General features: G+C 72.2%; 51 protein-coding genes (2 of these 51 only partly in view). 19 read left to right on the top strand and 32 right to left on the bottom strand.

Going from position 1 to position 56,920, the window contains the following annotated elements; translation table 11 throughout:
- The 6 genes from OHT52_RS21685 to OHT52_RS21660 all read right to left on the bottom strand — a co-directional run.
- Positions 1–104, bottom strand: the start of a protein-coding gene (locus OHT52_RS21685) for an ROK family protein (protein WP_328721841.1). 1,150 nt of this gene lie to the left of the window's left edge; only the first 104 of its 1,254 coding nucleotides appear in the window; it begins with the start codon at positions 102–104; the stop codon falls past the left edge of the window.
- Positions 105–348: 244 nt separating this feature from the next.
- On the bottom strand, positions 349–3,147 hold the full coding sequence (locus tag OHT52_RS21680; RefSeq protein ID WP_328723839.1) for a hypothetical protein: 2,799 nt from the start codon (positions 3,145–3,147) through the stop codon (positions 349–351).
- Between the two features lie 164 nt (positions 3,148–3,311).
- Positions 3,312–4,436, bottom strand: coding sequence for an ATP-binding protein (locus OHT52_RS21675; RefSeq protein ID WP_328721840.1), 1,125 nt, complete (start codon positions 4,434–4,436; stop codon positions 3,312–3,314).
- A 47-nt stretch (positions 4,437–4,483) separates the two neighbouring features.
- Positions 4,484–5,998, bottom strand: coding sequence for a VWA domain-containing protein (locus OHT52_RS21670; RefSeq protein WP_328721839.1), 1,515 nt, complete (start codon positions 5,996–5,998; stop codon positions 4,484–4,486).
- A 107-nt stretch (positions 5,999–6,105) separates the two neighbouring features.
- A complete protein-coding gene (locus OHT52_RS21665; protein ID WP_443046630.1) occupies positions 6,106–7,542 on the bottom strand; it encodes a hypothetical protein in 1,437 nt (478 codons plus the stop codon).
- The gene (locus tag OHT52_RS21660; RefSeq protein WP_328723837.1) at positions 7,497–8,006 is read right to left on the bottom strand and encodes a hypothetical protein; all 510 of its coding nucleotides are present in this window, start codon (positions 8,004–8,006) and stop codon (positions 7,497–7,499) included. The genes OHT52_RS21665 and OHT52_RS21660 overlap by 46 nt, the downstream gene beginning before the upstream one ends.
- Positions 8,007–8,357: 351 nt before the next feature.
- Between OHT52_RS21660 and OHT52_RS21655 the strand changes: the two genes are divergently transcribed.
- From OHT52_RS21655 to OHT52_RS21640, 4 genes are all read left to right on the top strand, one after another.
- Positions 8,358–8,735: an acyl carrier protein gene (locus tag OHT52_RS21655; RefSeq protein WP_328721838.1), complete on the top strand. Its 378-nt coding sequence runs from the start codon at positions 8,358–8,360 to the stop codon at positions 8,733–8,735.
- 14 nt (positions 8,736–8,749) lie between these two features.
- The gene (locus tag OHT52_RS21650) at positions 8,750–9,958 is read left to right on the top strand and encodes a beta-ketoacyl-[acyl-carrier-protein] synthase family protein (protein WP_328721837.1); all 1,209 of its coding nucleotides are present in this window, start codon (positions 8,750–8,752) and stop codon (positions 9,956–9,958) included.
- A gap of 154 nt (positions 9,959–10,112) precedes the next feature.
- A complete protein-coding gene (locus OHT52_RS21645; protein WP_328721836.1) occupies positions 10,113–11,417 on the top strand; it encodes a cytochrome P450 in 1,305 nt (434 codons plus the stop codon).
- 105 nt (positions 11,418–11,522) lie between these two features.
- Positions 11,523–12,737 (top strand): beta-ketoacyl-[acyl-carrier-protein] synthase family protein, encoded by a 1,215-nt coding sequence (locus OHT52_RS21640; protein ID WP_328721835.1) that lies wholly within the window; start codon positions 11,523–11,525, stop codon positions 12,735–12,737.
- A gap of 235 nt (positions 12,738–12,972) precedes the next feature.
- Here OHT52_RS21640 and ppdK read toward each other — a convergent pair whose 3' ends face one another.
- Positions 12,973–15,684, bottom strand: coding sequence for a pyruvate, phosphate dikinase (gene ppdK / locus OHT52_RS21635; RefSeq protein WP_328721834.1), 2,712 nt, complete (start codon positions 15,682–15,684; stop codon positions 12,973–12,975).
- A gap of 561 nt (positions 15,685–16,245) precedes the next feature.
- The gene (dusB, locus tag OHT52_RS21630) at positions 16,246–17,394 is read right to left on the bottom strand and encodes a tRNA dihydrouridine synthase DusB (RefSeq protein WP_328721833.1); all 1,149 of its coding nucleotides are present in this window, start codon (positions 17,392–17,394) and stop codon (positions 16,246–16,248) included.
- A gap of 191 nt (positions 17,395–17,585) precedes the next feature.
- Here dusB and bla point away from each other — a divergent pair, with 191 nt between their 5' ends.
- Complete coding sequence (bla, locus tag OHT52_RS21625; protein WP_328721832.1) at positions 17,586–18,512, top strand: class A beta-lactamase; 927 nt, start codon at positions 17,586–17,588, stop codon at positions 18,510–18,512.
- A 78-nt stretch (positions 18,513–18,590) separates the two neighbouring features.
- On the opposite strand, the gene OHT52_RS21620 is transcribed toward bla, so the two are convergent.
- The 3 genes from OHT52_RS21620 to OHT52_RS21610 form a co-directional block, all read right to left on the bottom strand.
- Positions 18,591–18,797, bottom strand: coding sequence for a DUF6243 family protein (locus OHT52_RS21620; RefSeq protein WP_328721831.1), 207 nt, complete (start codon positions 18,795–18,797; stop codon positions 18,591–18,593).
- 213 nt (positions 18,798–19,010) lie between these two features.
- Entirely contained in the window at positions 19,011–19,214 is a 204-nt protein-coding gene (locus OHT52_RS21615; protein WP_328721830.1) for a hypothetical protein, read from the bottom strand.
- A 156-nt stretch (positions 19,215–19,370) separates the two neighbouring features.
- Positions 19,371–20,753 carry a glycine--tRNA ligase gene (locus OHT52_RS21610; RefSeq protein WP_328721829.1) on the bottom strand — a complete coding sequence of 461 codons (1,383 nt, stop codon included), beginning with the start codon at positions 20,751–20,753 and terminating at the stop codon, positions 19,371–19,373.
- Positions 20,754–20,975: 222 nt separating this feature from the next.
- Between OHT52_RS21610 and OHT52_RS21605 the strand changes: the two genes are divergently transcribed.
- The 4 genes from OHT52_RS21605 to OHT52_RS21590 are packed head-to-tail and all read left to right on the top strand — an operon-like array spanning position 20,976 to position 24,203.
- Entirely contained in the window at positions 20,976–21,941 is a 966-nt protein-coding gene (locus OHT52_RS21605) for a metal ABC transporter substrate-binding protein (protein ID WP_328721828.1), read from the top strand.
- A gap of 38 nt (positions 21,942–21,979) precedes the next feature.
- The gene (locus OHT52_RS21600) at positions 21,980–22,804 is read left to right on the top strand and encodes a metal ABC transporter ATP-binding protein (RefSeq protein ID WP_328721827.1); all 825 of its coding nucleotides are present in this window, start codon (positions 21,980–21,982) and stop codon (positions 22,802–22,804) included.
- Positions 22,804–23,697: a metal ABC transporter permease gene (locus OHT52_RS21595; RefSeq protein ID WP_328721826.1), complete on the top strand. Its 894-nt coding sequence runs from the start codon at positions 22,804–22,806 to the stop codon at positions 23,695–23,697. The genes OHT52_RS21600 and OHT52_RS21595 overlap by 1 nt, the downstream gene beginning before the upstream one ends.
- A gap of 26 nt (positions 23,698–23,723) precedes the next feature.
- On the top strand, positions 23,724–24,203 hold the full coding sequence (locus OHT52_RS21590; RefSeq protein ID WP_387374942.1) for a Fur family transcriptional regulator: 480 nt from the start codon (positions 23,724–23,726) through the stop codon (positions 24,201–24,203).
- An 81-nt stretch (positions 24,204–24,284) separates the two neighbouring features.
- Here OHT52_RS21590 and OHT52_RS21585 read toward each other — a convergent pair whose 3' ends face one another.
- The 4 genes from OHT52_RS21585 to leuA form a co-directional block, all read right to left on the bottom strand.
- Positions 24,285–25,118: an isoprenyl transferase gene (locus tag OHT52_RS21585; RefSeq protein ID WP_328721824.1), complete on the bottom strand. Its 834-nt coding sequence runs from the start codon at positions 25,116–25,118 to the stop codon at positions 24,285–24,287.
- A 48-nt stretch (positions 25,119–25,166) separates the two neighbouring features.
- On the bottom strand, positions 25,167–25,913 hold the full coding sequence (gene recO / locus OHT52_RS21580; protein WP_328721823.1) for a DNA repair protein RecO: 747 nt from the start codon (positions 25,911–25,913) through the stop codon (positions 25,167–25,169).
- Positions 25,914–26,009: 96 nt separating this feature from the next.
- Positions 26,010–26,711, bottom strand: coding sequence for a TerB family tellurite resistance protein (locus tag OHT52_RS21575; protein WP_328721822.1), 702 nt, complete (start codon positions 26,709–26,711; stop codon positions 26,010–26,012).
- A gap of 293 nt (positions 26,712–27,004) precedes the next feature.
- Positions 27,005–28,795, bottom strand: a complete 1,791-nt coding sequence (gene leuA / locus OHT52_RS21570; RefSeq protein WP_328721821.1) for a 2-isopropylmalate synthase — start codon at positions 28,793–28,795, stop codon at positions 27,005–27,007.
- Between the two features lie 292 nt (positions 28,796–29,087).
- On the opposite strand from leuA, the gene OHT52_RS21565 reads away from it, so the two are divergent.
- Both OHT52_RS21565 and OHT52_RS21560 read left to right on the top strand, forming a co-directional pair.
- The gene (locus tag OHT52_RS21565; RefSeq protein WP_328721820.1) at positions 29,088–30,170 is read left to right on the top strand and encodes a M4 family metallopeptidase; all 1,083 of its coding nucleotides are present in this window, start codon (positions 29,088–29,090) and stop codon (positions 30,168–30,170) included.
- Positions 30,171–30,189: 19 nt separating this feature from the next.
- Entirely contained in the window at positions 30,190–30,456 is a 267-nt protein-coding gene (locus OHT52_RS21560) for a protealysin inhibitor emfourin (RefSeq protein WP_328721819.1), read from the top strand.
- A 102-nt stretch (positions 30,457–30,558) separates the two neighbouring features.
- Here OHT52_RS21560 and era read toward each other — a convergent pair whose 3' ends face one another.
- Complete coding sequence (era, locus tag OHT52_RS21555) at positions 30,559–31,533, bottom strand: GTPase Era (RefSeq protein WP_328721818.1); 975 nt, start codon at positions 31,531–31,533, stop codon at positions 30,559–30,561.
- 102 nt (positions 31,534–31,635) lie between these two features.
- On the opposite strand from era, the gene OHT52_RS21550 reads away from it, so the two are divergent.
- Positions 31,636–31,971 carry a YnfA family protein gene (locus OHT52_RS21550; RefSeq protein WP_328721817.1) on the top strand — a complete coding sequence of 112 codons (336 nt, stop codon included), beginning with the start codon at positions 31,636–31,638 and terminating at the stop codon, positions 31,969–31,971.
- A gap of 64 nt (positions 31,972–32,035) precedes the next feature.
- Here the strand turns inward: OHT52_RS21550 and OHT52_RS21545 are convergent, their stop codons facing one another.
- Both OHT52_RS21545 and OHT52_RS21540 read right to left on the bottom strand, forming a co-directional pair.
- Entirely contained in the window at positions 32,036–32,389 is a 354-nt protein-coding gene (locus OHT52_RS21545) for a cytidine deaminase (RefSeq protein ID WP_328721816.1), read from the bottom strand.
- A gap of 32 nt (positions 32,390–32,421) precedes the next feature.
- Positions 32,422–33,318, bottom strand: coding sequence for a helix-turn-helix transcriptional regulator (locus tag OHT52_RS21540; protein WP_328721815.1), 897 nt, complete (start codon positions 33,316–33,318; stop codon positions 32,422–32,424).
- A gap of 103 nt (positions 33,319–33,421) precedes the next feature.
- On the opposite strand from OHT52_RS21540, the gene OHT52_RS21535 reads away from it, so the two are divergent.
- Positions 33,422–34,852: an MFS transporter gene (locus OHT52_RS21535; protein ID WP_328721814.1), complete on the top strand. Its 1,431-nt coding sequence runs from the start codon at positions 33,422–33,424 to the stop codon at positions 34,850–34,852.
- A gap of 115 nt (positions 34,853–34,967) precedes the next feature.
- Entirely contained in the window at positions 34,968–35,444 is a 477-nt protein-coding gene (locus OHT52_RS21530; RefSeq protein WP_328721813.1) for a GNAT family N-acetyltransferase, read from the top strand.
- Between the two features lie 328 nt (positions 35,445–35,772).
- On the opposite strand, the gene OHT52_RS21525 is transcribed toward OHT52_RS21530, so the two are convergent.
- The 5 genes from OHT52_RS21525 to OHT52_RS21505 all read right to left on the bottom strand — a co-directional run bounded on the left by OHT52_RS21525 (position 35,773) and on the right by OHT52_RS21505 (position 40,260).
- A complete protein-coding gene (locus tag OHT52_RS21525; protein ID WP_328721812.1) occupies positions 35,773–36,126 on the bottom strand; it encodes an MmcQ/YjbR family DNA-binding protein in 354 nt (117 codons plus the stop codon).
- 43 nt (positions 36,127–36,169) lie between these two features.
- On the bottom strand, positions 36,170–37,477 hold the full coding sequence (locus tag OHT52_RS21520) for a hemolysin family protein (RefSeq protein ID WP_328721811.1): 1,308 nt from the start codon (positions 37,475–37,477) through the stop codon (positions 36,170–36,172).
- A complete protein-coding gene (ybeY, locus tag OHT52_RS21515; protein WP_327175758.1) occupies positions 37,474–37,971 on the bottom strand; it encodes an rRNA maturation RNase YbeY in 498 nt (165 codons plus the stop codon). Before ybeY ends, OHT52_RS21520 begins: the two co-directional genes overlap by 4 nt.
- Positions 37,972–37,983: 12 nt before the next feature.
- On the bottom strand, positions 37,984–39,000 hold the full coding sequence (locus OHT52_RS21510) for a PhoH family protein (RefSeq protein WP_328721810.1): 1,017 nt from the start codon (positions 38,998–39,000) through the stop codon (positions 37,984–37,986).
- Positions 39,001–39,147: 147 nt separating this feature from the next.
- Entirely contained in the window at positions 39,148–40,260 is a 1,113-nt protein-coding gene (locus tag OHT52_RS21505; RefSeq protein ID WP_328723836.1) for a carbohydrate kinase family protein, read from the bottom strand.
- A gap of 424 nt (positions 40,261–40,684) precedes the next feature.
- On the opposite strand from OHT52_RS21505, the gene OHT52_RS21500 reads away from it, so the two are divergent.
- On the top strand, positions 40,685–42,043 hold the full coding sequence (locus OHT52_RS21500) for an MFS transporter (RefSeq protein ID WP_328721809.1): 1,359 nt from the start codon (positions 40,685–40,687) through the stop codon (positions 42,041–42,043).
- On the opposite strand, the gene OHT52_RS21495 is transcribed toward OHT52_RS21500, so the two are convergent.
- From OHT52_RS21495 to hrcA, 7 genes are all read right to left on the bottom strand, one after another.
- The gene (locus OHT52_RS21495) at positions 42,007–42,999 is read right to left on the bottom strand and encodes an adenosine deaminase (RefSeq protein WP_328721808.1); all 993 of its coding nucleotides are present in this window, start codon (positions 42,997–42,999) and stop codon (positions 42,007–42,009) included. The two genes, OHT52_RS21500 and OHT52_RS21495, sit on opposite strands and share 37 nt — an antisense overlap.
- Positions 43,000–43,064: 65 nt before the next feature.
- Positions 43,065–43,973 (bottom strand): ribonuclease Z, encoded by a 909-nt coding sequence (locus tag OHT52_RS21490; RefSeq protein WP_328721807.1) that lies wholly within the window; start codon positions 43,971–43,973, stop codon positions 43,065–43,067.
- Positions 43,974–43,988: 15 nt separating this feature from the next.
- The gene (locus OHT52_RS21485) at positions 43,989–44,348 is read right to left on the bottom strand and encodes a histidine triad nucleotide-binding protein (protein WP_328721806.1); all 360 of its coding nucleotides are present in this window, start codon (positions 44,346–44,348) and stop codon (positions 43,989–43,991) included.
- Between the two features lie 179 nt (positions 44,349–44,527).
- On the bottom strand, positions 44,528–45,271 hold the full coding sequence (locus OHT52_RS21480; RefSeq protein WP_328721805.1) for a 16S rRNA (uracil(1498)-N(3))-methyltransferase: 744 nt from the start codon (positions 45,269–45,271) through the stop codon (positions 44,528–44,530).
- On the bottom strand, positions 45,268–46,356 hold the full coding sequence (locus OHT52_RS21475; RefSeq protein ID WP_328721804.1) for a nitronate monooxygenase: 1,089 nt from the start codon (positions 46,354–46,356) through the stop codon (positions 45,268–45,270). The genes OHT52_RS21480 and OHT52_RS21475 overlap by 4 nt, the downstream gene beginning before the upstream one ends.
- Positions 46,357–46,503: 147 nt before the next feature.
- Positions 46,504–47,643, bottom strand: coding sequence for a molecular chaperone DnaJ (gene dnaJ / locus OHT52_RS21470; RefSeq protein ID WP_328721803.1), 1,140 nt, complete (start codon positions 47,641–47,643; stop codon positions 46,504–46,506).
- Entirely contained in the window at positions 47,644–48,660 is a 1,017-nt protein-coding gene (hrcA, locus tag OHT52_RS21465; protein ID WP_328723835.1) for a heat-inducible transcriptional repressor HrcA, read from the bottom strand.
- A gap of 165 nt (positions 48,661–48,825) precedes the next feature.
- On the opposite strand from hrcA, the gene OHT52_RS21460 reads away from it, so the two are divergent.
- From OHT52_RS21460 to OHT52_RS21450, 3 genes are all read left to right on the top strand, one after another.
- Positions 48,826–49,557 carry an MBL fold metallo-hydrolase gene (locus tag OHT52_RS21460; protein WP_328721802.1) on the top strand — a complete coding sequence of 244 codons (732 nt, stop codon included), beginning with the start codon at positions 48,826–48,828 and terminating at the stop codon, positions 49,555–49,557.
- 99 nt (positions 49,558–49,656) lie between these two features.
- Complete coding sequence (locus OHT52_RS21455) at positions 49,657–50,475, top strand: DUF3097 domain-containing protein (protein WP_328721801.1); 819 nt, start codon at positions 49,657–49,659, stop codon at positions 50,473–50,475.
- 135 nt (positions 50,476–50,610) lie between these two features.
- The gene (locus OHT52_RS21450) at positions 50,611–53,496 is read left to right on the top strand and encodes a hypothetical protein (protein ID WP_328721800.1); all 2,886 of its coding nucleotides are present in this window, start codon (positions 50,611–50,613) and stop codon (positions 53,494–53,496) included.
- A gap of 60 nt (positions 53,497–53,556) precedes the next feature.
- Here the strand turns inward: OHT52_RS21450 and hemW are convergent, their stop codons facing one another.
- Together hemW and OHT52_RS21440 are read right to left on the bottom strand one after the other, a co-directional pair.
- Positions 53,557–54,789, bottom strand: a complete 1,233-nt coding sequence (gene hemW, locus OHT52_RS21445; RefSeq protein WP_328721799.1) for a radical SAM family heme chaperone HemW — start codon at positions 54,787–54,789, stop codon at positions 53,557–53,559.
- A gap of 83 nt (positions 54,790–54,872) precedes the next feature.
- Positions 54,873–55,520, bottom strand: a complete 648-nt coding sequence (locus tag OHT52_RS21440) for a TetR/AcrR family transcriptional regulator (protein WP_328723834.1) — start codon at positions 55,518–55,520, stop codon at positions 54,873–54,875.
- A 174-nt stretch (positions 55,521–55,694) separates the two neighbouring features.
- Here OHT52_RS21440 and OHT52_RS21435 point away from each other — a divergent pair, with 174 nt between their 5' ends.
- A protein-coding gene (locus OHT52_RS21435; protein ID WP_328721798.1) for an MFS transporter crosses the window boundary here: on the top strand, positions 55,695–56,920 show its 5' portion. It continues 244 nt past the right edge of the window; the window shows 1,226 of its 1,470 coding nt (coding positions 1–1,226); it begins with the start codon at positions 55,695–55,697; its stop codon lies beyond the right edge, outside the window.

Raw genomic sequence — 56,920 nt, 5'->3', positions numbered from 1 at the left:
CGGCTCAACTGGCCGTGCCGGCGCAGCAGGCCGAGCACGCGCTCTTCATGGCCCCGCCTCAGCTGTGCGAGGGGGCCTCTGTGGGAGTGCATGGGCCCCAGCATGAGGAGGCCCGAATTTTTTCGTCAACCTCCCGGAAAAATATTCATGTTGCCGCAATGAGCTGCGCGGGGCCGCGCGCCTCCTCCCGTCGTGGCACGGTGGAGCCGCGCCACGGCGGCAAAGGCTGCGCGGGGCCGCCCGCCGCCTCCTACTCTCTGGCCGGGGAGCCGCCGGTCCCCGACGGCTCCCCGGAACGGCCCGCGCCCCGGAGGATCGAGTTCCAGGGATCGCGGGCCGCTTCCGGTGTCACGCTCCGGCCAGCAGCGCCTCCAGCGCACCGGCCGGCTCCGGATGCCGGGCGAGGAGCGCGGCGCCCGCCGGGGCGGGGGCGGCCGTCTCCCATCCGCCGTCGCAGCCCAGCAGTGCGGCCACCGCGTCGCAGGTCGCGGGGTACGCGGCGAGCAGGGCGACGCCCGTACGCGCTCCGGTACCGGTCGCGGGGCCCCGGGGCGCCGCCGCGTCCGGGGCGGGCTCGCGCCAGGGGGGTACGAAGGTGTCCAGCGCGTCCAGTCGGCCGGGGAAGATCCGTCCGGCCTCCCGGATCAGCAGCGGGGCGAGGTCGGCGCCCTCGGCCCGCAGGGTGGTGATGAGCGTCGGCAGCCAGGGCAGCAGCACCCGGTCGGGAAGGCGTGCGAAGGCGTTCGAGACGGCCTCCACGACGAAGTCGGCGAGCTGCGGCACCGGCTCCAGGGCGTGCAGGAACCCGCTGAGGTAGCGCGGATAGGCGGGCACCACCAGGGGGTTGGCCAGCAGTCCGTCGCACCGCGCGCGCAGTTCCTCCCGGGAGAGCTGCCCGAGGTGTGTGCGGGCCGCCCACAGCAGGGCCACCCGGGCGGGCTCCTCGGGGTGCGACTGGGCGAGGGCCAGCTCCAGCTGGGTACGGTCGCAGCCGAGCGAGAGCGCCAGCCCTTCCATGGAGAAGAGGAAGCCCAGGGTGGCCGCGACCTGGCGGCCGGTCGCCCCCTCGTCGGTGAACGCGGTCGGCAGCAGGGTGCAGTAGTGCGCGTAACCCGCCTTGACGAAGGACTCGATCCACGGCGGGAGCACCGGCTCGCTGGTGCGGTAGTACGCCAGCAGCCGGCGTATCCGGCTCAGCACCTCGGGGGCGCCGTCCACGCCGCGCTCGGTGGTGAGCACCTCCAGGGCACGGGCGCCGAGTTCGGCGGCGAGGCGTCCGCCGCGCAGATGGAGCGTGGCGTCCTCCACCGCCCCGAGCACGGCCGCGGTGGTCGCCCGCGGGGCGTACGCGGCCTTCCGGAGCCGTTGTTCCAGGACCTGTTCGATGCTGACGCCCTCGTACCCCATCTCGATCAGGGCGCGTTGGTCGGTGCCGAGGGCGAGGTCCCAGGACTCCTGGAGGGAGCGCTCGCCGAGCCCTCGTTCCCCCATGATCGGCCGTGCGGTGTCCTGAGGCATCAGCCGGCGCAGCATCCAGAGCACGTCGGAGCAGCGCTCCAGCTCGGGCCGGGCGACCATGTCGAGCAGTGCCCGGCGCACCCCGCGCTGCTGGAGGTCGAGCCCCAGCGGGGCGAGCCGGTCGTGCACGTCGCGGGCGAGCGGCGGCAGCGAGTCGTAGCCGACCCGGCCGATCCGGTCGCCGCCCATCATGATCTCCACGAGCCGGCGCACGTCCCGGCGCCCGGGGACGGAGTCCTTCTCGATGCAGGTGACGGCCGCGTCCTGGAAGTCGTACGGGGTGGGACGGGCCCGGTCGCGCATCCCGGCCAGCAGGATCGAGGTCTCGAAGACGGCGATGGCGTCGGCGGTGGAGGCGAGGTAGCCGTTGCGGCGGGCGGCGCGCACGATCTCCACGGACCAGCCGAGGAGTTCGGCCTCGTCCAGACCGTCCATTACGGGCGGGAGGCGCAGGAATCCGGAGAGCCGGTCGGGGACGTCCTCCGCCGCCGCCGCGGGTGCCGGGGTCCGGTCCTGGGGCTGGGCCTTCGGGACCGTCCGGGCGGCCTTCTTCGTGCCCGCCTGACCGGCCAGGCGGTAGGGCTTCACCCGGGTGCGCTTGAGGTTCTTCGTCCACTGGGTCGCGGCGATCGACACCGACCCCGGGGCGAGGCCGAACTGCGCCTCGATGGCCGTGTGGCTGGAGGGGATCAGGCCGTAGCTCCAGACGCTGGCGCTCGGCGGGCTGATCTCGAAGCCGTCGGCGCCCGCGACGCCGAACTCGGCGACGCGGCTGGCCGCGTGGAACGCGCCGCAGACGTAGAGGCAGTCGGCGGGGTCGGTGCCGGTCGCGGCCAGGTGCTCCCGCATCCGGGTCCACATGTACCGTTCGCGGTCCTCGTCCACGCGGGTGCGCCGCGCGTCCTCGGGCGCGAGGCGCCGGAACAGGCTGCCGATCAGCAGCATGATCTGCCGGTACGTGTCGTGGTCGGCGTCGCCGAGCGGGAGTTCGACGTACTGGTGCCACCACTCCGACCAGTGCCGGACCCGCCCGTGGTGCAGCAGGTGCTCCTCCAGTTCGGCGAAGCGCGGACGCAGGTCGCCGATCTCCACGCCGACCGCGTCACCGTGCAGCGCGGCGTCCTCCTCGGTGGGGACGGGGGCGGCGGGGGCCAGGGACGTCTCCTCGTCCCCTTCGGCGCGTGCCTGCCACTGGAAGACGTGGTCCGACGACCTGTCCACGAGGACCAGTTCGACGCCCGGCGTGTCCAGTGCGTAGGCGATGGCCTGGTACTCGGCGGACGCCTCGGTGATCGGCGCGACCACCGAGAGCGGGGCCCACGCGGCGGGGAAGCCCTCGACCTCGCTCGCGAAGGCCTGCACCGCCACCGGGAGCCGGCAGTTGCGCAGTTCGGTGAGGAGGGGCGCCATGTCCTCGCACAGCTCCAGGTAGACGACCTTCGGCTGCTTCTCCCGCAGCCGCCGGGCCATCGCGGTCGCCGAGGCGGGCGAGTGGTGGCAGACCGGGAAGATCTCCAGCGGTTCGCGCACGGCGCGGTCCACGTCGTCCACGAGGCCGAGGAGGATGCCTTCCAGGGCGTGCGGCCCGTCCGCGAAGGCCGTCGCCGCCGCCTTCAACTGCCCGCGCAGCGCGTCGAACCCGGCGGTTTCCCGCTGTCCCGCGACCGACTGTCCCGCCCCCGGCTGCCCCGCCCCCGGCTGCCCCGCGACCGGCTGCCCCGCGACCGTCACCTCCGCGTCCGTCTCCGTCACGGTGTCCTCCTCTCTCGCTCCGTCGATGAATCCCACGTCCGTCACGCCAGGGTGGCGATCGCGTCCCGGCCGCCCTCCAGGAACTCGGGCCATGCGCCGCCCTCCTCCTTGCCGCGCGGCTCCACGACCCCGTGCAGGTACTTGTTGAGGATGGCCAGGTCCTCGGGCTCGCGCCGGACCAGCGATCCGACGAGCGAGGAGGCGAGGGTACGGGCGGTGAGTTCCCGCTCCCCGAAGAAGTTGCTGTGCAGGATGGCGTCCTCCAGTACGCCGATCTGCTCGGCGCTGGAGAGGGCGGACTCCAGCTTCTCGTCGTCGCTGCCCGCCGCGGCGGCGGAGGCGCGCAGATCGGCGAAGCTCCGCAGGAGTACGTCGAGCAGCGTCGGCGGCACGTCCAGATCGATCCGATGGCGGCGCAGCAGTTCCTCGGTGCGGAAGCGGACGATCTCCGCCTCGCTCCTCTTGTTCGTCACCACGGGGATGCGGACGAAGTTGAAGCGGCGCTTGAGCGCGGAGGAGAGGTCGTTGACACCCCGGTCCCGGCTGTTGGCGGTGGCGATGACCGAGAATCCGGGCTTGGCGAAGACGATGTTGTCGTCGCCCTCACCGCTGCCCAGCTCGGGGACGGAGACGTACTTCTCCGAGAGGATGGAGATCAGCGCGTCCTGGACGTCGCTGGTGGAGCGGGTGAGCTCCTCGAAGCGGCCGATGGTGCCCGTCTCCATGGCGGTCATGATCGGCGAGGGGATCATCGACTCCCGGGACTGGCCCTTGGCTATCACCATCGAGACGTTCCAGGAGTACTTGATGTGGTCCTCGGTGGTGCCGGCCGTGCCCTGCACCACCAGCGTGGAGTTGCGGCTGATGGCGGCGGACAGCAGCTCGGCGAGCCAGCTCTTGCCGGTACCCGGGTCGCCGATCAGCAGCAGCCCGCGGTCGGAGGCGAGGGTGACGATGGAACGCTCCACGAAACTGCGGTCGCCGAACCACTTCTGGGCGATCTCTCGGTCGAGACCGTCGGCGCGCTCGGAGCCCAGGATGAACAGGCGGACCATCTTCGGCGACAGCCGCCAGGAGAACGGCTTGGGGCCGTCGTCCACCGATTCCAGCCAGTCCAGCTCCTCGGCGTACTTGATCTCGGCGGGAGCGCGCAGCAGGTCGGACATGTCGGGCCTTTCGGGGATCGGGAGGGAGCCGGGCGGGAAGCGCGTACTCAGGTGAGGAAGTTCTTCAGCTCGTGGACGAGCTTGCGTATGTGACCGGAGAGGACCGGCGTACCGAGGTCCTTGAAACGTTCGCGGAACCACGGGTTGACGCTGCCGCGTCCGGCGCTGGTCACCGAGCCCACCGGGATGAACTTGACGCCCGAGCGATGGAGGGCGGCCATGCTCTCGAAGAGCGGCTCGCACTGCCATTCGTAGAAGTCGGAGATCCACACCACGACGGTGTTGCGGGGCTCCGCGATCTTCGGCTGGGCCAGTGCCATGGCGACCGTGCCGTCGGTGCCGCCGCCGAGCTGGGTGCGGAGCAGCGTCTCGAAGGGGTCGTGCACCCAGGGGGTGAGGTCGAGGGCCTTGGTGTCGTACGCGACGAGGTGGACGTCGACCTTGGGCAGCCCGGCGAAGATGGAGGCCAGGATGGTGCAGTTGACCATCGAGTCGACCATGGAACCCGACTGGTCGACCACCACGACCAGCCGTTGCGGGGTCGTCTTCCGCGTGGTGTGGCGGTAGTAGAGGCGGTCGACGTAGAGCCGCTCCTCCTCGGGGCTCCAGTTGGTCAGGTTCTTCCAGATCGTGCGGTCGACGTCGAGGTTGCGGAAGACCCGCTTCGGCGGGACCGAGCGGTCCAGCGGCCCGACGGTCGCCTTCTCCACCTGGGTACGCAGCACCTCGGCGACCTCGTCCACGAATCGCCGGATCAGCGCCTTGGCGTTGGCCAGGGCGACACCGTCCAGGTTGTTCTTGTCGCGCAGCAACTGTTCGATCAGCGACATGCTCGGGGTGAGCCGCGCGGCGAGCTTCGGGTCGGCGAGCACCTCGCGCAGCCGCATCCGCCGGACGAGATCCGCTTCGAGGGCGCCGAGTTCGGGGCCGATCGCCGGGATCAGCCGGCTCAGGTCGGGGGACGTACCGCCGCCCGATCCGGTGCGGCTCACGCCGGCGCCCGAGGCGCGGTGGCCGCCGGGGCGTCCGCCACGCAGGGTGCCGGGCTCGCAGCCGAGCGCCCGCTCCAGCCAGCCCGCGTCGGCCTGCCAGCGCGACAACTGCCCGGCGGTGACCGCGCCCCTGCCCGTCGCGAAGACGTTCAGCAGCACCTTCGAGACCAGTGCGGCACGCCGTACCTCGGCCGCCCTGTCCCGGTCGGAGGCGTCGGCGTCGTCGTCCGTCCCCGCTCTCGCCTCCGCTTCCGCCTCCGTCCCTGCTCTCGCCTCCGCGTCCGCGCTCGCTCTCTCGTCCGCGTCCGCGTCGGCGTCCGCCGTCAGCAGCCCGTCGAACTCGGCGGCCAGCCCCGGGTGGCGTTGCACCACCGAGTCGACCGAGGCCTGCGGGTCGAGCAGCGCGGGCGGCAGGCCGATGTCCTCGACCACGGCGAGGCTCGCCGATTCCAGCGCCGCCTGCTCCTCGGGGTCGAAGAGCCGGGCGAGGAGCCGCCAGTAGAGGACCTGACGGCGGTTGTCCTGCGATTCCGCTCCGGGCCCGTCCTCCGGGGCGGCCGTGTCTCCCATGGCTCCCCGGGCTGCCGGGGCTCCTGGGGCTCCCTGGGGTGCCGGGGCTCCTGGGGCTCCCTGGGGCGCCGGGGCTTCGAGTTGTCCGATGTCGTCCGTCCGTCCGGTCATTTCCGCAGCAGCCTTCCGGCGCGTTCGCGCAGTACGGCCGCCGCGTCCGTGGCGGCCTTCTCGGCCCTGGTCCCGGCCTTGTCGGTGGTGCCTCCGGCCCAGGCCCCGGCGTGCACCGCCACCGCCTTCTTCCGCACGGTGGTCTCCACGGCCAGCGGCTGGAGGCGGAACTCCCCCGCGTCCCAGCGGAGCAGTCCGATGCACGCTCCCGAGGCGAGGACGGCCTCGGGGGTGAGCGGTCCGGCGGCCGGAATCCGGTCCGCGTCGACGCCGAGGGTCTGTCCGGCGAGGGTGAACGACACCGAACCGTCCTCCCCGGCCGCCGTGGCGTAGCCGTCGAGGAAGACGGGTACGGCGACGGCCGTGGGGTGCCGGTCCAGCGGGGCGGTCGCCCGGCCGGTCGCGGTGGGCAGGGCGACCCGGGCGGTGGCGAAGGAGTCGGCGGGCTCGCCCGTGCGGGCGTGTCCGGCGCTCCAGACCAGGTCGCCCGCCGCGGTGAGGGGCATGCCGGTCAGCTCCATGGCACGGCCCTCGCCCACCGCCGCGAGCAGCGAGAAGTGGGGGCGGAGCAGTTGCCAGAGCCCGGCGCCGACGACCGAGTCGGGCTTGGGCGCCGACACCGACGCCCGTACCAGGAACGGCGTGGAGCCGTCCGCGGGTTCGAACACGGCGTGCACCTGCGCCTGTACGGCGGTGGCGTGCTCCTGCAGGTCCACCCCGAGCGGCAGCAGCCGACCGGTGGCCGGGACGGTCTCCGGGGCGACGATCGCGCCGGGCACGGTGAGCAGCATCGCCCGCGCCCAGAGGTCGGCCCAGCGCCGGACCGGTACCCGCTCCAGGGTGGCTCCCGGGCAGGACGCGGCGAGTTCGGCGGCGAAGCCGTCCAGAAGGGCGGCCAAGCGGCGCAGTTCCGGGTCGTCGAGCATCGCGGAGACGACCCGGGCCGCCCCCTGGACCACCTCGTGGTCGATGCCTCGCCAGCCGCAGCGGGCCAGGTCACTGAGCCAGGAGCGGGCGGCGACCAGCAGGTTCGCCGGGGTCCCGGCGACGGCGGCGGGGGCTGCCGGTGCGGCCGCCGTACGACCCGCCGCTTCCTGGGCCCGGGAGGTCAGGGCGTCGTGGGCGGCGCCGAGCAGCGCGGCGCGGCCCGCCGCGAGGGCGGTGAAGTGCTCCTCGCCCGCGGCCCCGGACGCCGCCTTCCCGGCCGCCTCGGCGACCCGGGCGGCGAGCGGGCTGCCGGTGAGAGCCTCCGCGAACTCCGCCAGCGCGGCGGCCTGGGCGGGGCCCGGCCGGAGCAGGCCGGTCACCAGGACCCGGTCGAAGGAGTCGGCGGCGGCCAACGCCTCTTCGAGTCCGTCGATCTCCCGGGTGAGCAGGTCGGCGCGCATCAGGCCGCCACCGCCCCGTACGGCGACCGGGTCGGCGGGAACCACTGCATCTCGGGCAGCGGCAGCGTGGTCGGGGCGAGTTCGAGGTAGGCGAGGTGGTGCAGGAACCGGCTGAAGACGGGTGCGGCGGCCTTGCTGTCCGCCGGGCCGGGGCGGGTGGCCGTCATGGTGGCGGTGATGCCCGCCGCGCTCGGCTCGCCGTCGGCGGACTCGGCCTTGAGGTAGCGGGCCACGCGCTCGGCGCCGTACTGGAGGACGGACTCGTTGACCAGGGCACGTATGTGGTTGCAGAAGCCCCCGCGCGCTCCGCCGCAGGGACGGTTGTTGTTGGTGCTGCAGGCGTAGGCGAAGGTCCGTGTCTCGACGGACGAGACGTAGACGCGCTCGATGTCCGACCCGCTGGAGACCACGCCCTGCAACCTGCCGTCGGCGAGTTCCACGAACGGGACCTTGGCGAGCTTGCGCGGCCGGGCGGGCGGGATCACCCGCGCCGTGCTCGACCTCTCCATTTCTGACGACACGTCATCTCCTGTGTGTTCGAAGGGCCTTTACGACCCGAAGGGGTTTCCGCGCAGAGGGGGGCACCGCGCCGCGACGGCGGAGGCGGAACACGAATGAACATACGTGCGCCCACTGACAACGCGGTCGGCTCGCCCCGCACCGGACCGGGCACCGCCCCCGGCAGGCCGCCGGACCGCCGCCTGCCAGGTCGTCGCGCCACCCCACCCCCGTTCGCGCCACCCCCCGCCACACGGCCGTATGCGGGGTCTCTCGCGTGTCAACCCTGGCGAATCGGTGTTTCGGGGTGACCAGGAGGGCTTGGCGTCGTTGGCGACTGTGTTTGCGCAAGAAACAACTTCATGGAGGACGGCGCGATGTACGAGATGCTGACCAGACTGCTGGTCGAGGAGTTCGGGCTTGACGAGGACCAGGTGCGGCCCGACGCGACGGCCCGTCAACTGGAACTGGACTCGCTCTCCCTGGCGGAGTTGGCGGTGATCATCACCGAGTCCACCGGGGTACGCCTGGAGGACGTGGAGATGAGTCCCGACAGCACCCTGGGGCAGATGGCGGCGGAGTTCGACCGGGCGCGCCCCCCGGCCACGGCCGCCGCGCCGTCGCCCGGCCCGGCCCGCCCGGAGGCCGCGACCGCGGCCCCCTCACCCGATCAGGCCCGGTCCGAGGCCCCCGCACCGTCGTTCGACCAGGCTCTGTTCGTCGCGCCTGCCCAGTCGTGAAGGCCGGTGTCGTCGTGACGGGCCTGGGTCTGGTCACGCCCGGCGGGACCGGTGTGGAGGCCGGCTGGCGAGCCGCCCTCGCCGGGGTGTCGACGGCCACCCGCGACCCGCTGCTGGCCGGACTGCGGGTGGACATCTCCTGCCGGGTACCGGACTTCGACCCCGACGCGCTCCTCGGACGGCGTCTGGCGCGCCGGATGGACCGGAACACACAACTCAGCATGGTCGCCGCCCGCGAGGCCGTGGCCATGGCGGGGCTCGCCGACCGGGACTGGGACCCGGTCCGCGTCGGAGTGGTGATCGGTACGGGCGGCTCCAGCGTCGACGGCCTCGTCGACGTCTGCGGCAAGCTCGCCGCCGGACGCCCCGAGACCGTCCCACCGATGGCACTGCCCCGCAGCCTGCCCAGCGCGAGCGCGGCCGAGGTCGCCCTCGATCTCGGCGCGGCCGGACCGAACTTCGCGACCTCGGCGGGCTGCGCCTCCGGGCTGACCGCGATCGGCGTCGCCCGCGATCTGCTGCGCTCCGGCGCCCTCGACATCGCGGTGGCCGGCGGTTCCGAGTGCCTCTGCCACCCCCTCGCCGTGACGGCCTTCGCCCAGTTGGGAGTTCTCTCCTCCCGCCCCTGCGACCCGCGCGACGCGGCCCGCCCCTTCGGCAGGGGCCGGGACGGTTTCGTGGCCGCCGAGGGCGCCGGAATCCTGGTGCTGGAGCGCGCCGCGCACGCCCGGGCCCGCCGCGCACCGGTGCTGGCCTGGACGGCCGGTTACGGGGCCGCGGGCGACGCCCACCACATCGCCGCCGTCCACCCCGAGGGCCGGGGCGCCGAGCGGGCGGTACGCGCCGCGCTCGCCGACGCCCGCTGGCAGCCGCAGGACGTGGAGCACGTCAACGCCCACGGTGCGGCGACACCGGCCAACGACGCGGCGGAGGCGTCCTGGCTGGCCCGGGTGCTGCCGCACCGCCCGCCGGTCACCGCCACCAAGGCCGCCCTCGGTCACGCCGGCGCGGGGTCGGGGGGCATCGAGGCCGTCCTCAGCGTGCTCACCCTCGCCCGGCGGACCATCCCGCCGACGGCGAACCTCACCGAACCGGACCCCGCCTTCGCCGAGGGCGTCGACCTCGTCACCAAGGTCCCCCGCCCGAGTGCGGCGCGCACCGCGCTGTGCGTCTCCACCGCCCTGGGCGGCCAGAACAGCGCCCTGGCCCTGATGGCCTCCTGACCCCCGCGCGGCCGGACATCCGCCCCGCGCCCACGCCCCGTACCGCCCGACGCCCGTACCCCGCCGCCGAAGAGCCGCGCGACCGCCCGCACCCCGCACCGAACGGCGCGGCGCCCCCGCCGCTCCCCGTGAACCACTGGAAGCACCGAACCCCATGAGCGCCGTCCTCCCCACCACCCCGTCGCCCTACCCGGCCACCCCGTCCGTCACCGAGACCGAGGCCCCCGGTCTCCAGGGTCAGGTGATGCGCCTGCTCCGCCGGCTGCGCACCGAAGCCGACCCGTACCCGGTGTTCGACCGGCTGCGGGAGCTGGGCCCGGTGATCCCCGTACCCGCGCTCAACGCGGCCGTCGTCACCGGCTTCCAGGAGTGCCGCCACGTCCTGCGCGATCCGGCGTTCGTCCTCCCGGACACCGCCTGGCGCGACGCGCACGCCGGCGGCTGGCGCCACCACCGCAGCGTGGTCAGCTACGCGTCCTCCCTGCCCAACGCCAACCCTCCCCGCCACACGGCGCTCCGGGCCCATCTGGCCCAGGGTTTCCACCGCACCGCGCTCGCCGAGCTGCGGCCCGTGGTGACCGGCCTCGTCCACAGCGGCCTGAACGACCTGGGCGCCGCACTGGCCGCCCACGGCACCGCCGACCTGACCGAACACGTCAGCCGCCCGCTGCCCTCCCGGGTCATGTGCAAGATCCTCACGCTGCCCGACGAGGACGCACCCATGCTCGCGAGCCTGAGCGCCCGTTGGACGGCAGCCGCCGAGCTCTTCCCTTCCGAGGCCGATCTGGACGACGCGGACGCGGCGGACGCCGCCTTGTTCGCGTACTTCCTGCGGGTCGTCCAGGAGCGGGAGCGGTGCCCCGGCACCGATTTCCTCTCCGCCTGGGTGACCGCCGCCCGGGCGGAGGGGGTGGGGACCGACGACGTCGTGGTGCACACCGCCCAGTTGTTCGTGACCGGCTTCATGACCGTCCAGTCCTCATTGACCAGCGCGGCGTACGCCGTGCTGAGCAGCCCCGAGCTGACGGCCGCGCTGCGCCGGCGGCCCGAGGACATGGGGACGGCCGTGGAGGGCGTGCTGCGCACCCGGCCCGCCGCCGCGGTCGTCGGCCGCGTCGCGACCCGAGGCTGTGTACTGGCCGGGGTGCCCGTCGCCGCCCAGCAGCGGCTGATCGTGGTGGTACCGGCGGCCAACCGCGATCCCCGGGCCGCCGCCACCTCCACCGCGCACCTGACCTTCGGCGTGGGTATCCACTACTGCGTCGGCGCGGCCCTCGCCCGCCTGCAGCTGGGCGAGTTCCTCCCCGCCCTGCTCAGCCGGTTCCCCTCCCTGCGCCTCGCCGCCGACCCGGCGCCGGGCCTCCCGGCCTTCGGCCCCGAAGGCGCCGCGCCGATGGCCGGAACCGCCCTCCCCCACCACGTCCGCCTGCTCACCACCCTCGCGAGAGCCCCCCGATGACCCTCACCCCCGCATCGCCCGTCCCCATGCCCGCCGCTCCCACGTCCCCGGACGGCCCCGGTCCCTCGGCGAGCCGCTCACCCGCCACCACCCGAAGGACGCACCATGCCGGCTGAAGCCGCCGTCACCGGCATCGGCATGATCACCCCGGCCGGCGGGAACGCCGCCTCGACCTGGGACGGCGTGTGCGCGGGCAGGAGTCTCGCCCGGCGTGATCCCGTGCTGGCGGGCCTTCCCGTCGATCTCTCCTGCCCCGTCGATCTCGACCCGGAGGCCATGCTCGGGCGCCGCCTGGCCCGTCGGCTGGACCGTTTCTGCCAGCTCGCCCTGGTGGCCGCCCGTCAGGCCGTGGCGGACGCCGGACTCTCCCCGGCCACCTGGGACGCCGACCGGATCGGTGTCGTCCTCGGCGTCAGCTGCAACAGCATGGAGACGTACGTACGCGAGTTCACCCTGCTCGGCGAGGAACGGCCGCACCTGGTCTCGCCCCTGGCGCTGCCCCGGAGCGTGGCCAGCATGGCCGCCGCCGAGGTCGCGCTCGACCTCGGCGTACGCGGCCCCAACTTCACCGTCACCAGCGCCTGCGCCTCCGGGGCCACCGCACTGGGTGTCGCCCGCGGCCTGATCGCCTCCGGCACCTGCGACATCGTGCTGGCCGGGGGCAGCGAGTCCGGGCGCTCCCGGATGGCCGCCACCTGCTTCACCCAGATGCGGGCCCTCTCCCGGGGCGGGCCCGATGGGGCGTCCCGCCCGTTCGACGCGGACCGGGACGGGTTCGTCCTCTCCGAGGGGGCCGCCGTCCTCGTCCTGGAACGCCCCGACCGCGCGCCGGCCCGGGGGGCGCGCACCCGGGCGCTGCTGCGCGGCTTCGGCGCGACCAGCGACGCCCACCACCCTGTCGCCCCGCACCCGGAGGGCCGCGGCGCCGAAAGCGCCCTGCGGGCCGCCCTCGCCGACGCGGGCTGCGCCCCCTCGGACGTCGGCCACGTCAACGCCCACGGCACGTCCACCCAGGCCGGGGACACCGCCGAGGCGCGGGCCCTGCTCCGGGTCTTCGACGGTACGCCCCCGCCGGTCACCGCCCCCAAGGGCGTCCTCGGTCACTCGCTGGGCGCCGCCGGCGCCATCGAGGCGGCCCTGACGGTCCTCACCCTGGAGCAGCAGCTCGTCCCGCCGACCGCCAACCTCTCCCGCCAGGACGAGGGCCTGGCCCTGGACGTGGTCACCGGCGCCCCGCGCCCGGTCGCGCTCTCCGTCGCCGCCTCCAACTCCTTCGGCTTCGGCGGCCAGAACGCGGCGCTGATCTTCACCACTCCCTGAGCACGCGGTGCCACCGGACGCGCGGCGCCGCTCTCTTCACCACTCGGTGGACGCGCCCCGTGCGCACGGCACCCGCCCGCGGCACAGGGCCCCGGACGTGGAGAAGCGGCGGCACCCCCGCACAGGGTGCCGCCGCTCGGGTTCCGGAGGCGCCGCCCGGGCCGGGGCGAGGGGTCGGGGTGGCCCGGTGGTGGCGGCTCCGGAAGTCGGTGGCCGGGAAGCCGGAAGGGGCTCGTCAGCGGCTGTCGCTCTCCTTCGGCGCGGCGGCGGCCCTGCCCGCCTCCAGCCGGGCGACCGGGATGCGGAACGGCGAGCAGGAGACGTAGTCGAGGCCCACCTCGTGGAAGAAGTGCACCGACTCCGGGTCGCCGCCGTGCTCGCCGCAGACGCCGAGCTTGAGGTCGGGGCGGGTGGCGCGGCCGGCCTCGACGGCGCTGCGCACCAGGGCGCCGACGCCGTCCTGGTCGATGGTCTCGAACGGGGAGACCCCGAAGATGCCCTTCTCCAGGTAGGCGGTGAAGAAGGACGCCTCCACGTCGTCGCGGGAGAAGCCCCACACGGTCTGGGTGAGGTCGTTGGTGCCGAAGGAGAAGAACTGCGCGGCCTCGGCGATCTGACCGGCGGTCAGTGCGGCGCGGGGCAGCTCGATCATGGTGCCGATGGTGAGCTTGAGGTCGGTCCCGGTGGCCGCCTGGACCTCGGCGATGACCTGGTCCGCCTCCTCGCGGACGATCTCCAGCTCCTGGACCGTGCCGACGAGCGGGATCATCACCTCGGGGCGGGGGTCGCCCTTGGCGTTCTTCCGGTGCGCGGCGGCCTCGGCGATGGCACGGACCTGCATGGCGAAGAGGCCGGGGATGACCAGCCCGAGGCGTACCCCGCGCAGGCCCAGCATCGGGTTCTGCTCGTGCAGCTTGTGCACGGCCTGGAGGAGCCGGAGGTCGTTCTCGTTGGCGTCCTTGCGGGACTCGGCGAGCGCGACGCGCACCGAGAGTTCGGTGATGTCGGGCAGGAACTCGTGGAGCGGCGGGTCGAGCAGCCGTACGGTGACGGGCAGTCCGTCCATCGACTCGAAGAGCTCGATGAAGTCGGCCTTCTGGAGCGGCAGCAACTCCGCGAGGGCCGCCTCGCGTTCGGCGTCCGTGTCGGCGAGGACCAGCTTCTCCACGAGGACGCGCCGCTCACCGAGGAACATGTGCTCGGTGCGGCAGAGGCCGATTCCCTGGGCGCCGAACCGGCGCGCGCGCAGGGCGTCTTCGGCGTTGTCGGCGTTGGCCCGTACCCGCAGCCGGCGCATCCGGTCCGCGTACGCCATGATCCGGTGGACGGCGGCGACGAGTTCGTCGGCGTCGTCGGCGCCCGCGTGCATCCGGCCCTCGAAGTACTCGACGACCGGGGACGGTACGACGGGTACCTCGCCGAGGTAGACCTTGCCGGTGGAGCCGTCGACGGAGACGAGGTCGCCCTCCTCGACCACGGTGTCGCCCACGGTGAGCCGGCGGCGCTTGGTGTCGACCTCGATCTCCTCGGCGCCGCAGACACAGGTCTTGCCCATGCCCCGGGCGACGACGGCGGCGTGCGAGGTCTTGCCGCCGCGCGAGGTCAGGATGCCTTCGGCGGCGATCATGCCGTCGAGGTCGTCGGGGTTGGTCTCGCGGCGGATCAGGATGACCTTCTCGCCGGAGCGGGACCACTTGATCGCGGTGTACGAGTCGAAGACGGCCTTGCCGACGGCGGCGCCCGGTGAGGCGGCGATGCCCCGGCCGAGCAGCCTGGTCTTCGCGGTGTCGTCGAAGCGGGGGAACATCAGCTGGGCGAGCTGGGCGCCGGTGACGCGCTGGAGCGCCTCGGCCTCGTCGATGAGCCCCTGGTCGACGAGTTGGGTGGCGATCCGGAAGGCCGCGCCGGCGGTGCGCTTGCCGACGCGGGTCTGGAGCATCCACAACTGGCCGCGCTCGATGGTGAACTCGATGTCGCAGAGGTCCCGGTAGTGGGTCTCCAGGGTCTCCATGATCTGCATCAACTGGTCGTAGGACGCCCGGTCGATGGACGAGAGTTCGGCGAGCGGGACGGTGTTGCGGATGCCCGCGACGACGTCCTCGCCCTGGGCGTTCTGCAAGTAGTCGCCGTAGACGCCCTGGTGGCCGCTGGCCGGGTCGCGGGTGAAGGCGACGCCGGTGCCCGAGTCGGGTCCGAGGTTGCCGAAGACCATCGAGCAGATGTTGACGGCGGTGCCGAGGTCGCCGGGGATGCGCTCCTGGCGGCGGTAGAGCTTGGCCCGGTCGGTGTTCCACGACTGGAAGACGGCGTGTATGGCCAGGTCCATCTGCTCCCGCGCGTCCTGAGGGAAGTCGCGGCCCGCTTCGGTCTTCACGATCCGTTTGAAGTTCTTGACGAGCTTCTTGAGGTCCTCGGCGCCGAGGTCCGTGTCGACCTCGACCTTCTTGGCCCGCTTGGCGTCCTCCAGCGCGTCCTCGAAGAGGTCGCCGCCGACACCGAGCACGGTCTTGCCGAACATCTGGATGAGGCGGCGGTACGAGTCCCAGGCGAAGCGCTCGTCGCCCGCCTGCGCGGCGAGCCCGACGACGGAGGCGTCGGAGAGGCCGATGTTGAGGACGGTGTCCATCATTCCGGGCATCGAGAACTTGGCGCCGGAGCGTACGGAGACCAGGAGCGGGTCGTCGGCCTGGCCGAGGGTCTTGCCCATCCGCGTTTCGAGGGCGGCGAGATGGGCGCTCACCTCGTCGCGGAGTTCGGCGGGTTCGACTCCGCTGTCGAGGTAGACCTTGCACGCCTCGGTGGTGATGGTGAAGCCGGGAGGGACCGGCAGACCGAGGTTGGTCATCTCGGCGAGGTTCGCACCTTTCCCACCGAGCAGGTCCTTCAGATCCTTGTTGCCCTCGGTGAAGTCGTAGACGAACTTCTGAGGACCGTTGTTTCCCGACACGGGTCTCGACTCCTTGAGGACGCGGTGAGTGCCCTGACGGCCAGGAACATACCCAGATCAAAGGTGTCCGGTGGCGTCCACTTCTCCATCGTGCGGCCGTAACCACCCGTCTGCCAGCAGATCGAAAGTGAGAGGGGTCGACCACCCTGGCGAGCGATGCGTTCACCTCTCGAACGCAAGGTGACCTTCCGCGACGCATCACCGGCCGTCCGTCACTCTCGGCGAAGCGCCGCGTCGATCGATCGAAGTCTGCACATCTGGCACGCGGTGCCATCATTTGAGAAGTTGAGTCGCGCCTCCGACCCTTTCGATGCGCTCGTATGAGCGAAACCACCCTCAGAAGTGGCGAGTATCACGTCGGTGAGGGCGCCCGGATGTCACCATACGGATGCCTGGGTGTCACCCTTCGTGCACCCCTGCACGCGGATGGTGAGTCCGGGGGCAGCGAAAGACCCCGGCCCGCACATGTCTGCGAACCGGGGTCGACGATGCCCGCCCGTCCGGCGCTCATACGAGCGGCGCCTCCGAGGAGGCACTCCGTACCCTCGTGGGCCGCCGCGATCAGCCGCCGGAGGTGTCCAGCTCGGCGTCCGCGCTCACGCCGGAGCAGTCGTACGGGTCCTTCAACCAGCCGTCCGGGAGCACCACCCGGTTGTTGCCCGAGGTGCGTCCGCGCGGGCCGTCCGCGCCGTCCGGCCACGGCTGGTCGAGGTCCAGCTCGTTCAGCTGACCGGCCAGCTCCTCCAGGGAGGAGGTGATCGCGAGCTTCTTGCGCATCTCCGAGCCCACGGCGAAGCCCTTGAGGTACCAGGCCACGTGCTTGCGGAAGTCGATGACGCCGCGCGCCTCGTCGCCGATCCACTCGCCCAGCAGGGTCGCGTGGCGCACCATCACCTCGGCGACCTCGCGCAGGGCCGGCTCACGCTTGGTGTTCGTGCCGTCGAAGGCGCCGACCAGGTCGCCGAAGAGCCAGGGGCGGCCGAGGCAGCCGCGACCGACGACCACGCCGTCGCAGCCGGTCTCGGCCATCATCCGGCGGGCGTCCTCGGCGGACCAGATGTCGCCGTTGCCGAGGACGGGGATCTCCGGGACGTGCTCCTTGAGGCGGGCGATGGCCTCCCAGTCGGCGGTGCCGCCGTAGTGCTGGGCCGTGGTCCTGCCGTGCAGCGCGACGGCGGCCACGCCCTCCTCGACGGCGATCCGGCCGGCGTCGAGGTAGGTGAGGTGGTCGTCGTCGATGCCCTTGCGCATCTTGATCGTGACCGGCAGCTCACCCGCGTTCCCCACGGCCTCGCGCAGGATCGCGCGGAGCAGCGGTCGCTTGTACGGGAGCGCCGAGCCGCCGCCCTTGCGGGTCACCTTGGGGACCGGGCAGCCGAAGTTCAGGTCGATGTGGTCGGCGAGGTCCTCGTCGACGATCATGCGGACGGCCTTGCCGACCGTGACCGGGTCCACACCGTAGAGCTGGATCGACCGGGGGGTCTCGCTCGCGTCGAAGTGGACGAGCTGCATGGTCTTCTCGTTGCGCTCGACCAGCGCCCGCGTCGTGATCATCTCGCTGACGAACAGCCCCCGGCCGCCGGAGAACTCACGGCACAGGGTGCGGAACGGCGCGTTGGTGATACCGGCCATGGGGGCGAGGACCACCGGCGGCTGCACGGTGTGCGGGCCGATGCGGAGCTGCTGGGGCGCGGGGGCGAGCGTGGTCATCCCCCCATTGTCCCGTACGCGCGGAACTCCTCCGCCGGGCCGGTACGCCTCCGCCACCTCTCCCCGTACGACCCACGCGTCCCGCCCGTCACGCCCGCCACGCCCGGCACGGCGGAACACGGGGTTCCGGCGGCGGGTCGTTAGCGTCGGGCGGCATGACCTTACGTACGGAACGACGAGAGGTTCCTCTCATGCCCCACCGCTCCCCCGCCCCGCACCCGTCCCGCCGGAGCCTGCTGACGCTGGCCGGGGCGGTCGGCGCCGGCACGCTGCTGACCGCGGGCACCGCGCACGCCACCGGGTCGCCCCGAGAGCTCGCGGCAGGCGCCCAGGACGCACTGGCCGCGCTGCGGGCCCTGGAGCAGGAGCACGGCGCCCGCCTCGGCGCGTACGCCCACAACCTCGCCACCGGCACCACGGTGGCGCACCGGGCCGGGGAACGCTTCCCGCTCTGCTCGACCTTCAAGACGCTCGCGGCGGCGGCCGTCCTGCGTGACCTGGACCGCGACGGCGAGGTGCTGGGCAAGCGGGTCCGCTACACGGAGGCGGACCTGGTCGACGCCTCCGACGTCACCCGGGCCCATCTGGCCACCGGGATGACCGTGGCGGAGCTCTGCGACGCGGCGATCTGCGACAGCGACAACACCGCGGGCAACCTGCTGCTGCGGGAGCTGGGCGGCCCCTCGGCGGTCACCCGCTTCTGCCGGTCGCTCGGGGACGACACGACCCGGCTGGACCGGTGGGAGACGGAGCTGAACTCGGCCGAACCCTGGCAGTGGCGGGACACCACCAGCCCCTACGCCCTCTCCCGTACGTACGCCCGACTCGTCCTCGGTGACGCGCTCACGCCGAGCGACCGCGAGCGGCTCACCGGCTGGCTGCTGAACTGCCGGACCAGCGCGACCCGCTTCCGGACGGGGCTGCCGAAGGACTGGACGATCGCCGACAAGACCGGCGGCGGCTCCTACGGCACCTGCAACGACGCGGGGGTCGCCTGGACGGCCGAGGGCGAGCCGGTGGTGGTGACCGTGCTGACGACCAAGCCGCAGGCCACGGCGGTCGGCGACCACCCGCTGGTGGCGAAGGCGGCGGCGGTGCTGGCGGCGGCGGTCGGCTGAGCCGGCCCGCACCACGGCCGTGGGGCCCGGATCGCACGACGGCGGTCCGGGCCCCACGGCCGTGTTCGGGTCAACGCGTCAGCTCTGGCCCTCGGCGGTGTCCGTCTCCGGGGCGGCGGTGGTCCCGGTGGCGCGCTCGCGCATCTTGCGCACCAGCTCCTGCTTCTTGTCCTCCGCCACCTTGCGGTCGGCGTCACGGACGGTGCCCGCGCCCTGCTGCTCGGCACGGGACAGCTTCTTGCGCTGTCCGCCGACGCCGAGGAGGTTGTTGCGGCTCTTGGCCATGGTGGTGTTCTCCCGTGTGGGGGTGAGAAGGGGGGTCCGCGGTGCTCACGGATCGATCCGTGGGGCGGCGGGCTCGAGGGTGGTACCGCTCAGCCCTGCCGCGCGCTCACTCGTAGATCTGGAAGAACGACATGCCGGAAACCGTACCCCGCGCCGGGAGCGTCCGGCACCGGATTTTCCGCCGCCTCCGGTCCCGTACCCCTCGGCGGACGCTCAGGCTCCCGGGTCGATCGTCGCCTGGTGGGCCTCGGCGAGGTGCTCCTGCGCCTTCAGCCAGGGCAGGAACTGCGCCCCCTTGCGCCAGCCGCAGGTCTCGCAGGTCAGCAGCCGCTGGACCCCCGACTTCCGTACCCGGACGACGTGTTCACGCCCGTGCCGGTCCCAGCGGCTGACCTTGCTCTGGGTCGTGGACACCATGGCGACCTCCGGGGTAGGGGTGCGCCCAGTGTGCGACGAAGCCCCTGGACCCCGCGCGGGGTCCGGGGGCTTCGGAGCGAAACCGTGATGCGTGGTGCGTCGGCTCCCCGCACCACGGCTCCGTGACGCGTCGGCGCCCGTGATGCCGGTGAGGCGTCAGCAGCCCAGCAGACGGGCGCCCAGGTACGCCTGGATCTGGTCCAGGGAGACACGCTCCTGCTTCATGCTGTCGCGCTCGCGGACGGTCACCGCGTTGTCGTCCAGGGTGTCGAAGTCGACGGTGACGCAGAACGGCGTACCGATCTCGTCCTGGCGGCGGTAGCGGCGGCCGATGGCACCGGCGTCGTCGAACTCGATGTTCCAGTTCTTGCGCAGGTCGGTGGCGAGGCCCTTGGCCTTCGGCGACAGCTGCGCGTTGCGGGAGAGCGGCAGCACGGCGACCTTGACCGGCGCGAGGCGCGGGTCGAGGCGCAGCACGGTGCGCTTCTCCATGACGCCCTTGGCGTTGGGCGCCTCGTCCTCGACGTAGGCGTCCAGGAGGAAGGCCAGCATCGCCCGGCCGACACCGGCCGCCGGCTCGATGACGTACGGCGTCCACTTCTCGTTGGCCTCCTGGTCGAAGTAGACCAGGTCGGTGCCGGAGGCCTTGGAGTGCGCCTTCAGGTCGTAGTCGGTGCGGTTGGCGACACCCTCCAGCTCGCCCCACTCGTTGCCGCCGAAGCGGAAGCGGTACTCGATGTCGGCGGTGCGCTTGGAGTAGTGGGAGAGCTTCTCCTGCGGGTGCTCGAACCAGCGCATGTTCTCCTCGCGCATGCCGAGGTCCGTGTACCAGTTCCAGCGCTGGTCCATCCAGTACTGCTGCCACTCCTCGTCCTCGCCCGGCTTGACGAAGAACTCCATCTCCATCTGCTCGAACTCGCGGGTGCGGAAGATGAAGTTGCCCGGAGTGATCTCGTTCCGGAAGGACTTGCCCATCTGCGCGATGCCGAACGGCGGCTTCTTGCGGGAAGTCTGGGCCACCTGGCCGAAGTTGGTGAAGATGCCCTGGGCGGTCTCGGGGCGCAGGTAGGCGACCGATCCGGAGTCCTGGGTCGGGCCGAGGTGGGTGGAGAGCAGACCCGAGAACTGCTTGGGCTCGGTGAAGGTGCCCTTGTTGCCGCAGTTGGGGCAGTTGAGGTCGGCGAGGCCGCCCACCGGGGGCTTGCCGTGCTTCGCCTCGTACGCCTCCTCCAGGTGGTCGGCGCGGTAGCGCTTGTGGCAGGAGGTGCACTCGGTCAGCGGGTCGCTGAAGGTGGCGACGTGACCGGAGGCGACCCAGACCTCGGGGGCCAGAATCACCGACGAGTCGAGGCCGACCACGTCTTCGCGCGAGGTGACCATGTAGCGCCACCACTGGCGCTTGAGGTTCTCCTTCATCTCCACGCCCAGCGGGCCGTAGTCCCAGGCGGCCTTCTGGCCACCGTAGATCTCACTGCAGGGATAGACGAAGCCACGGCGCTTGCTCAGGCTGACGATGGAGTCGATCTTGTCGGCGGCCACGGTGCTCTCTTCATTACGACGGCGAAACGGGACAGAAGCGGCGCTGAGCGCCTCGCTGGGGGGTGGTGCTCAGGAGACGGGCGAGCGAATGCCCAAGATTACCGGCGGGCGCACCCCCCGGATCAAATCGGGGGCCGGAGTGCGCTCCCGACCCTCTCGCGCTTCCGGTCGGTTCATCATCCTTGTTGACAATCGTTTCCAGTTTTGTTGAAAATGGGATTCATGAACGTACGCCGCCTCATACCCGCCACCGCCGTCGCCGGCGCGGTCGCCCTCGGCATCACCGCCCTCTCCGCCTGCTCCGGTTCCGACACCGCCGGCGGGTCCGACGGCAAGCTGGACGTGGTCGCGTCCTTCTATCCCATGCAGTACCTCGCCGAGGAGATCGGCGGCAGCCACGTCTCGGTCACCACGCTGACCAAGCCCGGCGTCGAACCGCACGACCTGGAGCTCAGCCCCCGCCAGATCGGCTCGCTGACCGACGCCGACTACATCCTGTACCTCAAGGGCATCCAGCCCGCCGTGGACGACGCCATCGCCCAGTCCGGTGCGAAGAACACCGTGGACGCCGCGAAGCTCACCACCATGGAGACGCACGGCTCCGAGGTCGACGGCCACGACCACGCGTCGTCCGACGACCACGCCGGCGACGACGAGGAAACGGCCGGCCGCGACCCGCACGTCTGGCTGGACCCGGTGAAGTACGCCGAGGTCGCCGAGGGCGTGGGCAAGTCCCTGGAGAAGGCCGACCCCGCCCACGCGGCCGACTACCGCGCGAACACCGACGCGCTGGTCAAGAAACTGGACGCGCTGAACACGGAGTACGCGGCCGGGCTGAAGTCCACGACCACCAAGACCTTCCTCACCACGCACTCCGCCTTCGGCTACCTCGCCGAGCGCTACGGCCTCACCCAGGAGGGCATCGCCGGAGTCGACCCCGAGGCGGAGCCGAGCCTGGCGCGCGTCAAGGACCTCCAGCACATCGCCGAGGAGGACGGCGCCACCACCGTGTTCTTCGAGACGCTCGCCAGCGACAAGACGGCGAAGACCCTCGCGAAGGACACCGGGCTGCGCACCGACGTCCTGGACCCGCTGGAGGGAATCACCGACAAGTCGAAGGGCGACGACTACATCCAGGTCATGGAGTCGAACCTCGCCGCCCTCCAGAAGGCCCTGGGCGCCAAGTGACCGACGCCGTGACCCCCGAACCCGGACCGGAGACACCCATGGACGAGCCCGTCATTCCCGCCCCGGCCACCGCCGGGAGCAGGACCGGCGCCGGGAAGCCGGAGACCGAAGCCGTGATCCGGCTCACCGGCGCCACCGCCACCCTTGGCTCCCGACCCGTGCTGCGCGGGGTAGACCTGACCGTCCACGCGGGAGAGGTCGTCGCCCTGCTCGGCGCCAACGGCTCCGGCAAGTCCACCGCCGTACGCTCCGCCATCGGCCAGGTCCCCCTCACCAGCGGCACCGTCGAGCTCTTCGGCACCCCGCTCCGGCGCTTCCGCCACTGGGCCCGCGTCGGCTACGTACCGCAGCGCACCACCGCCTCGGCGGGCGTCCCGGCGACCGTCCGGGAGGTCGTCTCCTCCGGCCGGCTGTCGCGCACCGGGCTGCGCGTCCCGGGCCGGGCCGACCGCGCCGCCGTCGACCGGGCCATCGCCCTCGTCGGGCTGAGCGACCGCGCGAACGACTCGGTGAGCGCGCTCTCCGGCGGGCAGCACCAGCGGGTCCTGATCGCCCGCGCGCTGGCCTCCGAGCCCGAACTGCTGATCATGGACGAGCCGATGGCCGGGGTCGACCTCGCCAGCCAGGAGATCCTCGCCACCACGCTGCGCGAGCAGGTCGCCGCCGGCACCACCGTGCTGCTGGTCCTGCACGAGCTGGGCCCGCTGGAGCCCCTGATCGACCGCGCGGTCGTGCTGCGCGACGGCTGTGTGACGCACGACGGTCCGCCGCCGCGCTCCGTCGGGCAGCACGCGCTCCCCGGCCACGACCACGTCCACCCCCACGCGGCTTCCGAGCCCGTCCGAACGGGACTGCTGACCTGATGGAATTCCTCACGCCCCCCTTCATGCAGCGCGCGCTGATCGCCGCCGTCCTGGTCGGCATCACCGCCCCCGCCATCGGCATCTACCTCGTCCAGCGCCGCCAGGCCCTCATGGGCGACGGCATCGGGCACATCGCGATGACCGGTGTCGGCCTCGGCTTCCTGCTCTCCACCAGCCCCGTCTGGATGGCCACCGCCGTCGCGGTCGCCGGCGCGGTCGTCATGGAGCTGATCCGCTGGTTCGGACGCACCCGCGGCGACATCGCCCTGGCCATGCTCTTCTACGGCGGCATGGCGGGCGGCGTGATGCTGATCAACATCTCCGACACCGGCTCGAACGCCAACCTCACCTCGTACCTCTTCGGTTCGCTCTCCATGGTCTCGTCCCAGGACGTCTGGGCGATCGTCCTGCTCGCCGCGTTCGTGGTGCTGGTGACCGTGGGTCTGCGCCGCCAGCTCTTCGCGGTCAGCCAGGACGAGGAGTTCGCGCGGGTCACCGGACTGCCGGTGCGGCTGCTGAACCTCATGATCGCGGTGACGGCAGCCGTGACGGTCACCGTCGCCATGCGGGTCGTCGGTCTGCTGCTGGTCAGCGCGCTGATGGTGGTACCGGTCGCGGCCGCCCAGCAGGTGTCGAAGTCCTTCCGGCTGACCTTCGTGCTCTCCGTGGTGATCGGTACCGCCGTCACCCTGGCCGGCACCGTCACCTCCTACTACCAGGACGTGCCCCCCGGCGCGACGATCGTGCTGCTGGCCATCGCCGCCTTCGTCGCGCTGACCGCGCTGGCCGCCCCGCTGGCCCGCCGCCGGGCCAGGGGCCGCACCGAGGAACCGGGGAAGTGCACCCTGGAGGTACCGGGCAGTCGCACCGCCGCGGACGACGTGCGCGTATGAGGAATTCGCCCGGTGCGGCTGGCACAATGGCCCGACACCTGTACGGGCGACATGAGGAGGCAGCTGTGGCGGCGCCGATCAGTGGCACGAACGCGGCTCCGGTACGGGGGCGGTCCACCCGCCAGCGGGCGGCGGTCGCGGCGGCGCTCGACGAGGTGGACGAGTTCCGCAGCGCCCAGGAGCTGCACGACGTCCTCAAGCACCGGGGCGACTCGGTCGGTCTGACCACCGTCTACCGCACCCTGCAGTCCCTCGCCGACGCGGGCGAGGTGGACGTGCTGCGCACCACCGAGGGCGAGTCCGTCTACCGCCGCTGCTCGACCGGCGACCACCACCACCATCTGGTCTGCCGGGTCTGCGGCAAGGCCGTCGAGGTGGAGGGCCCGGCCGTGGAGCAGTGGGCAGAGACGATCGCCTCCCAGCACGGCTACGTCAACGTGGCGCACACCGTGGAGATCTTCGGTACCTGCGCCGAGTGCGCCGAGTGCGCGGCCGGGAAGCACTGACCCCGGCGACGACGTACGGCGGAGGGGGAGAACCGGTGACCGGTTCTCCCCCTCCGCCGTTCCCTGTCCGGCTGCTGCGGCTCACGCCCCGGGCGCGGGCTCCCCGGCCGGGGCGGCCTCCTGCGCGCCGCCGAAGCGGCGGTCGCGCCGGGCGTACTCCAGGCAGGCGCGCCACAGGTCGCGGCGGTCGAAATCGGGCCACAGCACGTCCTGGAACACCATCTCGGCGTAGGCGCTCTGCCAGATCAGGTAGTTGGAGGTGCGCTGCTCGCCGCTGGGGCGCACGAAGAGGTCCACGTCCGGCATGTCCGGGTAGTAGATGTACTTCGCGAACGTCTTCTCGTTGACCTTCGACGGGTCGAGCCTGCCCGCCGCCACGTCCTCGGCGATGCGCTGCGCGGCGTCGGCGATCTCGGCCCGGCCGCCGTAGTTGACGCAGAAGTACAGCGTCATCTTGTCGTTGTCCTTGGTCTGCTCCTGGGCGACCTGGAGCTCCTGGACGACGGACTTCCACAGCTTGGGCATCCGGCCGACCCAGCGGATGCGGATGCCGAGCTCGTCCATCTCGTCCCGTCGGCGGCGGATGACGTCCCGGTTGAAGTTCATGAGGAACTTCACCTCGTCCGGGGACCGCTTCCAGTTCTCCGTGGAGAACGCGTAGAGCGAGAGGTTCTTGACGCCCATCTCGATGCAGCCCTTGAGGACGTCCATGACGACGCCTTCGCCGACCCGGTGGCCCTCGGTGCGCGGGAGACCGCGCTCCTTGGCCCAGCGGCCGTTCCCGTCCATCACGACGGCCACGTGCTGGGGCACCAGCTCGGCGGGGATCTTCGGGGGTGTCGCACCGGACGGGTGCGGCTCGGGGGTCTTGTACGTGCGCCGGTTACGGCCGCCGAGGATCCCGCGTACTGCCATGAGCTTCTCTCGTCTCCCTGTGTCGCTTCTGCACGAACCGCAGCGAGGTCACTGTTCCACGTACCGCAGCGAGCGCAGACCGCGCTCCAGATGCCAGTGCAGATAGGCGGACACCAGCCCGCTCCCCTCCCTGGCATGACGCGCCTCGCACGCGTCCGCCGTCGCCCAGTCGCCGCTGAGCAGCGCGCTCAGCAGGGTCAGGGCCTCCGCCGAGGGTACGACGCTCCCGGGCACCCGGCAGTCGGCGCATACGGCTCCGCCCGCCGCGATGGAGAAGAAACGGTTCGGTCCGGGCATTCCGCACCGCGCGCAGTCCTCGAAGCTGGGGGCGTAGCCGTTGACGGCGAGGGAGCGCAGCAGGAACGCGTCGAGGATGAGGTGGGGGGCGTGTTCGCCCCCGGCGAGGGTGCGCAGCCCGCCGACGAGCAGCAGGTACTGCTGGACGGCCGGTTCACCCTCGTGGTCGGTGAAGCGCTCGGCGGTCTCCAGCATGGCGGTGCCGGCGGTGTAGCGGGCGTAGTCGGTGACGATCCGGCCGCCGTACGGGGCGATGGTCTCGCTCTGCGTGCAGAGCGGCAGCCCCCGGCCGATCAGCTCGCTGCCGCGCGCGAAGAACTGCACGTCCACGTGGGAGAAGGGTTCGAGGCGGGCGCCGAACTTGGACTTGGTGCGGCGGACCCCCCGGGCGACCGCGCGCACCCGGCCGTGGCCGCGGGTCAGCAGGGTGATGATCCGGTCGGCCTCGCCCAGTTTCTGCGTACGCAGTACGACGCCGTCGTCCCGGAACAAGCTCATGGACCCATTGTCGCCCACCGGCCCGCGATCGGGTCGGCGGGCCCGGCGGCACGACGGGCCCGCCCCGTGCGGCGCCCGCAGGGCGCCCAGGGGCGCTCAGGACGGCATGCGGGCGGCCGCGGTGAGCAACCGGGCGGTGTCCTCGGGGCGGAGCCGCAGCGCGCGGCCCACGGTGGTCAGCACCTCGCGCTCCGCCGCGCCGTACGGGCCGTCGGCCAGTGCGATGCGGGCGCCCTGGAGCAGGACCGACTCCCGGCCGGCCGGGACCAGGTGGCGGGCGAGCGGGGTGAGCACCTCGTGCAGCTCGATGGCGAGGGCCGCACCGCAGGCCCCGGCGGTGGCGCCGACGCCGTCGTCGTGGCCGATGTCGGCGGTGAGCACCTCCACGACGGTGAGGAGCTGGTCCTCCGAGCAGTCCGCGAGGCCGGCCTCGCGGACGGTGCAGGCAGCGGTCTCCAGGGCGGTGCGGGGGGTGCCGCCCGAGGCCAGGACGGCCAGCGCGACCGTGTGCACGGCCTCCCGGAGCATCGAGGAGAACCGGGTGGTGGTGGGGTGCTCCAGGGCCTCGGTGCCGGAGTGGGCGCCGCAGTCGGCGCATTCGACGACGGTTCCCGCGCCGCCGCGCCGCAGCAGCGGCACCCCGAGCACGGTGAGCCTGCGACGGCCGGTGAGGCGGCGGTAGTTGCGGTCGCCGCCGCAGTCCTGGCAGAAGAACTCGCCGTCACCGACGGCGTCCCATGCGGTGCGGATGCCGTACAGGCCCCTTCTCAGGGCGCGTTGTCCTTTGGCTGACCGCACGTCGCACACCTCCGTAACGCTCCGGCAACATTGCCGTGTGTTGCACGTGATGTTAGCCACATGCGCGAGGCCGCGTCATCACCTCCTCTGTCACAACACCCGGAAATGGCCGAACCCCGCCCACCCGGAGCGGGCGGACGGGGTTCGGCGAAGGGTGCGTCGTCGGACCGACCGGACATGCGTACGGGGTGCACTCCCCGTCGGCCGCCGGTCCGCGGACGGACGCGTCAACCCGAGTCCGCCGGACTCGGGTCCCGCGTTCGGATGAGCTTTGCGGCCGGTTCGGCCCTGGTTCAGCGGCCCGCGCGGTTGACGGCCGAGACGACCGCCTTGAGCGAGGCCCGGGTGGTGTTGGCGTCGATGCCGATGCCCCACAGGACCTTGCCGTCGATCGCGCACTCGATGTACGAGGCGGCCTGCGAGCTGGCGCCCTCGCTCATGGTGTGCTCGGTGTAGTCCAGCAGCCGTGCGTCGATGCCGATGCCGGCCAGCGCCTCGAAGAAGGCGGAGATCGGGCCGTTGCCGGTGCCGGTCAGCACGGTGTCGGCGCCGTCCACGGTGGCCTCGATGGTCAGCGTGTCCCGGCCGTCCTGCCCGGTGGTGGTCTGGCCGGAACGGATCTGGACCCGTCCCCATCGGGCGGCGTCGCCGTCGGCGCTGGGCAGGTACTCGTCCTCGAAGGCGGACCAGATCTGCGCCGGAGTGATCTCGCCGCCCTCGGCGTCGGTCTTGGCCTGGATGATCCGGGAGAACTCGATCTGCATCCGGCGCGGCAGGTCCAGCTTGTGGTCGTTCTTCAGGACGTATGCGATACCGCCCTTGCCGGACTGGGAGTTGACGCGGATCACGGCCTCGTAGGACCGGCCGACGTCCTTCGGGTCGATCGGCAGGTACGGAACCGTCCACTCGATGTCGTCAACGGTGACGCCGGCGCCCCGGGCGGCCGCGTCGGCCTCCATGGCGTCGAAGCCCTTCTTGATGGCGTCCTGGTGGGAGCCGGAGAAGGAGGTGTAGACGAGGTCGCCCGCGTAGGGGTGGCGCGGGTGGACCTCCATCTGGTTGCAGTACTCGCTGGTGCGGCGGATCTCGTCGATCTGGGAGAAGTCGATCTGCGGGTCGACGCCCTGGGAGAACAGGTTCATCCCCAGGGTGACCAGGTCGACGTTGCCGGTGCGCTCGCCCTGGCCGAACAGGCAGCCCTCGACGCGGTCGGCGCCGGCCATCAGCGCCAGTTCGGCGGCGGCGACGGCCGTGCCGCGGTCGTTGTGCGGGTGGACCGACAGACAGACGAACTCACGACGGGACAGGTTGCGCGACATCCACTCGAACCGGTCCGCGTGCGTGGACGGCGTCGAACGCTCCACGGTGGCGGGCAGGTTGAGGATGATCTCGCGGCCCGCCTCCGGCTGCCACACGTCGCAGACCGCCTCGCAGACCTCCAGGGCGAAGTCCAGCTCGGTGTCGGTGAAGATCTCGGGGCTGTACTGGTAGCCGAAGATCGTGTCGCCGCCCAGGATCTTCTCGGCGTACTCCATGACCAGCCGGGTGCCGTCCACCGCGATCTGCTTGACCTGCTCCTTCGAGCCGCGGAAGACCACGCGGCGGAAGGTGGGGGCGGTGGCGTTGTACAGGTGGACGGTGGCCCGGTGCGCGCCGCGCAGCGACTCGACGGTCCGCTCGATCAGTTCCTCGCGGGACTGGGTCAGGACGGAGATCGTCACGTCCTCGGGGATCGCGCCCTCTTCGATGATGGAGCGTACGAACGCGAAGTCGGTCTCGCCGGAGGCCGGGAAGCCGACCTCGATCTCCTTGTAGCCCATCTTCACGAGCAGATCGAACATCTCGCGCTTGCGGGCCGGGGACATCGGGTCGATCAGGGCCTGGTTGCCGTCGCGCAGGTCGGTGGAGAGCCAGCGGGGCGCCACCGTGATCCGCTTGTCCGGCCAGGTGCGGTCGGGGATCTCCACCGCCTCGTACCGGCCGTACTTGTGGATCGGCATTCCGGAAGTCTTCTGGAGCTGCGTCGCGTTGGTGATCGGCGTGGGACGGCCGACGGAATTACCGGAAGTGTTCACGGTGGTCATGGCGTAGGGCTCCTCGGGTCCAGCGGTGGGACGGCCGACTGTGTCGCTGCAGCACCAGACTCCGCGGGGAGGGGGTCGGCCTACGACTACAGGCCCTCGCCGCGGCAGCTAAGGAGAAGCAGCCCGAAACGCATGATGCGACGAGAGTAACCGAGAGGTGCGCGGGACGCCGGTCCGTATCAGTATGCGGGACCGCGCACACATGACGAGTAAACAGTGATGCATCACTCTATTTCGTCAATTGCCGTCGCAACCAGTGACAGCGCAGTGACGGAGTGCCACAGTCATTTACATGATCTCTCGATCCCACGACGGTTCCGGTCTCCACCCCGTCTTCTGCACCATCGTTCCGCCGCATCTCCTCGACCAGTTGGCACAGTCCGACGACCCCGCGGTCGCCGAGCCCGCCCGTCGCACGCTCGACGCGGACGGCGAGCGCCGCGTCCTGCGCAGAGCGGCGTCGCTGGCAGCCATCGCCCCCGCGCCGGCCACCGCGGGCGCCGTCCCCAGCAAGCCCCGCCGCACGATCTACGACTGCCGCCACCACACCACGCTGCCCGGCCGCAAGGTCCGGGGCGAGGGTGACGAGCCCACCACGGACGCCAGCGTCAACCGCGCGTACGCCGGTTTCGGCGCCACCTTCGACCTGCTGCTCTCCGCGTACGGCCGCAGCTCGCTCGACGGCAAAGGCATGCGCCTCATCGGCTCGGTCCATTACGACCGGGACTACAACAACGCCTTCTTCGACGGCCAGCAGATGGTCTTCGGCGACGGCGACGGCGAGATCTTCCTCGACTTCACCCTCTCCATCGACGTGATCGCCCACGAGCTGGCGCACGGGCTCACCCAGCACACCGCCAACCTCGTCTACGAGGGACAGTCCGGCGCGCTCAACGAATCCGTCTCGGACGTGTTCGGCTCGCTGGTCAAGCAGTACTCCCTGGGGCAGAGCGCCGAGCAGGCCGACTGGCTGATCGGCGCGGGGCTGCTCGCCCCCCGGGTCACCGGGGAGGGGCTGCGCTCGATGAAGGCGCCGGGCACCGCGTACGACGACGACGTGCTCGGCAAGGACCCCCAGCCCGCCTCGATGGAGGACTACATCGAGACCGACGACGACAACGGCGGGGTCCACCTCAACTCCGGCATCCCCAACCGCGCCTTCTACCTCGCCGCCTCCGCCCTCGGCGGGAACGCCTGGGAGCGGGCCGGGCAGATCTGGTACGACGTACTGACCGGAGGAGAGCTGACCGCCAACGCCGACTTCGCCGACTTCGCCAGGCTCACGGTGGCCGCCGCCCGCGACCGCTTCGGCGAGGGGGACGAGCGCGAGGCCGTCATCAAGGGCTGGTCGGAAGTGGGGGTGCCGACCGAGTGAGCGGGCCAATATGGGTCACATGCGCATTCATGTGAGCCGGACCGGCGGGTTCGCCGGCCTCCCCCGCAAGGCCGGGATCGACACGGCAACGCAGGAGGACGCCGCCGCCTGGGAGTCCCTGGCCCGTTCCGCGCTCGCGGAGGGAGCCGGGACTCCGCCGGCAGGCGTACCGGACGGCTTCCGGTACGCGATCACCATCGACGGGCGGACCGTGCACTGCGCGGACCCGCACCTGACCGACGACCAGCGCACGCTGATCTCACGCGTCCTCCGCGAAGGGGCGTGAGACCGGCGGCGCCGGTGCGCCCGGTACGACACGGCTCGGCTGTCGGGCGGTGGGGCGGCCCGAGGGCTGCCCCACCGCCCGGAACGGCGACTGCCCCGCCGCTCAGAAACCGAGCTTGCGGAGCTGCTTGGGGTCGCGCTGCCAGTCCTTGGCGACCTTGACGTGCAGGTCGAGGAAGACCGGCGTGCCGAGCAGCGCCTCGATCTGCTTGCGGGACTTGGTCCCTACGTCCTTCAGCCGCTGGCCCTTGGGGCCGATGATGATGCCCTTCTGGCTGGGGCGCTCGATGTAGACGTTGGCGTGGATGTCCAGCAGCGGCCTGTCCGCCGGACGGTTCTCGCGCGGCAGCATCTCCTCGACGACGACCGCGATGGAGTGCGGCAGTTCGTCGCGTACACCTTCGAGCGCGGCCTCGCGGATCAGTTCCGCGACCATGACCATCTCGGGCTCGTCGGTGAGGTCGCCCTCCGGGTAGAGCGGCGGGCTCACCGGCAGCAGCGGGGCGATCAGGTCGGCGAGCAGCCCGACCTGGTCGTCCTTGACCGCCGAGACCGGCACGATCTCGGCCCATTCGAAGCCGAGCTCCTGGCCCAGCTGGGAGACGGCCAGCAGCTGTTCGGCGAGCGCCCGGGAGTCGACCAGGTCCGTCTTGGTGATGACCGCGATCTTCGGGGTCTTCTTGATGGCGGCGAGTTCCTTGATGATGAACTTGTCGCCGGGGCCGAGCTTCTGGTCGGCGGGCAGGCAGAAGCCGATGACGTCGACCTCGGCCCAGGTGGTCCGCACGACGTCGTTGAGCCGCTCGCCGAGCAGCGTGCGCGGCTTGTGGAGCCCCGGGGTGTCGACGAGGATCAGCTGCGCGTCGTCACGGTGCACGATCCCGCGCACGGTGTGCCGGGTGGTCTGGGGGCGATTGGACGTGATCGCCACCTTCTGCCCGACCAGAGCGTTCGTGAGGGTGGACTTGCCCGCGTTGGGGCGGCCCACGAAGCAGGCGAAACCGGCCCGGTGAGGGGCGGTGTCCGTGGCCTGCCGCGCAGCGGCTTCGGGGTTCGGTCGAGCGCTCATGGCGCCCATTGTCCCCGATCGCGGCGGCCCGGTGCACAACGGTCGCCCGCCCGGCCCGGCGACGCGTGCACCCGGGCCCTCGTACGGCGCGCCCGGGATAGCGTGCCCTCCATGCTCGTCGCCCGCTCCGCCGCCCTCTTCGTCGTCGCCGCCCTCTTCGAGATCGGGGGCGCCTGGCTGGTCTGGCAGGGCATCCGCGAGCACCGGGGCTGGGCCTGGATCGGCGCGGGGGTGATCGCCCTCGGGGTGTACGGAGCGGTCGCGACGCTCCAGAGCGACGACAACTTCGGCCGCATCCTCGCCGCTTACGGCGGGGTCTTCGTGGCCGGCTCGATCGCCTGGGGCATGGTCGCGGACGGCTACCGCCCGGACCGGTACGACATCGCCGGGGCGCTGATCTGCCTCGCCGGCATGGCCGTGATCATGTACGCGCCCCGGGGGAACTGACCGGCACCGGACTCCGGCGCCGGTCGACCGCGGCCGGCCCGCTCACGTGGGCGAAGTCACGGAGTCACCCCGCGGTGACCCGTACCCGCACGGTCCCGTCCGGACCCGCCAGGAACACCGGCGTGTCCGCCCCGCCGAGGTCGCGCACCGCCGCCCGGTCCGCGTCGGCCGGGCTCTCGGCGTCCGAGACCACCGCCGCCGCCTCCAGGGAGGTGGCCCCGCTGGCCACGGCCATCGCCACGGCCGTCTGCAGGGCGGTGAGCCGCAGCGACTCCAGGGCCACCGTGCCCGCCACGTACGTACGTCCCGTCTCGTCCCGGACGGCCGCGCCCTCCGGCACTCCGTTGCGGGCGCGGGCGCTGCGCGCCAGGGTGACGATCTTGCGGTCCTCGGCCCCGAGGTCGGTGCTGTCTGTCATGTGCCGAGCATACGAACCGTGTGGCGCGCACCTCATCCCGGTACCGGGTACATCGCGTCGCGCCGCCCCTCCGGGGACGCCAGCCACTTGAGCCGCTCCTCGGTTCCGGTGCCCGGCAGCGGGGTGTGCAGCACGATCGCCAGGTCCGGGCGGGCGGGCACCCGCAGCTGGGTGGACTCCACCTGGAGAGTCCCGGCCGTCGGATGCTCCAGCTCTTTGCGCATCTGCCCGCCGGGCGCGATGTCGCGCTGCTCCCAGAGCGCGGCGAACTCCGGGCTGGCCTCCTTCGCGTCGGCCACGACGGCCTGGAAACCCTCGTCCTCCGGGTTCTCCGAGCAGCCCGCGCGGAACTGCGCGACGACCTGCGGGGCGATCTGCTCCCAGGTCGTCGCGCGGGTGCGGTAGACGTCGTCGGTGAAGAAGGTGATCAGGCAGTTCTGCACGATGCCGGGGCGCAGCCCGAGGACCAGGGAGGCGGCGTCGTTGTAGAGCACGACGTTCCAGTACCGGTCCATGATGTGTGCCGGGAACGGCATCCACGCGTCGATGAGCCGCCGCAGCCCGTCGCACATGTCGGCGTCGGCCGGATCGACCTCGGGCGCGGGCGGGTTGAGCCCGGCCAGTACGTACAGATGGCGGCGCTCCGCGCTGGTCAGCCGCAGGACGCGCCCCACCGAGTCCAGCACCTGCGGGGAGACGGTGATGTCACGCCCCTGCTCCAGCCACTGGTACCAGGAGACCCCGACGCCCGCGAGGACGGCGACCTCCTCCCTGCGCAGCCCGGGGGTACGGCGGCGCGCACCGCCGTCCGGGAGGCCGGCGAGGGCCGGGGTGACCCGGGCCCGGCGGCTCATCAGGAACTCCCGCAGCTCGGCGAGTCGATGGGCCTTCCCGTTGCCGGTCGTCGTCGTACGGGCCGGTGTCGCCACGTCGTCACTCCCCCTGGTGTCGCGCACGGTGCCAACTGGTGGCCGTACCAACAGGATAAGGAGCGTCTCCCCACGTTTGTTCCAGTCGGCCGAGGGTGGGGCCATGGCGATCGAATCCCCTCCCGAGGCCACCGGAACCCCCGGTCCCGCTGCTCCCACCGTTGCCCAGGCGACCCGTCCCGCCCGGCTCTCCGGCCGGGCCCGGCTGATCCTCATGGTCCTCTGCGCCGCCCAGTTCATGGTGGCGCTCGACTTCTCCGTACTGAACGTGGCGCTCCCCGCGCTCGGCGCCGACCTCGGGCTGAGTACCTCCCAACTCCAGTGGGCCATCACCGCTTTCGCCCTGCCCTCCGGCGGATTCCTGCTGCTCTTCGGGCGGATCGGCGACCTCTACGGACGGCGCAAGCTCTTCCTCGCGGGCCTGGCCGTGTTCGGCGCGGCCTCGCTGTTGGCGACCTTCGCCTGGGGCCCGGTGCCGTTCCTGGCCGGACGTGCCCTCCAGGGGCTCGGCGCGGCGGCGGTCGTACCCACCGGGATGTCCCTGCTGACCACCACGTTCAAGGAGGGCCCGGAGCGCGACCGGGCGCTGGGCATCAGCGGCACGCTGCTCTCGCTCGGCTTCACCGTCGGCATGGTGGCCGGTGGCGTGCTCACCGACACCCTGGGCTGGCGCTCCACCATGGGCCTGCTGGCGCTCGCCTCGGTGGGCGTCCTCGCCCTCGCCCCGAAGGCCCTGACGGAGTCGCGTACTCCGCGGCGGCCCAAGCTGGACGTACCGGGTGCGGTCACCGTCACGGGCGGGCTGCTCGCCCTGATCTACGCGCTGTCGACGGCCGCCCAGAACGGCTTCGGCCACGCGGACGTACTGATCGCCCTGGTCCTCGGGGTCGCGCTGCTGGTGACCTTCGCGGTGGTGGAGTCGCGGGCCGCCGAACCGCTGGTCTCGTTGCCGATGCTGCGCCGCCGGACCGTGGCGTTCGGCAACCTCGGCGGGCTGCTGACCTTCGCCCTGATGTCCACCGTGGTCTTCGTGCTGACGCTCTACCTCCAGGACGTACTGGGCCTGTCGGCCTTCGCCACCGGGCTGGTCTTCGGGGTGCAGGGGCTGCTCTCGGCGGTGGCCGGCACGTACGCCCCCCGGGTCATCGGCCGCTTCGGCGCCCGCCGCACGCTGGTGGGCTCGCTGCTCGGCCAGGGTGCTTTCGTCGCCCTGCTGCTGGCCCTGGGCGAGCACGCCGGGGTGCTGGTCGCCACGGTCGGCGTCTCCCTGGCGAGCATGTGCCACCTGGGCGCGATCGTCAGCTACGGCCTCGCGGTGACCTCGGGCGTCCCGGACGGCGAACAGGGCCTGGCGACCGGCCTGGTCACCACCACCCAGCAGGTCGGCCTGACCCTCGGCATCCCCCTGCTGGGCGTGCTGGCCACCACCCAGGACGACCTGTTCACCGGCGTCCGCACGGTCATGGCCCTCGACGCGGCGCTGCTGCTGGTGGGCGCGGTGGTCGTGGCGGCGGGTCTGCGGCGGCGGGGCTGAGACGGGGTGGGTCGGCGGGTGTCGCGGGCCCACCCACCGCAGCTGAACGGTCCCTGACCAGGCCGACGGTCGGGGACCGTCGGGGTGTCAGTGCCACCTGGCAGACTCCGCCCGTATGAGTGAGCAGGTGCGTTTGCGAGACGTCGAACCGGCCGATCTGGAGGAGTTCCTCGCGCAGGAGCACGATCCCGAGGCCGTACGACGGTCGAAGTTCCCACCCCGGGAACGGGAAGCCTTCATGACCCACTGGAGGACGAAGGTCCTCGGGGACCCCGCCAACTTCGTACAGGCCATCACGGTCGACGGCGAACTGGCGGGCAACGCGGTGGCCTGGTGGCACGAGGAGCGGCGCTTCATCGGGTACTGGCTCGGCCGGCGGTACTGGGGCCGGGGGATCGGCACGCAGGCACTGGCGCTGTTCCTGGAGCGGGAAACCGCCCGTCCCCTGCACGCCGATCCCCACGTCGGGAACACCGGCTCGGTGCGGCTGCTGGAGAAGCACGGCTTCCGGCGTACGGGGACGGTCGAGTACGGCGAGAACGAGCACGTCATGCTGGTGCTGGACGGGAGCCCGGGGCAGGACATGTCCTAGCTCCCGGGCCGCACTCGAGTGAGCCGGGCCGGGTCCCCCACCAGCCGTGCGGCGGATACGGCAGGACCCTGCCGCCCGTGGAGGAGACGGCGCAGTGGCCGGTCTCCCACGCTGAGTGCCGCTGGGCCTGGACGGCCCGGATGTTCAAGCACTTCGAGGACCCCAAGCCCGGCTATGTCGCCGACCGGCCCGGCCTTCCGTCCTGGCGGCAGGAGACCGACGCCGACATCTTCGAGGCCATCGAGAAGGCGCTGAGCCGAGAGCTGCTCGGCGGTGAATGCCGGCGCCCCCGGTCGCGTCACCGGAGGCGCCGAAGACCACCCCGCTCTCAGGCCCGGTCCAGCCGGAGCCTCTCCGCCCGGGGCAGCCCCGCCACCACCAGGTCGTACGAGTCCTCGATCAGCTCGCGGACCAGCTTGGCGGGCAGGTCGCCGACCGTGACGGTGTTCCAGTGGCGCTTGTTCATGTGCCAGCCGGGGACGATCGCCGGGTACTCCTCACGGAGGCGCACCGCTTCGTCCGGGTCGCACTTGAGGTTCACGGTGAGCGGGCGGGTGTCCAGGGCGCTCAGCGCGAACATCTTGCCGAGCACCTTGAAGACCGAGGTCTCCGGCGTGAAGGGGAACTCCTCCACGGCCTCGTTGAAGTCCAGGGCGAAGGACCGCAGTTGTGCGCCGTTCATTCCGACTCCGTTTCCCCTGCTCCGACGTGGACCACTCCGCCCACTACTCCGGTTTCGACTCCGCGTCCGGCTCCGAATCCAGCGGCTCCGGCTCCACCAGCACCGTGACGATCTTGTTGCGGCGCCCCGCCGTGGCCTCCGCCGTCAGGCGCAGCTTGCGGCCGTCGGGGAGGCTGACGACCGAGGTGGCTCCGGCGATCGGGACCCTGCCGAGCGCCTTGGCGAGGAGGCCGCCGACGGTCTCGACGTCCTCGTCGTCGTACTCGTCGAAGCCGAAGAGCTGCCCGAGGTCGCCGATGTCGAGGCGGGCGGTCACCCGGTAGCAGCCGTTCTCCAGCTCCTGGACGGGCGGGAGTTCCCGGTCGTACTCGTCGGTGATCTCGCCGACGATCTCCTCCAGGATGTCCTCGATGGTGACGATGCCGGCCGTGCCGCCGTACTCGTCGATGACGACGGCGACGTGGTTGCGGTCCTGCTGCATCTCGCGCAGCAGGTCACCGGCGTTCTTCGTGTCGGGGACGAAGACGGCCGGCCGTATCGCGGTGGAGACGAGGTCGGCCTCGGAGTCGCGGTTGATGTGGGTCTTGCGGACCAGGTCCTTGAGGTAGACGATCCCGACGATGTCGTCCTCGTTCTCCCCGGTGACCGGGATCCGGGAGAATCCGGAGCGCAGCGCGAGGGTGAGCGCCTGGCGGATGGTCTTGTACCGCTCGATGGCGACCAGGTCGGTACGGGGCACCATCACCTCACGGACGAGGGTGTCGCCCAGCTCGAAGACGGAGTGCACCATGCGGCGCTCGTCGTCCTCGATGAGCGACTCCGCCTCCGCGAGGTCGACCATCGCGCGCAGCTCCGCCTCGCTGGCGAACGGTCCCTTGCGGAACCCCTTGCCGGGGGTGAGGGCGTTGCCGATGAGGATCAGCAGCTGCGGGATCGGGCCCATGATCCTGGCCAGCGGCAGCAGTACGTACGCGGCGGCGGTCGCCGTGTTCAGCGGGTGCTGGCGGCCGATGGTGCGGGGCGAGACGCCGATGGCGACGTAGCTGACGAGGACCATGACCCCCATCGCGACGGCCAGCGCCTCCCAGGTCTCGGAGAGTTCCTGGAGGCAGGCGTACGTGACGAGGACCCCGGCCGCCATCTCGCAGGCGACCCGCACGAGCAGGGCGACGTTGAGATAGCGGGTCGGGTCGGAGGCGACCTGCGCGAGTTTCGCGCTGCCGCGCCGTCCGGCCCGGACCGCCTCGGCGGCCCGGAAGCTGGACATGCGGGCGATGGCGGTCTCGGCACAGGCGGCGAGCCAGCCGACGATCACCAGCAGGACGGCCCCGGCGACGAGCGGGAAGCTCACGAGACCGTGGGCGCCGGGGAGGGCCCGGTCAGGCCGCGCTCGCCCCGCCAGCCGTCCACGATGGCGGCCTGGAGGCCGAACATCTCGGCCTTCTCGTCGGGCTCCTCGTGGTCGTACCCGAGGAGGTGCAGCACTCCGTGGACGGTGAGGAGCTGGAGCTCCTCGTCCATGGAGTGCCGCGTCTCGGCCTCTTCGCCCTGCCGCTTCGCGACCTCCGGGCAGAGCACGATGTCACCGAGGAGGCCCTGCGGGGGCTCCTCGTCGTCCTTCGACGGCGGACGGAGTTCGTCCATCGGGAAGGACATGACATCGGTCGGGCCCGGGAGGTCCATCCACTGGATGTGGAGCTGCTCCATGGCGTCGGTGTCCACCACGATCACCGAGAGTTCGGACAGCGGGTGGATCCGCATCCGGGCGAGGGCGTAACGGGCGATGTCGAGGATCGCCTGCTCGTCGACCTCGGTTCCGGACTCGTTGTTGACGTCGATCGACATGGTGCGCTGAAACTACTTCCCGTTGGTACCGGCTCGGTCGTCGTACTTCTCGTACGCGTCGACGATACGGCCGACGAGCTTGTGCCGGACGACATCCTGGGACGTGAGCCGGGAGAAGTGCACGTCCTCGACGCCGTCGAGGATCTCCTGGACCTGTCGCAGACCGCTCTTGGTGCCGTTCGGCAGGTCGACCTGGGTGACGTCACCGGTGATGACGATCTTCGAGTCGAAGCCGAGGCGGGTGAGGAACATCTTCATCTGCTCGGCGCTGGTGTTCTGGGCCTCGTCCAGGATGATGAAGGCATCGTTCAGGGTGCGGCCCCGCATGTATGCCAGCGGCGCCACCTCGATCGTGCCCGCCGCCATCAGGCGCGGGATCGAGTCGGGGTCGAGCATGTCGTGCAGCGCGTCGTAGAGCGGGCGCAGGTACGGGTCGATCTTGTCGAAGAGCGTGCCGGGCAGGAAGCCGAGCCGCTCCCCCGCCTCGACGGCGGGCCGGGTCAGGATGATCCGGCTGACCTGCTTCGACTGGAGTGCCTGGACCGCCTTCGCCATGGCGAGGTAGGTCTTGCCGGTGCCCGCGGGGCCGATGCCGAAGACGATGGTGTGCTTGTCGATGGCGTCGACGTACCGCTTCTGGTTGAGCGTCTTGGGCCGGATGGTGCGCCCGCGGTTGGAGAGGATGTTCTGCGTGAGCACCTCGGCCGGGGTCTCGCCCTGCGGCTCGCCCTCGCCGGTGCCGGCTGCCCTGAGCATGGCGATCGAGCGTTCCACTGCGTCCTCCGTCATCGGCTGTCCGGTGCGGAGCACCAGCACCATCTCGTCGAACAAGCGCTGGATGAGGGCGACCTCGGCGGGTTCGCCCGTAGCGCTTATCTCGTTTCCCCGTACGTGGATGTCGGCGTCGGGGAACGCCGTCTCGATCACGCGCAGCAGGGAGTCGCCCGATCCCAGGAGCATCACCATGGGGTGAGCGGCCGGAATCCTGATGCGGGCACGCGCCTGTGGGCGTGTGGGTGACTGAGTCATGGGCCGGCCCTCGGGCCTGCGCATACCTCCCGTTGCGGGGTTCTCGCCGGTCGACAACCTCTGCGTCCAGCCTACGACTCCGCGCCGACAACGCCCTAGGGGTTTTGCGCCCCGTTCTCCGTCGCCGGACGACCCCCGCGGGCCCCCTCAGGGAGCCCGGAACCCGATGGTGGGGACGGCGCGGCGCAGCGGCCAGGGGCGGCGGGCCGCGGGCAGCAGGCGCTCCAGGAAGGCGTACCGCTCCAGGGCGACCGGGTCCTGCGCCTCGAAGGTGCGCACCTGCTGCCACCAGGCGGCGATCTCGGCCCAGCCGGGAGCGGAGAGCGAGCCGCCGAACTCCTGTACGGAGAGGGCGGCGGTGAGTCCGGCGAAGGCGAGGCGGTCGGCGAGCGGCCAGTCGGCGAGGGTGCCGGTGACGAACCCGGCGACGAAGACGTCCCCGGCGCCGGTCGGGTCGAGGGCCGCCACGTCGATGGCGGGCACCTCGGCGGTGGTGCCGGTCGCCGCGTCGACGGCGTAGGCGCCCTCCGCGCCGAGGGTCACCACGGCGAGCGGCACGTGTTCGGCCAGCGCGTGGGCGGCGGCGCGGGGGGTGTCGCGGCCGGTGTAGCGCATGGCCTCCTCCGCGTTGGGCAGGAAGGCGGCGCAGTGCGCGAGGTCGGGCAGGGCGGCCAGGTCCCAGCGGCCGGTCTCGTCCCAGCCGACGTCGGCGAAGATCTGGGCCCCTCGCTCGGCCGCCGCGGCGACCCAGGGTTCACCGCGGCCCGGGGTGAGCGAGGCGACGGCGGCGCGGGCGCGGGGCGGGCAGTGCGGGAACGCGCGTCCTTCCGCGCCCGGGGCGGCGGCCGGGGGCGGGGCCTCGTGGCCGTGCGAGACCATCGTGCGCTCGCCCTCGTACGCCATGGAGACGGTGACGGGCGAGTGCCAGCCGGGGACGGTGTGCGACATGGAGAGGTCGATGCCCTCGCCCTGTTCGAGGGCGTCCCAGCAGTACTCGCCGTAGTGGTCGTCGCCGAAGGCGGCGGCGAGCGAGGTGCGCAGGCCGAGGCGGGCGAGGGCGGTGGCCATGTTGGCGACACCGCCGGGGCTGGATCCCATGCCCCGGGCCCAGGACTCCGTACCGCGCACGGGAGCGCTGTCCAGGCCGGTGAAGACGATGTCGAGGAAGACCGTGCCCGTCAGGAAGACGTCGCAGGCCGGGTCCTCCGGGACACGCAGCTCTCCCAGCGGATCGACGGCTGGGCTGCTGTCCGTGCTCATCATGCGCTCCCCGGGGTGCCGTACTGCTGAGGTGCCGTGCCGACGTGACTCGCGGGCTCCCCGGCGGGCTCCACCGACGCGCTCCGCGTCCTTGCGGAATCCGGCCAGTCTGCCCGATTCGCGCGCGATCCCGCAGCTTTCACACCCCTCGGCATCGCCGGGGTTGACCTGCATAAACATGCAGCGCTACCCCGGTCGACCGGCATCAAACATCAATGTGCCGCAGATCACACAATCCCGCCTTTCGATCAGCTGTACGTGCTTGATACAAATTGCCCGGCGAACACGATCGGGTACGAAGACCGGGGAACCGCACCTCTCCCCCATTTCTCGCGTCACCCTGGTGCTCCCCCACTCTCTCTTCACCCCCGCACCGCCTCCCCCACCTCCCCTGCCGGTCTCCGGCATGTCTTCAGGAACGCCCATGTCCTCGCGCCCTCGCGCCGCGTGGCCCCTGGTCGCCGTGTTCACCGCCGGTTACCTCGCCGCTTATCTGCTCCCCACCGTCGTCGGGCGGCTCAGCGCCCATCTCGGCCTGACCACGTCTCAGGCCGGTCTCGTCGGCAGCGCCCTGCTGCTGAGTTCCGCCTCCGCGGGCTTCTCGCTGGCGGGCCGGGTCGACCGGTTCGGCGCCCGCGGCTGCGCGCGCCTCGGGCTGGTCCTCGCCGTCACCGGATACGGCTGCGCCGCCCTGACCACCTCGCTGCCGCTGGTGGTGCTGGGCGCGATGGTCGGCGGCTTCGGCTCGGGCACGGCCACCGCGGTGGCCGCGTCCCAGATCGCCTCGCGGAGCGACCCGCACCGCACCTCCTCGCTCGGACTGCTCAGCGTCTCCGCCACCGCCGGCGCCCTGTACCTGACGATCCCCCACCTGGGCGGCGGTCACCGGCTGCCGTTCGCCGCCATCGCCCTGGTCGCCCTGCTCGTCTGGCCGGCCGCCTCGCGGCTCGACGCACCGGCCCCCGTCGCGACCGGCACCCCGGTCACCGGCCGTCTGCCGCACCGGCGTTCGGGTCTGCTGCTGGCGGGCGGGATGCTCGTCTGGTCCATGGCGCAGAACGCGCTCTGGGGTGTCAGCAGCCGGATCGGCGTGGACCAGGTGGGGCTCTCCGAGGTCACCGTCGGCGCGGTGTTCGCCGCCGCGCTGGGCGCCGGACTGCTCGGGGTCATGGGCGCCGGGGCGCTGGGCGCCCGACTCGGCCGCGCGGTCCCGATCGGCTGCGGCACGGTCGTCATCGCCGGGAGCATCGTGCTGAGCGCCTCCGCGCGCGGTCTCGGTTCCTTCGCGACCGGTGAGGTCCTCTGGAACACCGTCTACCCGGTGGTGCTCTCGTACCTGATCGGCCTGGCCGCCTCGCTCGACGTACGGGGCCGCTGGGCGGTGCTCGCGGGTTCCGCCTCCTCGGTGGGAGTGGCCTGCGGGCCGGTGCTGGGCAGCGTGCTCTCCGAGGGGGCCGGTTTCCCCGCGATGGGGCTGATCCTCGGGGCGGTGACGCTGCTGGTGGCTGCCCCGGTCACGGCGGTGGCGCTGCACGCGGGCGGCCGTCCGCTGGTGCCCGGTTCGGTGCGCCGACGCGGTGGCGCCCCGGCCGCGCTGCTCGCCGCCACGACGGGCGGTCTGCCGGGTGCCGTACCGAAACTCGGCGCACCGGAACAGGCCGTCACGGAAATCGCCGTACCCGCCCTGCGCCGCAGGCGGCTGGGGCGCAGCGCGTTCCGGACGGCCGGTCCGGCGGGCGGGGGAGGTCAGTCGAACGCGTACGCCTCGACCTCGGACAGGTAGCGCGCCCTGCGCTCCTCGTCGTGGTCGAGGAAGGCCGCCTCGAAGGAGTTGCGGGCGAGCGTGCGCAGCTGCTCGTGGTCGAGGGCGAGCGCCTCGTGGACCGCGTGGAAGGTGTCTCCGACGTATCCGCCGAAGTAGGCCGGGTCGTCGGAGTTCACCGTGCAGTGCAGCCCGGCCGCCAGCATGGCGGGCAGCGGGTGCTCCTCCAGGATGTCGATGGCGCGCAGCCGGACGTTGGAGAGCGGGCAGAGGGTGAGCGGTACGCGGTCGGCGACGAGCCGGGCGACCAGCTCGGGGTCCTCCATGCAGCGCAGCCCGTGGTCGATCCGCTCGACGCCGAGGACGTCGAGGGCCTCGCGGATGTACTCCGGCGGGCCCTCCTCGCCCGCGTGGGCGACCTTGCGCAGGCCGAGTTTCCCGGCCTCCTCGTAGACCTCGCGGAACTTGGCCGGCGGGTGGCCGACCTCGGCGGAGTCGAGGCCGACGGCGGTGATGCGGTGCAGGTACGGCTTGGCGGCCTCCAGCGTCTCCAGGGCCGAGGCGGCCGACTGGTCGCGCAGGAAGCAGAGGATCAGCTGGGTGGAGATGCCGTGCTTCTCCTCGCTGCGCTCCAGCGCGCGGCCGAGTCCCTCGACGACGGTGCCGATGGGCACGCCCCGGGCGGTGTGGGCCTGCGGGTCGAAGAAGATCTCGGCGTGCCGGACGCCCTGGGCGGCGGCCCGGGCGAGGTAGGCGTCGGCGAGTTCGGCGAAGTCCTCCTCGGTGCGGAGCACGGCCATCAGCGCGTAGTACAGGTCGAGGAAGCTCTGCAGGTCGTCGAAGAGGTACGCGGTGCGCAGCTCCTCGGTGGTGGCGTAGGGCAGCGTCACCCCGTTGCGCCGGGCCAGCGCGAAGGCCAGCTCGGGTTCGAGGGTGCCTTCGATGTGAAGGTGGAGTTCTGCCTTGGGGAGGTGCACGGTGTCTCGCTCACGAAAAGGGGGTGGTGACGTGGATCGGTGGTGCCGGGTGGGCACCTGGTACATCAGTGGTGCCGGGTGGGCACCGGTACGCGGGTCAGGTCACGGGCGACGGTCAGTTCGCCCTCGAACCCGGCGGCGCGGGCCTGGGTCCCGAAGAGTTCGGGATCGTCGTACCGCTGGGAGAAGTGGGTGAGTACGAGATGGCGTACGCCCGCTTCGGCGGCCACCCGGCCCGCCTGGCCGGCGGTCAGGTGGCCGTGGTCGGTGGCCAGTGCGAGGTCTTCGTCGAGGAAGGTCGATTCGATGACCAGCAGGTCGCATCCCTCGGCGAGCCTGTACACACCGTCGCACAGCCTGGTGTCCATGACGAACGCGAACCGCTGTCCGGCCCGGTGCTCGGACACTGCGTCGAGGGGGACGCCCCGCAAGGAGCCCTCGCGCTGGACGCGGCCGACGTCGGGACCCGTGATGCCGTGGGCGGCGAGGAGGGCCGGGATCATGCGGCGGCCGTCGGGTTCGGTCAGGCGGTAGCCGTAGGACTCGACCGGATGCGAGAGCCGGAAGGAGTCCAGGGTGTACGCGTCGGTGGTGGCGAGCACCCCGTCGGCGGCGACGGGGTGCTCGGCCAGCTCGACGGTCTCGCGGTAGGCGGTGGCGTACCGGAGCCGCTCGAAGAAGTGCTGCCCGCTCGCCGGGTAGTGGGCGGTGACGGGGTGCGGGACCCGGTCGAGGTTGATCCGCTGGATCACCCCCGCGAGCCCGAGCGAGTGGTCGCCGTGGAAGTGGGTGACGCAGATCCGGTCGATGTCGTGCGCGGCGACACCGGCCCGCAGCATCTGGCGCTGGGTGCCCTCGCCCGGGTCGAAGAGGATGCCCTGCCCGTCCCAGCGCAGCAGGTAGCCGTTGTGGTTGCGGTGGCGGGTGGGGACCTGGCTGGCGGTGCCGAGCACCACCAGCTCACGTGCGGACACGGGGCGGCGCTCCGGTCAGCCGGGGGGCCACTGGAGGCCGCGGCCGCCCAGGACGTGCGCGTGCGCGTGGAAGACGGTCTGGCCTGCGCCGGCGCCGGTGTTGAAGACGACGCGGTAGCCGTGGCCGTCGACCATGTCCTCGGTGGCGACGAGCCCGGCCTCGCGCAGCACGTCGGCGGCGATCTGCGGTTCGGCGGCGGCGAGCGACGCGGCGTCCGGGTAGTGGGCTTTGGGGATGACCAGGACGTGGGTCGGGGCCTGCGGGTTGATGTCGCGGAAGGCGACGGTGGTGGCGCTCTCGCGCACGATGGTCGCCGGGACGTCCCCGGAGACGATCTTGCAGAACAGGCAGTCGGGCTGCGGCTCTCCCGCCATGGGCCGGCCTCCTCGGTGGCTGGTGACGCTGATGATCCGTTCAGCGCCCGTCGTGGTGACGCCGATGATCCGTTCAGCGCATCGTATCGGGGCGGGCGCCACCCGCCGTGGGGCGGCACGGTCGGTACGGCCGGGGCCCGGGGGGCGTACGGGCCCCGTACGCCCCCCGGGGGCGGTGCTCAGCCCCAGCGGCCGGTGCGTCCCAGCAGGAGCGCGGTCGCGGCCGTCCCGGCGGTGGAGGTGCGCAGGACGCTGCGGCCCAGCCGGTACGTACCGGCCCCGGCGGCGGCGAAGGCCTCCAGTTCCTGGGGCGAGACCCCGCCCTCCGGGCCGACGACGAGCACGATCTCGCCGGTGGCGGGGAGGTCGGCGGTGGCCAGCGGTTCGCTGTCGCAGTCGCGGTCCTCGTGCAGCACGCCCGCGAAGTCGGCGGTGGCGAGGAGGGCGGCCACCTGCTTGGTGGTCATCGCGTCGGCGATCTCGGGGAATCGGACCCTGCGGGACTGCTTGCCCGCCTCGCGGGCGGTGGAGCGCCACTTGGCGAGCGCCTTGAGCCCCCGCTCGCCCTTCCACTGGGTGATGCAGCGGCCGGCCTGCCAGGGCACGATCGCGTCGACGCCGGTCTCGGTCATCGTCTCGACGGCGACCTCGCCCCGGTCTCCCTTGGGCAGGGCCTGGACGACGGTGATCCGGGGGGCGGGGAGCTCCTCCTCCCGGACGGCCTCCACGGTGACGACCAGCCGGTCCTTGCCCTCGGCGGCCCGTACGACGCCCTCGGCCCAGTGGCCGAGCCCGTCCGTCAGCACGACGTCCTCGCCGGGCTGGAGCCGTTTCACGGAGACGGCGTGCCGCCCCTCGGGGCCCTCCAGTACGAATCCGGGCCCGCTGGGCATCTCCTCGACGACGAAGACCGGTGCGGTCACTGTTCACTCCTCGTGCCGACGGCGCGCTGGGCCGTCTCCGACATTTCCGCCGCGAGCAGTTCGACGAGTTCCCCGGCGGGCAGCTCGCGTGCCATCCGGTGGCCCTGCCCCGCCCAGAGCGCCATGCCCTGGGCGTCACCGGCCCGGGCCGCCGCCTTGCGCAGTCCCGAGGTGACGTGGTGCACCTCGGGGTAGGCGGCGGGAGCGTGCGGGCCGTGTTCGCGGACGAAGCGGTTGACCAGCCCCCGCGCGGGCCGACCGGAGAAGGCGCGGGTCAGCGCGGTGCGGGCGAACATCGGGCTGGTCAGGGCCTGTTTGTGCAGCGGGTGCGCGCCGGACTCGGGGCAGGCGAGGAAGGCGGTGCCCAGCTGTGCGGCGTCCGCGCCGGCCGTGAGGGCTGCGGCGATCTGGGCGCCGCGCATCATCCCGCCCGCCGCGACGACCGGTACGGTCACGGTCTCGCGGACCTGGGTGATCAGGGAGAGCAGCCCGATGCCGGTGTGGTCGGCGTCCGGGTCGTCCTGGTGGGTGGACTGGTGGCCGCCCGCCTCGATGCCCTGGGCGCAGACGGCGTCGGCCCCGGCCCACTGGGCGTCGCGCGCCTCCTCGGCGGTGGTGACCGTGACGATCGTGTACGTACCGGCGCGGGCGAAGGCGTCCAGGGTGTCCCGGGTGGGGCAGCCGAAGGTGAAGGAGACCACCGGGACCGGCTCGGTCAGGAGGGCGGCCACCTTGGCGTCGTAACCGTCGGTGTCGTCACCGCGGTCGGCACCGCGGTCGCCGAGCGGGGTGTCGTACGTGGCGGCCTCGGCGGCGAGGTGGTGGCGGTAGGCCGCCACGGCCTCCGTGGCGGGGCCGGTGAGGGCGGGCTGCGGCATGAAGAGGTTCACCCCGAAGGCTCCGCCGGTGGCCGCCCGGACCTTCTCGGTCTCCCGGAGCATCGCGTCGGCCGTCTTGTACCCGGCGGCGAGGAAGCCGAGCCCGCCCGCCTCGGCGACGGCGGCGACGAGCTGCGGGGAGGAGGGACCGCCCGCCATCGGCGCCTGCACGATCGGATACCGGCAGAGATCGGTCAGGGAGGACATCCCCGCATCGTGTCATGTCCGGTCCGCCGTGCCGAATCCTCGCGCGCGGGGCTCCTCCGGCGTACCGCGGAGGTGGCCGCGTACGCGCGACCGCCCGCCGGGACGAGTCCCGGCGGGCGGTGCGGTGGTACGTGACGCGTGCGGGCCTCAGCGGCCGTTGAAGGCGTCCTTCAGGCGGGAGAAGAGTCCCTGCTGGCCGGGCTGGAACTGCCCGGTGGGCCGCTCCTCGCCGCGCAGCTTGGCCAGCTCGCGCAGCAGGCGTTCCTGCTCCGGGTCGAGCTTGCTGGGGGTCAGCACCTCGACGTGCACGATCAGGTCGCCCCGGCCGCCGCCCCGCAGGTGCGTGATGCCGCGGCCGTGCAGCGGGACCGACTGGCCGGACTGGGTGCCGGGCCTGATGTCGATCTCCTCCACGCCGTCGAGCGTCTCCAGCGGCACCTTCGTGCCGAGCGCGCCCGCCGTCATGGGGATGGTGACCGTGCAGTGCAGGTCGTCGCCGCGCCGCTGGAACGTCGCGTGCGGCACCTCGTGGATCTCGACGTAGAGGTCTCCGGCCGGGCCGCCGCCGGGGCCGACCTCGCCCTCGCCGGCCAGCTGGATCCGGGTCCCGTTGTCGACCCCCGCGGGGATCTTGACCGTGAGGGTGCGCCGCGAGCGGATGCGGCCGTCACCGGCGCACTCCGGGCAGGGGGTCGGCACGACGGTGCCGAATCCCTGGCACTGCGGGCAGGGCCGCGAGGTCATGACCTGGCCGAGGAAGGAACGGGTGACCTGGGACACCTCGCCGCGCCCGCGACACATGTCGCAGGTCTGGGCCGAGGTGCCGGGGGCCGCGCCTTCGCCGCTGCACGTGGTGCAGACGACGGCGGTGTCGACCTGGATGTCCTTGGTGGTCCCGAAGGCCGCCTCGGCGAGGTCGATCTCCAGCCGGATCATGGCGTCCTGGCCGCGCCGCGTGCGCGAACGGGGTCCGCGCTGCGACGCCGTGCCGAAGAAGGCGTCCATGATGTCGGAGAAGTTGCCGAAGCCGCCGGCGCCGAAGCCGCCCGCGCCACCGCCGCCGCCCGAGGCCGACAGCGGGTCCCCGCCGAGGTCGTAGACCTGCTTCTTCTGGGCGTCCGAGAGCACCTCGTAAGCGGCGTTGATCTCCTTGAACCGCTCCTGGGTCTTCGGGTCCGGGTTGACATCCGGGTGCAGCTCGCGGGCGAGCCGACGGAATGCCTTCTTGATCTCGTCCTGCGACGCGTCGCGCCGTACGCCGAGCACGGCGTAGTAGTCGGTGGCCACTTACGACTCCGCCAGGATCTGTCCGACGTAACGTGCCACTGCGCGTACCGCTCCCATCGTTCCGGGGTAGTCCATGCGGGTCGGTCCGACCACGCCGAGTTTGGCGACTGCCTCGTCGCCCGAACCGTAGCCGACCGTGACGACGGACGTGGAGGTGAGGCCCTCGTGGGCGTTCTCGTGCCCGATCCGTACGGTCATGCCCGAGTCCGTGGCCTCACCGAGCAGCTTCAGCAGGACGACCTGTTCCTCCAGCGCTTCCAGCACGGGCCGGATCACCAGGGGGAAGTCGTGCCCGAAGCGGGTGAGGTTGGAGGTGCCGCCGATCATCAGCCGCTCCTCCGTCTCCTCGACCAGGGTTTCGAGGAGAGTGGTCAGGACCGTGGCGACCGTGCCGCGGTCCTCGTTCTCGAAGGATTCCGGCAGGTCCTGCACGAGCTGCGGGACATCGCTGAAGCGGCGTCCCACGACTCGGCTGTTGAGCCGGGCCCGCAGATCGGCGAGAGAGGTCTCGCCGAACGGCGCGGGGCAGTCGATCATACGCTGTTCGACCCGGCCGGTGTCGGTGATCAGGACCAGCATCAGCCTGGCCGGTGACAGGGCCAGCAGCTCCACGTGCCGCACCGTGGAACGGGTCAGCGAGGGGTACTGCACGATGGCGACCTGCCGGGTCAGCTGCGCGAGCAGCCGTACCGTGCGGGCGACCACGTCGTCGAGGTCGACGGCGCAGTCCAGGAAGTTGTGGATCGCCCGGCGCTCCGGCGACGACAGGGGCTTGACGCCCGCGAGCCGGTCCACGAAGAGGCGATAGCCCTTGTCCGTGGGGATGCGCCCGGCGCTGGTGTGCGGCTGGGCGATGAAGCCCTCGTCCTCCAGCACCGCCATGTCGTTGCGGACGGTGGCCGGGGAGACCCCGAGCCGGTGCCTCTCGGTGAGCGCCTTGGAGCCGACCGGCTCCTCGGTGCCGACGTAGTCCTGGACGATGGCGCGCAGCACTTCAAGTCTGCGTTCGCTGAGCATCGCGCACACCTCCAGCTGTCGGTCGTGGTGGCTACTTCCTGGCACTCTGTGCGTCTGAGTGCCAGCTTCCCCCCGGTCAGTGTACGGGGGTGGACAGGGCCCCGGGCAAGGGCGACCGGCCGCGGCCCGCGAGACCGCGCAGGTCGATGCGGATAGCGTCTCCTCATGGACCTCTCTTGGGAAGAGCTGGGCTGGGAGCGGTTGGGCCACGGCGTGGGCCGCCAAAGGCTCCCCGGCTGGGACGCGACCGCCGCCCTGGTGGCCGGGACGGACCGCGCGCTGATGCTGGACACCGGTGCGAGCCTGCGCGAGGGCGTCGGACTGCGGGTCGAGGCGCAGCGGCTTCTGGGCCGGCGGGTGACCCATGTCGCACTCAGCCATCCGCACTTCGACCACGTCTTCGGTACGGCCGCCTTCGCGGGCGCCGAGGTGTTCGGGGCGTACGGGGTGGCCGCGCGGATGCGGGGGTCGGTGGACGAGATGCACGCGGACGCGGTGCGCAACGGCCTGCCCGAGCACGACGCGGCCCAGGCGGTGGACGCGCTGGTGTTCCCCGGGCGTGAGGTGTGCCACCGCTGGACGCTCGACCTGGGCGGGGGCCGCGAGGTGGTGCTGGCCAACGTGGGGCCCGGTCACACGGGACACGATCTGGCGGTCCTGGTCCCCGGTTCGGCGGGGGCGCCCGCGGTGGTGCTCTGCGGGGACCTGATCGAGGAGTCGGGTGAGCCGCAGACGGGCCCGGACTCGGTGCCGGCCCTCTGGCCCGCCGCCCTGGACCGGCTGCTGGCGCTGGGCGGACAGGACGCGGTGTACGTACCCGGGCACGGGGCGGCGGTGGACGCGGCGTTCGTGCGGGCGCAGCGGGAACTGCTGGCGGGGCGCTTCGGAGTGGGGTGACGGGAGCGGCCCGCAGGGACGAGCCCCCGCCCGTCGGGCGGCCCGCCGGGGCCGGGGTGTTCCTGTCCCGCCGGGCGGGGGCCGAATTATCGTCGTGTCATGCGCAGTTACCAGCCGGACCTGACCCCGCCGTGGAAGAGGTCCGCCCCCGTGCCCGAGGTGCCCGCCGATCCGGATCTGGTCGTGGAGGAGGTGTCCACCGGCTTCTGCGGTGCGGTGATCCGCTGCGAGAAGTCCGCCCAGGGTCCGGTGGTGACCCTGGAGGACCGGTTCGGCAAGCACCGGGTGTTCCCGATGGAGCCGCGCGGCTTCCTGCTGGAGGGGCGGGTGGTGACGCTGGTGCGCCCGTCGTCCGGCGGCCCGGTGGCGCCGTCGCGTACGGCCTCCGGGTCGGTGGCGGTGCCGGGTGCGCGGGCGCGGGTGGCGCGGGCCGGGCGGATCTACGTGGAGGGCCGGCACGACGCGGAGCTGGTCGAGCGGGTGTGGGGCGACGACCTCCGGATCGAGGGGGTGGTCGTGGAGTACCTGGAGGGCATCGACGACCTCCCTTCGGTCGTGCGGGAGTTCGGGCCGGGGCCGGACGCGCGGCTCGGGGTGCTGGTGGACCATCTCGTACCGGGCTCCAAGGAGTCCCGCATCGCCGCCGAGGTGTCCGATCCGCACCTGCTGGTGGTGGGGCATCCCTTCATCGACGTCTGGGAGGCCGTGAAGCCCGCCTCGGTGGGTATCGCCTCCTGGCCGTCCGTACCGCGCGGGCAGGACTGGAAGACCGGGGTGTGCCGGGCGCTGGGGTGGCCCGAGAACACCGGGGCGGCCTGGCAGCACATCCTGTCCGGGGTCCGCTCGTACAAGGACATCGAGCCTCAACTGCTGGGCAGGGTGGAGGAATTGATCGACTTCGTCACACTTCCGGGGTGACCCGCCGCACCTGGCCGCGCCGCTGCCCGGCGACTGTTCCCACGGATCGGGTTCCGATCCGGAGAAATCGCTGCGGTTCGTACTCCTGACCGGTTAATTGGGGGTGCGGGATTCGTCTGCGACGGGGGTACGGGGATGGCGCGAGGGGACTGGCAGGAAAGCGGCGGGAACGAGGCGGCGTCCGCCGTGTTCCACCTCGTGCAGACGCTCGTCGACCGGTACCGGATCAACCGGCCGGTGATGCCGATCGTGGTGGCCCAGGCCGACGACATCGGCGCCGCGCCCGACATCGACGACCGGGTCCGCGAGATCGCGCACCTGGTGTACCGCGCCAACGAGCCGCGCCGGGTCCCCGTGCGACTGCTGGAGCCCCGGGGCACGTCCCCGTACGAGTCGGCGCTGGACATGGTGCGTGGGCTCGCCGAGCACCCCTGGGAGACCAGGGAGGGCAGCCAGTACAAGCCCTTCGCCTTCCCCCGGTCACGGCTGCTCGGCGCCATCGAGGAGGCCACCGCCCAGGTGCTCGCGCAGCCGGGCGGGAGCACCGCCACCGTCCGGGGCGAACGCATCCTGGAAGAGCTGGGCTCGCTGCGCTGGCGGCCCGCCCGGTCCGGGCACGGCGACTGGTCCCGCTCGCTGCGCCAGTCCGTCCGTCCCGAGACTTTCCTGGGTGCCGTGTTCATCGCGGTGCTCGGTGTACTGCTCGGCGAGATCGGCTGGACCGCCACCCTGCTGCTGGCGGCCGCCGCGGCGCTGGGTCTGGCGGTGGTACGGCTGCTGACGGCCTCGGCTCCCCCGCTGCTCTGGCTGCGACGGGCCAGCCGCTGGTTCGCCACCACCTCCTCGCTCGCCGCCTCCAGCACCGGGTATCCCTCGGACGGCTGGTCCTGGCTGTCGCCGAGCGGCTCGTGGCGGGTGATCCGGGCCCGGGCAGCCGCCGTCGCGCTCCGGGTGGCCGAGGCCGAGGAGGGCGACCCGGCCGCCCGCCAGTTCCACCTGGAGCTGCGGGTCCAGGCGCTGCTGGAGGACCTGCGGCACAACTACCGGCCACGCGCACTGGACTGGCGGCGGAGCAAGCGCACGGTCCCCCCGGTGGTGCTGCTGCCGACGGCCACCGGCGAGAACGGCGGCGTACTGCTGATCAACGCGATCAACAACGTGCGCTCCCGCCGCAGCGAGGTCGACCCGCTGCTGTTCCTGGCCTCCCTGCCGGCCGCCGAGGAGCTGACCCACACCCCCTCGCAGCCGCCCGAGCAGTCACCGGCGGGCGGCCGGGTGCCGTGGGCGGGGGCGCAGGCCCGCTACCGGCGGTGGGTGGACGACCTGAGCGTCGGCCAGAACCCCGCCGGTGCCTCGACGCTGTCGTGGGTGCTGCGGCTGCCGCTCTCCACCGCCCAGTTGCTGCACGACCACGCGGACGCCCAGTTGCACACGCAGCGGGTGCGCCGGACGTGGGCGTGGTTCGTGATGTCCCGGACCACGGTCGTGCTGGTCCTCGTCACCAGTCTGCTCGGCACCTTCCTCTGGAGCCGGCACTGGCAGGACACGTACTGCCACGGGCCGCTGACCGACCGGAACACGGACTCCGTGTGGAGCGGAGCCGGCAACGGCCCCCGGGAGTGCGTGGGGGTGGCCACGACGGACGAGGTGCGGTTCGCCGAGGGCAACGGGCTCCAGCTGAAGGGCTCCGGCCGGGGTGTGACCTTCGCACGCGTCGAGCAGGCGATCCGGGACGAGAACGCCTCGATCGGCCCCGGCGACTCGTACGTCACGGTGGTCTACGCCGGACCGCTCACCGCCGAGAAGGAGGCGGACACCCGCAAGGGGCTGGAGGAGCTCACCGGGGTCTACCTCCAGCAGCAGCTGGTCAACAGCCCCACCGCCAAGCACCCCGTCAAGCTCAAGGTCCTCACGGCCAACGGCGGCGAGGACATGCTGCGGCAGACCACCGCCGTGCGGAAGATCATCGAGGTGGCCCGCCGCGACCCGCACGTCGTGGGGGTGGTGGGCATGGGCCGGAACACCACCGAGAGCGGGGCCGCCACCGAGGCGCTGCGCAGGGCGGGCCTCGCCGTGGTCGACTCCACCAACTCCAGCAGCGACCTGCCCCGCCTCTACACGAACTACTTCGGACTCGCGGCGACCGACGAGGAGCAGACGCACGTGCTCGGGCTCATCGCCCGCGCACTGCTGCCCACCGACCACGTCGGCCGCGCGCTGGTGCTCTCCCGGGCGAGGGGGAACGGCGACAAGGACCAGTACACGATCGAACAGCGCGACGCGGGGCGGAAGATGCTCCAGGAGTCGGGTTACCTCGTCGGAGAGAACGCGTCCTACCCGCTCGCCGCCAACGGCGCCGCCGCCCTGGGCGACCCGCTCCGGGACATCTGCGCGACGCAGCCGGTGCCGGACGCGCTGTACTTCGCGGGCCGGGTCGAGGACGTCAACCCGCTGATGGACGGGCTCTCGCGGATCACCGGCTGCTCGGACAAGGACATCACCGTCTTCACCGGCGACGACCTGACCAAGGCGAGCTTCAACAGCAGCGACTACCTCGCGCGCCACGTCACCCTCTACTACAGCTCGCTCGCCCCGATGGCCCCCGGGCGCGGCGACGGCTTCTATCCGCGCTCCAGCGCCGCCCTGGGCGCGCTGTTCCCGGAGGGTACGGAGCAGGCCGCCCCAGAGGCCGGGCAGGAGGGGTACAGGGACGAACTCTTCTCCAGCGGCCAGATCGTCATGTCCTACACCGCGACGGCCGCGCTCTACGATGCCGCCGCCCGGGGCGACGTGCCGAGGAGCGCCGCCGAGACCTGGGCGCTGCTGCACACGGTCGACCTCAACGACATGCCCACCGGGACGGTCAGGCTGGCGGGCTCGCCCGCCACGGTCACCGACAACCTGCACGGCATCAACATCGTGAAGGTCACCGGCCCCGGGGCGAAGGCGGTCAGCTCGATCGTCTGCGGCAAGCCCGCGGGCCCGGCGCCGAAGCTGACCGAAAAGGTCTGCGTGCCGTGAGCCCGGACCGGCCGGGGCGACCCGTGGGCCCCGGGCGACCGCCCTGCGGCCGGGTACCGCTCAGTCGACCAGGTCCCGCACGACCGCGTCGGCGAGCAGGCGCCCACGCAGGGTGAGGACCGCGCGGCCTCGCTCGTACGGCCCCGGCTCCAGCAGGCCCTCGGCGAGGACCCGGCGGGAGGCCGCGAGGCCGTCCGGCTTCAGCAGGGAGAGCGGGCAGCCCTCGCGCAGCCGGAGCTCCAGCAGGACGCGCTCGACACGGCGGTCCTCCGCGGAGAGGATCTCCCGGCCCGCGCCGGGCGAGCGGCCTTCGGACAGCGCCTGCGCGTACGCCCCCGGGTGCTTCACGTTCCACCAGCGCACCCCGCCGACGTGGCTGTGCGCGCCCGGCCCGGCGCCCCACCAGTCGGCGCCGCGCCAGTACAGCTCGTTGTGCAGGCATCGGCCCTCCGGGGTACGGGCCCAGTTCGACACCTCGTACCAGGAGAACCCCGCGGCGGCCATCGCCTCGTCGGCGATCAGGTAGCGGTCGGCGTGCACGTCGTCGTCGGTCATCGGGACCTCGCCGCGCCGGATGCGGCGGGCCAGCTGGGTGCCCTCCTCCACGATCAGCGCGTACGCCGAGACGTGGTCGGGGCCCGCGCCGATCGCCGCGTCCAGGGAGGCCCGCCAGTCGTCGTCGGACTCGCCGGGGGTGCCGTAGATCAGATCCAGGTTGACGTGGTCGAACCCGGCTTCCCGGGCCTCGGCGACACAGGCCTCGGGGCGGCCCGGGGTGTGGGTGCGGTCCAGGATCTTCAGCACGTGCTGCTTGGCGCTCTGCATACCGAAGGAGATCCGGTTGAAGCCGCCCGCGCGCAGCTCGGCCAGGTAGGCCGGTCCGACCGACTCCGGGTTGGCCTCGGTGGTGATCTCCGCGTCCGGGGCGAGGCCGAACTCGTCGCGGATCGCCGCCAGCATCCGTACCAGGTCGGCGGCTGCCAGCAGGGTGGGGGTACCGCCGCCGACGAAGACCGTGCGCACCGGGCGCGGGTCGTCCCCGAGGACCTTGCGAGCCTGCCTGACCTCCTCGATCAGGTGGGCGGCGTAGTTGTCGCGGGAGGCCAGAGCGCCGCCGGAGCCGCGCAGCTCGGTGGCGGTGTAGGTGTTGAAGTCGCAGTACCCGCAGCGGGTCGCGCAGTACGGGACGTGCAGGTAGAAGCCGAGGGGGCGGTCGGCGGCGCCTTCCAGGGCGTGGCGGGGCAGCGCCCCGTCGTCGGGCACGGGCTCACCATCGGGCAGTACGGAAGGCATACCGTCCATTGTCGCTCGCCGCCGGAGTGGCCGGGGCCACCCGCGTTCCGCACGAAGGCGGGGCGTCGGAAGGGCGCCCGGTGTCAGGCCCCGGCCTGGAGGCGCAGGCCCGCCAGGCTCAGCTCCAGCGCGGCGAGGAACTGCTCCTTGTCGTCGTGCCCGTCGAACACCTCGACGATGTCGCGCACGAACGGGAACTCCTCGGCCGGGAGGGACCGCCACGTCTCGGCGAAGCGGCCGAGGAACTCCTCGCGGTCCACCGAACCGTCGAGGACCTCGGCGGGCGGCTCCTGCCCGATGTCGGCCGCGCTGCCGACCACCACGCTCACGATCGCCGACACGGCGTGGAACCGCTGTCGCGGGGTGAGGTCGAGCCGGAGCGTCTGCTCGCCCAGCATCTCGTAGAGCCGCAGCGAGTTGCCCCGGACCACGGCGGTGCGCATGAAGTGCGCGCCCAGCCACGGCCGGTCCACGATCGCGTCGAACAGCTTGAGCGCCATCTCGCGCAGGTCGTCGATCGCGTCCTCGCTGCGCGGCTGCGCCTCGACGGCGGCCAGCACCCCGGTCAGTACGTGGTCGATGGCGCGGTCGAGCAGGTCCTGCTTGCCGGAGACGTACCAGTAGATGCTGCCGACGCCGGTCCCGAGCCGGGCGGCCAGGGCCCGCAGGGTCAGGGCCGGCTCGCCCGCCTCGTCGAGCAGATCCACGGCCGCGGACAGGACGGTCTCGATGGAGTGCGAGGCGCGCCGGCGCCCGCGTGCGGGGCGGTCGGCGGGTGGTGTTCGCGGGCCTGTCATGAGCCACATCCAATCACAGCTTGCTTCTTATCGAACGTGGTTCTATCTTGGAACAACGTTCGATAGAACGTCGTTCGATGTGAGCGGCGTTCTGAGGGGAGGCCCGTCATGACCACGACCGCCACCGCGCCGCCCGACGCGTCGCGCACCTATCCGTCCCTGCGAGCGGCCTGGATACCCCTGGCCGCGCTCTGCCTGGCCTTCTTCGTCGAGATGGTCGACAACACCCTTTTGTCCATCGCGCTGCCCACGATCGGTCGCGACCTCGGCAGCGGCACGACCGCGCTCCAGTGGGTCACCGGCGCGTACTCCCTGACCTTCGGCGGGCTGCTGCTGACGGCGGGATCGATGGCCGACCGGCTCGGACGCCGCCGCGTGCTGCTGGTCGGCCTCGCGGTGTTCGGCCTGTTGAGCCTGGGCGTCGCCGCGGTCACCACCGCCGGGCAGCTCATCACCCTGCGGGCCGGTCTGGGCATCGCCGCGGCGGCCATGGCGCCGATCACGAACTCGCTGGTCTTCCGGCTGTTCGACGACAAGGCGCTGCGGATGCGCGCGATGACGCTGATGATCGTCGTCGGCATGTCCGGCTTCGTCCTCGGCCCCCTGCTGGGCGGCACCGCCCTGGCCCACGCGCGGTGGCAGTGGCTGCTGCTCGTCAACGCCCCGATCGCGCTGATCGCGGCCGTCGGAGTCCGGCTCGGAGTCCCGGCCGACCGGCCGCAGGACCTCACCCGCGACAAGCTCGACCTGCCCGGCGCCGCGCTGAGCGTCGCCACCATCGGCCTCGCCTGCTACGCGCTGACCAGCGGCGTCGAGCACGGCTGGCTCTCCGCGGCCACGCTCGCCTCGGTCCTCGGCGCCGTCGCCGCCGGCATCGCCTTCGTGACGCACGAGCGTCGCAGCCGGGCGCCCATGCTGGACCTCAAGCTCTTCGGCAACGGCGTGGTCCGCGGCGCGGCCATCGCTCAGATCGGCACGGCCATCGCGATGGCCGCCGTGATGTTCGGGCTGATCCTCCACTTCCAGTACGCGTACGGGTGGAGCCCCGTCCGGGCAGGTCTCGCGAACCTGCCGCTCATCCTGACCATGATCGTCGCGACCCCGCTCTCCGAGTGGCTCGCGAGCAGGTTCGGCCACCGCGTCGCCTGCCTGGTCGGCGCGGCCTGCCTGGCCGGTTCGCTGGCCGGCCTCTCCTGGGGCGTCAGCCACGGTTACGTCGCCATCGCGGCCTGCATGGTCGTGATGACCGTCGGACTGCGCACCGTCATGACGATCTGCGCCATCGCGCTCGTCGACGCGATGCCCGCCAACCGCACGTCGATCGGCACGGCGCT

The sequence above is a fragment of the Streptomyces sp. NBC_00247 genome, from assembly GCF_036188265.1.
Classification (GTDB): Bacteria; Actinomycetota; Actinomycetes; order Streptomycetales; family Streptomycetaceae; genus Streptomyces.
This window is presented reverse-complemented; position numbering and strand designations above follow the sequence as displayed.

Coding starts and splice junctions, on each gene's coding strand:
- OHT52_RS21675 (WP_328721840.1), bottom strand. CDS start 4,436: ATGTCCGACCTGCTGCGCGCTCCCGCCGAGATCAAGTACGCCGAGGAG.
- OHT52_RS21670 (WP_328721839.1), bottom strand. CDS start 5,998: ATGGGAGACACGGCCGCCCCGGAGGACGGGCCCGGAGCGGAATCGCAG.
- OHT52_RS21660 (WP_328723837.1), bottom strand. CDS start 8,006: ATGGAGAGGTCGAGCACGGCGCGGGTGATCCCGCCCGCCCGGCCGCGC.
- OHT52_RS21655 (WP_328721838.1), top strand. CDS start 8,358: ATGGAGGACGGCGCGATGTACGAGATGCTGACCAGACTGCTGGTCGAG.
- OHT52_RS21645 (WP_328721836.1), top strand. CDS start 10,113: ATGAGCGCCGTCCTCCCCACCACCCCGTCGCCCTACCCGGCCACCCCG.
- OHT52_RS21640 (WP_328721835.1), top strand. CDS start 11,523: ATGCCGGCTGAAGCCGCCGTCACCGGCATCGGCATGATCACCCCGGCC.
- dusB (WP_328721833.1), bottom strand. CDS start 17,394: ATGACCACGCTCGCCCCCGCGCCCCAGCAGCTCCGCATCGGCCCGCAC.
- bla (WP_328721832.1), top strand. CDS start 17,586: ATGCCCCACCGCTCCCCCGCCCCGCACCCGTCCCGCCGGAGCCTGCTG.
- OHT52_RS21620 (WP_328721831.1), bottom strand. CDS start 18,797: ATGGCCAAGAGCCGCAACAACCTCCTCGGCGTCGGCGGACAGCGCAAG.
- OHT52_RS21615 (WP_328721830.1), bottom strand. CDS start 19,214: ATGGTGTCCACGACCCAGAGCAAGGTCAGCCGCTGGGACCGGCACGGG.
- OHT52_RS21605 (WP_328721828.1), top strand. CDS start 20,976: ATGAACGTACGCCGCCTCATACCCGCCACCGCCGTCGCCGGCGCGGTC.
- OHT52_RS21600 (WP_328721827.1), top strand. CDS start 21,980: ATGGACGAGCCCGTCATTCCCGCCCCGGCCACCGCCGGGAGCAGGACC.
- OHT52_RS21595 (WP_328721826.1), top strand. CDS start 22,804: ATGGAATTCCTCACGCCCCCCTTCATGCAGCGCGCGCTGATCGCCGCC.
- OHT52_RS21590 (WP_387374942.1), top strand. CDS start 23,724: ATGGCCCGACACCTGTACGGGCGACATGAGGAGGCAGCTGTGGCGGCG.
- OHT52_RS21585 (WP_328721824.1), bottom strand. CDS start 25,118: ATGGCAGTACGCGGGATCCTCGGCGGCCGTAACCGGCGCACGTACAAG.
- recO (WP_328721823.1), bottom strand. CDS start 25,913: ATGAGCTTGTTCCGGGACGACGGCGTCGTACTGCGTACGCAGAAACTG.
- leuA (WP_328721821.1), bottom strand. CDS start 28,795: ATGACCACCGTGAACACTTCCGGTAATTCCGTCGGCCGTCCCACGCCG.
- OHT52_RS21565 (WP_328721820.1), top strand. CDS start 29,088: ATGATCTCTCGATCCCACGACGGTTCCGGTCTCCACCCCGTCTTCTGC.
- OHT52_RS21560 (WP_328721819.1), top strand. CDS start 30,190: ATGCGCATTCATGTGAGCCGGACCGGCGGGTTCGCCGGCCTCCCCCGC.
- era (WP_328721818.1), bottom strand. CDS start 31,533: ATGGGCGCCATGAGCGCTCGACCGAACCCCGAAGCCGCTGCGCGGCAG.
- OHT52_RS21550 (WP_328721817.1), top strand. CDS start 31,636: ATGCTCGTCGCCCGCTCCGCCGCCCTCTTCGTCGTCGCCGCCCTCTTC.
- OHT52_RS21545 (WP_328721816.1), bottom strand. CDS start 32,389: ATGACAGACAGCACCGACCTCGGGGCCGAGGACCGCAAGATCGTCACC.
- OHT52_RS21535 (WP_328721814.1), top strand. CDS start 33,422: ATGGCGATCGAATCCCCTCCCGAGGCCACCGGAACCCCCGGTCCCGCT.
- OHT52_RS21530 (WP_328721813.1), top strand. CDS start 34,968: ATGAGTGAGCAGGTGCGTTTGCGAGACGTCGAACCGGCCGATCTGGAG.
- OHT52_RS21525 (WP_328721812.1), bottom strand. CDS start 36,126: ATGAACGGCGCACAACTGCGGTCCTTCGCCCTGGACTTCAACGAGGCC.
- ybeY (WP_327175758.1), bottom strand. CDS start 37,971: ATGTCGATCGACGTCAACAACGAGTCCGGAACCGAGGTCGACGAGCAG.
- OHT52_RS21510 (WP_328721810.1), bottom strand. CDS start 39,000: ATGACTCAGTCACCCACACGCCCACAGGCGCGTGCCCGCATCAGGATT.
- OHT52_RS21505 (WP_328723836.1), bottom strand. CDS start 40,260: ATGAGCACGGACAGCAGCCCAGCCGTCGATCCGCTGGGAGAGCTGCGT.
- OHT52_RS21500 (WP_328721809.1), top strand. CDS start 40,685: ATGTCCTCGCGCCCTCGCGCCGCGTGGCCCCTGGTCGCCGTGTTCACC.
- OHT52_RS21485 (WP_328721806.1), bottom strand. CDS start 44,348: ATGGCGGGAGAGCCGCAGCCCGACTGCCTGTTCTGCAAGATCGTCTCC.
- OHT52_RS21475 (WP_328721804.1), bottom strand. CDS start 46,356: ATGTCCTCCCTGACCGATCTCTGCCGGTATCCGATCGTGCAGGCGCCG.
- hrcA (WP_328723835.1), bottom strand. CDS start 48,660: ATGCTCAGCGAACGCAGACTTGAAGTGCTGCGCGCCATCGTCCAGGAC.
- OHT52_RS21460 (WP_328721802.1), top strand. CDS start 48,826: ATGGACCTCTCTTGGGAAGAGCTGGGCTGGGAGCGGTTGGGCCACGGC.
- OHT52_RS21455 (WP_328721801.1), top strand. CDS start 49,657: ATGCGCAGTTACCAGCCGGACCTGACCCCGCCGTGGAAGAGGTCCGCC.
- OHT52_RS21450 (WP_328721800.1), top strand. CDS start 50,611: ATGGCGCGAGGGGACTGGCAGGAAAGCGGCGGGAACGAGGCGGCGTCC.
- hemW (WP_328721799.1), bottom strand. CDS start 54,789: ATGCCTTCCGTACTGCCCGATGGTGAGCCCGTGCCCGACGACGGGGCG.